The sequence below is a fragment of the Streptomyces sp. JW3 genome, from assembly GCF_052216785.1.
Classification (GTDB): domain Bacteria; phylum Actinomycetota; class Actinomycetes; order Streptomycetales; family Streptomycetaceae; genus Streptomyces.
In genome coordinates this window covers 1-57,511 of the sequence record NZ_JBQOUX010000027.1, presented here as the reverse complement: position 1 = coordinate 57,511, position 57,511 = coordinate 1, and the positions used below count along the sequence as shown (strand labels likewise).

Annotated in this window: 43 protein-coding genes and 2 pseudogenes (1 of these 45 cut by a window edge); 13 read left to right on the top strand and 32 right to left on the bottom strand. The window is 74.3% G+C overall.

Translation table 11 applies throughout. The features are described from left to right. The 8 genes in view from ACTT8P_RS14135 to ACTT8P_RS14100 are tightly spaced (at most 37 nt apart) and all read right to left on the bottom strand, a layout consistent with a single transcriptional unit that may run on beyond the window. Positions 1-774: the 5' portion of an ABC transporter ATP-binding protein gene (locus tag ACTT8P_RS14135; protein ID WP_442831971.1), read on the bottom strand. The gene continues 1,041 nt to the left of window position 1, outside the view; the window shows 774 of its 1,815 coding nt (coding positions 1-774); its start codon is at positions 772-774; its stop codon lies off the left edge, out of view. Next, positions 771-1,499: a class I SAM-dependent methyltransferase gene (locus ACTT8P_RS14130; protein WP_442831970.1), complete on the bottom strand. Its 729-nt coding sequence runs from the start codon at positions 1,497-1,499 to the stop codon at positions 771-773. Before ACTT8P_RS14130 ends, ACTT8P_RS14135 begins: the two co-directional genes overlap by 4 nt. Positions 1,500-1,536: 37 nt before the next feature. Then, entirely contained in the window at positions 1,537-2,358 is an 822-nt protein-coding gene (locus ACTT8P_RS14125; protein ID WP_442831969.1) for a thioesterase II family protein, read from the bottom strand. Further along, positions 2,355-3,560, bottom strand: coding sequence for a cytochrome P450 (locus ACTT8P_RS14120; protein WP_442831968.1), 1,206 nt, complete (start codon positions 3,558-3,560; stop codon positions 2,355-2,357). Before ACTT8P_RS14120 ends, ACTT8P_RS14125 begins: the two co-directional genes overlap by 4 nt. Further along, positions 3,557-5,518 carry a Gfo/Idh/MocA family oxidoreductase gene (locus ACTT8P_RS14115; protein ID WP_442831967.1) on the bottom strand — a complete coding sequence of 654 codons (1,962 nt, stop codon included), beginning with the start codon at positions 5,516-5,518 and terminating at the stop codon, positions 3,557-3,559. Before ACTT8P_RS14115 ends, ACTT8P_RS14120 begins: the two co-directional genes overlap by 4 nt. After that, positions 5,515-6,666 (bottom strand): saccharopine dehydrogenase NADP-binding domain-containing protein, encoded by a 1,152-nt coding sequence (locus ACTT8P_RS14110; protein ID WP_442831966.1) that lies wholly within the window; start codon positions 6,664-6,666, stop codon positions 5,515-5,517. The genes ACTT8P_RS14115 and ACTT8P_RS14110 overlap by 4 nt, the downstream gene beginning before the upstream one ends. Further along, complete coding sequence (locus ACTT8P_RS14105; protein ID WP_442831965.1) at positions 6,663-12,167, bottom strand: amino acid adenylation domain-containing protein; 5,505 nt, start codon at positions 12,165-12,167, stop codon at positions 6,663-6,665. Before ACTT8P_RS14105 ends, ACTT8P_RS14110 begins: the two co-directional genes overlap by 4 nt. Next, positions 12,164-18,829: an amino acid adenylation domain-containing protein gene (locus tag ACTT8P_RS14100; protein WP_442831990.1), complete on the bottom strand. Its 6,666-nt coding sequence runs from the start codon at positions 18,827-18,829 to the stop codon at positions 12,164-12,166. Before ACTT8P_RS14100 ends, ACTT8P_RS14105 begins: the two co-directional genes overlap by 4 nt. 193 nt (positions 18,830-19,022) lie before the next feature. Here ACTT8P_RS14100 and ACTT8P_RS14095 point away from each other — a divergent pair, with 193 nt between their 5' ends. Continuing rightward, a complete protein-coding gene (locus tag ACTT8P_RS14095) occupies positions 19,023-20,684 on the top strand; it encodes a (2,3-dihydroxybenzoyl)adenylate synthase (RefSeq protein WP_442831964.1) in 1,662 nt (553 codons plus the stop codon). A 77-nt stretch (positions 20,685-20,761) separates the two neighbouring features. Here the strand turns inward: ACTT8P_RS14095 and ACTT8P_RS14090 are convergent, their stop codons facing one another. The 7 genes from ACTT8P_RS14090 to ACTT8P_RS14060 form a co-directional block, all read right to left on the bottom strand. Next, the gene (locus ACTT8P_RS14090; RefSeq protein WP_442831963.1) at positions 20,762-22,546 is read right to left on the bottom strand and encodes an ABC transporter ATP-binding protein; all 1,785 of its coding nucleotides are present in this window, start codon (positions 22,544-22,546) and stop codon (positions 20,762-20,764) included. Then, complete coding sequence (locus ACTT8P_RS14085) at positions 22,543-23,400, bottom strand: ABC transporter permease subunit (protein ID WP_442831962.1); 858 nt, start codon at positions 23,398-23,400, stop codon at positions 22,543-22,545. The genes ACTT8P_RS14090 and ACTT8P_RS14085 overlap by 4 nt, the downstream gene beginning before the upstream one ends. After that, complete coding sequence (locus ACTT8P_RS14080; RefSeq protein WP_442831961.1) at positions 23,397-24,350, bottom strand: ABC transporter permease; 954 nt, start codon at positions 24,348-24,350, stop codon at positions 23,397-23,399. The genes ACTT8P_RS14085 and ACTT8P_RS14080 overlap by 4 nt, the downstream gene beginning before the upstream one ends. Then, entirely contained in the window at positions 24,347-25,933 is a 1,587-nt protein-coding gene (locus ACTT8P_RS14075; protein ID WP_442831960.1) for an ABC transporter substrate-binding protein, read from the bottom strand. Before ACTT8P_RS14075 ends, ACTT8P_RS14080 begins: the two co-directional genes overlap by 4 nt. A gap of 90 nt (positions 25,934-26,023) precedes the next feature. Beyond that, a complete protein-coding gene (locus ACTT8P_RS14070) occupies positions 26,024-26,245 on the bottom strand; it encodes a ferredoxin (RefSeq protein WP_442831959.1) in 222 nt (73 codons plus the stop codon). A 501-nt stretch (positions 26,246-26,746) separates the two neighbouring features. Further along, positions 26,747-27,082: a hypothetical protein gene (locus ACTT8P_RS14065; protein ID WP_442831958.1), complete on the bottom strand. Its 336-nt coding sequence runs from the start codon at positions 27,080-27,082 to the stop codon at positions 26,747-26,749. Positions 27,083-27,247: 165 nt separating this feature from the next. Then, complete coding sequence (locus ACTT8P_RS14060) at positions 27,248-28,117, bottom strand: helix-turn-helix transcriptional regulator (RefSeq protein WP_442831957.1); 870 nt, start codon at positions 28,115-28,117, stop codon at positions 27,248-27,250. 146 nt (positions 28,118-28,263) lie between these two features. Here ACTT8P_RS14060 and ACTT8P_RS14055 point away from each other — a divergent pair, with 146 nt between their 5' ends. After that, positions 28,264-29,217: an aldo/keto reductase gene (locus tag ACTT8P_RS14055; RefSeq protein ID WP_442831956.1), complete on the top strand. Its 954-nt coding sequence runs from the start codon at positions 28,264-28,266 to the stop codon at positions 29,215-29,217. 187 nt (positions 29,218-29,404) lie between these two features. Here ACTT8P_RS14055 and ACTT8P_RS14050 read toward each other — a convergent pair. Then, a pseudogene (locus tag ACTT8P_RS14050) lies at positions 29,405-29,569 on the bottom strand (transcriptional regulator); the annotation flags it as partial. Between ACTT8P_RS14050 and ACTT8P_RS14045 the strand changes: the two are divergent. The 3 genes and pseudogenes from ACTT8P_RS14045 to ACTT8P_RS14035 form a co-directional block, all read left to right on the top strand. After that, positions 29,567-30,274: pseudogene (locus tag ACTT8P_RS14045) on the top strand (zinc-binding dehydrogenase); the annotation flags it as partial. The pseudogenes ACTT8P_RS14050 and ACTT8P_RS14045 sit on opposite strands and share 3 nt — an antisense overlap. Next, positions 30,271-31,491, top strand: coding sequence for a sensor histidine kinase (locus tag ACTT8P_RS14040; RefSeq protein ID WP_442831955.1), 1,221 nt, complete (start codon positions 30,271-30,273; stop codon positions 31,489-31,491). The pseudogene ACTT8P_RS14045 and the gene ACTT8P_RS14040, both read left to right, overlap by 4 nt. After that, complete coding sequence (locus ACTT8P_RS14035) at positions 31,488-32,180, top strand: response regulator (protein WP_442831954.1); 693 nt, start codon at positions 31,488-31,490, stop codon at positions 32,178-32,180. The genes ACTT8P_RS14040 and ACTT8P_RS14035 overlap by 4 nt, the downstream gene beginning before the upstream one ends. 36 nt (positions 32,181-32,216) lie before the next feature. Here ACTT8P_RS14035 and ACTT8P_RS14030 read toward each other — a convergent pair whose 3' ends face one another. From ACTT8P_RS14030 to ACTT8P_RS13975, 12 genes are all read right to left on the bottom strand, one after another. Next, positions 32,217-33,437 carry an FAD-dependent monooxygenase gene (locus ACTT8P_RS14030; RefSeq protein ID WP_442831953.1) on the bottom strand — a complete coding sequence of 407 codons (1,221 nt, stop codon included), beginning with the start codon at positions 33,435-33,437 and terminating at the stop codon, positions 32,217-32,219. Continuing rightward, positions 33,434-34,831 (bottom strand): MFS transporter, encoded by a 1,398-nt coding sequence (locus ACTT8P_RS14025; protein ID WP_442831952.1) that lies wholly within the window; start codon positions 34,829-34,831, stop codon positions 33,434-33,436. The genes ACTT8P_RS14030 and ACTT8P_RS14025 overlap by 4 nt, the downstream gene beginning before the upstream one ends. A 210-nt stretch (positions 34,832-35,041) precedes the next feature. Continuing rightward, positions 35,042-35,482, bottom strand: coding sequence for a cupin domain-containing protein (locus ACTT8P_RS14020; protein WP_442831951.1), 441 nt, complete (start codon positions 35,480-35,482; stop codon positions 35,042-35,044). Further along, positions 35,479-36,291 (bottom strand): cysteine hydrolase family protein, encoded by an 813-nt coding sequence (locus ACTT8P_RS14015; protein ID WP_442831950.1) that lies wholly within the window; start codon positions 36,289-36,291, stop codon positions 35,479-35,481. The genes ACTT8P_RS14020 and ACTT8P_RS14015 overlap by 4 nt, the downstream gene beginning before the upstream one ends. Beyond that, entirely contained in the window at positions 36,288-37,913 is a 1,626-nt protein-coding gene (locus ACTT8P_RS14010; RefSeq protein WP_442831949.1) for an amidase, read from the bottom strand. Before ACTT8P_RS14010 ends, ACTT8P_RS14015 begins: the two co-directional genes overlap by 4 nt. Continuing rightward, positions 37,910-38,989: an acetamidase/formamidase family protein gene (locus tag ACTT8P_RS14005; RefSeq protein WP_442831948.1), complete on the bottom strand. Its 1,080-nt coding sequence runs from the start codon at positions 38,987-38,989 to the stop codon at positions 37,910-37,912. Before ACTT8P_RS14005 ends, ACTT8P_RS14010 begins: the two co-directional genes overlap by 4 nt. Before the next feature lie 47 nt (positions 38,990-39,036). Next, entirely contained in the window at positions 39,037-40,434 is a 1,398-nt protein-coding gene (locus ACTT8P_RS14000; RefSeq protein WP_442831947.1) for an amidohydrolase family protein, read from the bottom strand. Next, entirely contained in the window at positions 40,431-41,279 is an 849-nt protein-coding gene (locus ACTT8P_RS13995; RefSeq protein ID WP_442831946.1) for a creatininase family protein, read from the bottom strand. Before ACTT8P_RS13995 ends, ACTT8P_RS14000 begins: the two co-directional genes overlap by 4 nt. Before the next feature lie 70 nt (positions 41,280-41,349). Then, positions 41,350-42,264, bottom strand: coding sequence for an ABC transporter permease (locus ACTT8P_RS13990; RefSeq protein WP_442831945.1), 915 nt, complete (start codon positions 42,262-42,264; stop codon positions 41,350-41,352). After that, positions 42,261-42,989, bottom strand: a complete 729-nt coding sequence (locus ACTT8P_RS13985) for an ABC transporter ATP-binding protein (RefSeq protein WP_442831989.1) — start codon at positions 42,987-42,989, stop codon at positions 42,261-42,263. Before ACTT8P_RS13985 ends, ACTT8P_RS13990 begins: the two co-directional genes overlap by 4 nt. A 78-nt stretch (positions 42,990-43,067) precedes the next feature. Further along, positions 43,068-44,135 carry an ABC transporter substrate-binding protein gene (locus ACTT8P_RS13980; protein ID WP_442831944.1) on the bottom strand — a complete coding sequence of 356 codons (1,068 nt, stop codon included), beginning with the start codon at positions 44,133-44,135 and terminating at the stop codon, positions 43,068-43,070. A gap of 37 nt (positions 44,136-44,172) precedes the next feature. Continuing rightward, entirely contained in the window at positions 44,173-44,892 is a 720-nt protein-coding gene (locus tag ACTT8P_RS13975) for a FadR/GntR family transcriptional regulator (protein ID WP_442831943.1), read from the bottom strand. Between the two features lie 195 nt (positions 44,893-45,087). On the opposite strand from ACTT8P_RS13975, the gene ACTT8P_RS13970 reads away from it, so the two are divergent. Next, positions 45,088-45,969, top strand: coding sequence for an amidohydrolase family protein (locus ACTT8P_RS13970; RefSeq protein WP_442831942.1), 882 nt, complete (start codon positions 45,088-45,090; stop codon positions 45,967-45,969). A gap of 184 nt (positions 45,970-46,153) precedes the next feature. On the opposite strand, the gene ACTT8P_RS13965 is transcribed toward ACTT8P_RS13970, so the two are convergent. Beyond that, a complete protein-coding gene (locus tag ACTT8P_RS13965) occupies positions 46,154-47,200 on the bottom strand; it encodes an SPFH domain-containing protein (RefSeq protein ID WP_442831941.1) in 1,047 nt (348 codons plus the stop codon). Between the two features lie 4 nt (positions 47,201-47,204). Continuing rightward, positions 47,205-47,636, bottom strand: a complete 432-nt coding sequence (locus tag ACTT8P_RS13960) for an NfeD family protein (protein ID WP_442831940.1) — start codon at positions 47,634-47,636, stop codon at positions 47,205-47,207. A gap of 127 nt (positions 47,637-47,763) precedes the next feature. On the opposite strand from ACTT8P_RS13960, the gene ACTT8P_RS13955 reads away from it, so the two are divergent. The 3 genes from ACTT8P_RS13955 to ACTT8P_RS13945 all read left to right on the top strand — a co-directional run bounded on the left by ACTT8P_RS13955 (position 47,764) and on the right by ACTT8P_RS13945 (position 51,657). Beyond that, entirely contained in the window at positions 47,764-48,330 is a 567-nt protein-coding gene (locus ACTT8P_RS13955; protein ID WP_442831939.1) for a GNAT family N-acetyltransferase, read from the top strand. Between the two features lie 270 nt (positions 48,331-48,600). Next, positions 48,601-50,664 (top strand): SpoIIE family protein phosphatase, encoded by a 2,064-nt coding sequence (locus tag ACTT8P_RS13950; protein ID WP_442831938.1) that lies wholly within the window; start codon positions 48,601-48,603, stop codon positions 50,662-50,664. A 27-nt stretch (positions 50,665-50,691) separates the two neighbouring features. Continuing rightward, positions 50,692-51,657 (top strand): threonine ammonia-lyase, encoded by a 966-nt coding sequence (locus ACTT8P_RS13945; RefSeq protein ID WP_442831937.1) that lies wholly within the window; start codon positions 50,692-50,694, stop codon positions 51,655-51,657. A gap of 24 nt (positions 51,658-51,681) precedes the next feature. Here the strand turns inward: ACTT8P_RS13945 and ACTT8P_RS13940 are convergent, their stop codons facing one another. Further along, positions 51,682-52,545 carry a fumarylacetoacetate hydrolase family protein gene (locus ACTT8P_RS13940; protein ID WP_442831936.1) on the bottom strand — a complete coding sequence of 288 codons (864 nt, stop codon included), beginning with the start codon at positions 52,543-52,545 and terminating at the stop codon, positions 51,682-51,684. 65 nt (positions 52,546-52,610) lie between these two features. Between ACTT8P_RS13940 and ACTT8P_RS13935 the strand changes: the two genes are divergently transcribed. Genes ACTT8P_RS13935 through ACTT8P_RS13920 form a run of 4 tightly spaced genes read left to right on the top strand, consistent with a single transcriptional unit; the run spans position 52,611 to position 55,809 of the window. Then, positions 52,611-53,357 carry a FadR/GntR family transcriptional regulator gene (locus ACTT8P_RS13935; protein WP_442831935.1) on the top strand — a complete coding sequence of 249 codons (747 nt, stop codon included), beginning with the start codon at positions 52,611-52,613 and terminating at the stop codon, positions 53,355-53,357. Between the two features lie 18 nt (positions 53,358-53,375). Then, on the top strand, positions 53,376-54,623 hold the full coding sequence (locus tag ACTT8P_RS13930) for a DUF3500 domain-containing protein (RefSeq protein ID WP_442831934.1): 1,248 nt from the start codon (positions 53,376-53,378) through the stop codon (positions 54,621-54,623). Then, positions 54,620-55,027, top strand: a complete 408-nt coding sequence (locus ACTT8P_RS13925; RefSeq protein ID WP_442831933.1) for a hypothetical protein — start codon at positions 54,620-54,622, stop codon at positions 55,025-55,027. The genes ACTT8P_RS13930 and ACTT8P_RS13925 overlap by 4 nt, the downstream gene beginning before the upstream one ends. After that, positions 55,024-55,809: an IclR family transcriptional regulator gene (locus tag ACTT8P_RS13920; protein WP_442831932.1), complete on the top strand. Its 786-nt coding sequence runs from the start codon at positions 55,024-55,026 to the stop codon at positions 55,807-55,809. Before ACTT8P_RS13925 ends, ACTT8P_RS13920 begins: the two co-directional genes overlap by 4 nt. A gap of 250 nt (positions 55,810-56,059) precedes the next feature. On the opposite strand, the gene ACTT8P_RS13915 is transcribed toward ACTT8P_RS13920, so the two are convergent. Then, entirely contained in the window at positions 56,060-57,313 is a 1,254-nt protein-coding gene (locus ACTT8P_RS13915; RefSeq protein WP_442831931.1) for an MFS transporter, read from the bottom strand. Positions 57,314-57,511 lie beyond the last annotated feature (198 nt).

The following is a 57,511-nucleotide window of genomic DNA, read 5'->3' as shown; positions in this document are numbered from 1 at the left end:
GCCGGCGAAGAAGCCGGCGAAACCTTCGGTGGCGCGGACGAAACGCTCGTGGGCGCCGCGGCCGCGGCCGAAGCTCTTGAAGACGGCGATGCCGGACGCGAACTCCACGGTGGCGGCGGAGATCCGCCCCACCGCGGCGCCGAACTCGGCCATCTGCGCGGCCGCGCCCGACATGGCCCGGCCGAAGAGGAACACGCCCAGGGCCAGGGGCACGACGGCGGCCAGGGCCAGACGCCAGTCGACGGTGCACAGGTAGCCCAGGGCGAGGACCGGGGCGGTGAGCACGGCGACGACGTCGAGCAGGGTGTGGGCGAACAGCGTGTGCAGCGCGCTCACGTCGTCCTGCACCGCCTGCTTGACCTCGCCGGTGCCCCGCTCGGTGAGCCGGCCCAGCGGCAGCCGCCCGATCCGCCGGGCGAGCCGGCGGCGCAGGGCGAGCTGGAGGTCGTTGTCGGCCAGGTGTGCCAGGGCGCCGGCCGCGGTGCCGCACACCAGGGCGAGCAGGCCCGCGGCGCAGGCCAGCGTGACCAGCGGCCACAGGGCCCCGCCGGCGGCCGGGGACCCTTCGGTGAGGCGGCCGGCGATGCGCGAGACCGCGATGAAGGGGACGACTCCGGCGAGGGCGGCGACGGTCTGGAGACCGACGGCGAGGGCCAGCCGGCCCCGGACCGGCGCGGCCAGCTCACGCAGCGGCGGGAGTGGGGCCGTCCCGGTACCCCGCTGCGGGCCGGGGGCTGTGGGGTCCGGGGTCGGGCCGGACGGTTGGGGTGTCATGTGACGAGTACTCCGATTTCGGGGATGGGCCTGCCGCCCGCCTCGGTGATGCGGCGGCTGGTCAGGCCGGCCTCCCGGGCCAGCCGGGCGACGTCGAAGGTGTGCCAGTCGTAGCTGTCGGCGACCTCGCGCACGGTGCGGCCCTCGCGCAGCACCTTCCAGGTGGTGGTGAACCGCATGGCGTCGCCGCCGATGGGTTCACCGCCGATCCACCACTCGTAGGTCTGGCGGCCGATGGTCTCCCTGAGGGACATCACCGGGGGGATGACGCGGGGCGCGGAGACCCCCATCAGCTCCACGACGATGGGGGCGCCGGCCGGCAGGCGGGCCGCGAGCCGCTTCCACAGGGCGACGCGTTCGGGGACGGTGAGGTGACCGGCCACGCCGAAGACGACCACGGCGGAAAGCCGTTCGGGCAGGGCGAGGTCCTGGGCGGCGCCGTCGGTCACGGTCACCCGGCGCCGCAGTCCGGGGTCGCGGGCGACGCGGGAGGTGAGCATGGCGCGCATGGTGGCGGACGGTTCGGCGGCGAGGATCTCGGCCTCGGGCAGGGCCGCGGCGATGACCTCCGTGACGCGTCCGGTGCCCGCGCCGATCTCCAGGACCGGGCCGTGGGACACGTCCAGGCCGGTCAGTACGCGGGTCAGCGGGGGGCCGCTGCTGGCGGTGTGCCGGGTGGCGACCAGTTCGTAGAACTCGGCGGAGGTGGAGTAGTAGTCGATCACGACGCTCTCCGGGCGTGAGGGTTTCCGGGCGGGCGGTTCACGGGGTGCTCGGCCAGGTGCGGGCGCCGGTGGTCAGGGAGGGGTCCATCCGGCGCAGGACGGTGGCGGCCACCTCGCGGCGGCGCGGGGTGAGGTAGAAGTGGTCGCCGGGGAAGACGCACACCTCGGTGCGGGCGGTGGTCAGGTCCGCCCAGCCGCCGGCCCGCTCCCGGCAGCGCCGCTCGCCGAGCTCCGGGTCCGCGCTGCCGGTCAGCACATGGACCGGGCAGGTCAGCGGCGGCCGGTCAGCGGGCCGGTGCGTCTCGATGATCCGGTAGTCGTGGCGGACGGCCTTCAGGATCAGGGCGCGCAGTGCGGGATCGTCGAGGACCTCACGGCTGGTGCCGCCGAGCCGGGCCAGTTCCGCGCCCAGTACGGCGTCGTCCTGGCGGTGCAGCTGCCCGGTCACCGCGGTGCCGGGGGCGGCCCGGCCCGAGGCGAACAGCCGGCGCGGCAGTGGTGCGCCGCGGTGGTGCAGCTCGTGGGCGAGTTCCCAGCCGACGGCGGAGCCCATGCTGTGCCCGAACAGGGCGTAGGGCCGGTCCAGCAGCGGCAGGACGGCGTCCGCCACCGCGTTCACCAGCTCGCCCATGCCGGTGACCTCGGGGTCTTCGAGGCGGTCCTCGCGGCCGGGGTACTGGATGGCCAGGAGTTCCACCTCGCGGGGCAGCAGCGCCGCCCAGGGCCGGTAGAAGGTGGCGCTGCCGCCCGCGTGCGGCAGGCAGATCAGTGTGAACCGGGATGCGGCGCCGTCGTTCCACCGCCGGAGCCACGGGCTGCCGGCGCGGGCGGAGGCGCGGGACGGGAAGGGGGCGGTCACCAGGTCACCGTCAGTTCTTCCAGGCCGAAGGTGGCCGAGTCGTGCTTGACGGCGACCTGGTCCCGGTCGCCGGCCAGGCGAAGGGTGGGAACGCGGCGGATGAGCGTTTCCAGGGCGACCTCCAGCTCCAGCCGCGCCAGGTGCTGTCCGACGCACTGGTGCACGCCGTGGCCGAACGCCACGTGGTGGTTGTCCGTGCGGTGGAAGTCGACCCGCTCGGGGTGGTCGAACTGTTCAGGGTCGTGGTTGGCGCCGGCCAGGAGGGCGATGACACCGTCGTCGGCGGGGACGGTGCGGCCGGACAGCTCGATGTCCTCGGCGGCCACCCGCAGCGGGATGGAGTCGGCGACGGACAGCACGCGCAGGAGTTCGTCGACGGCGGCGGGCATCAGCGCGGGGTCGGCGCGCAGTTGCGCCAGCAGCTCCGGCCGGTCCAGGAGCAGCAGGGTACTCAGGGCGATCATGCTGGTGGTGGTCTCGCGGCCGGCGTTGATGGTGATGCCGAGGGTGGAGAGCAACTGCTGCGTCGTCACGTGGCCGGGGACCAGGTGGTCGGTGACGAGCTGGGAGATCAGGTCGTCGCGGGGCTCCTCGCGGCGTTCGGCGACCAGTTCGGCGAGCAGGCCGAACAGACCGCCCAGGGCTTCGGAGACCTCTTCGGCGGTGCTGTGCCGGGAGCCGGAGACGCGGGTGACGTCCCGGAAGAATTCGAGGTTCGCCCGGGGGATGCCGAGCAGTTCGCAAATCACCGAGGTGGAGACGGCGTTGGCGTACGCGGCGACGAGGTCCACGGGGCCGCCCGCGGCGAGCATGCCGTCCAGGATCTCGTCCACCCGGGCCTGCACGGCGGGCCGCATCGCGCGGACCCGGCGGACGGTGAACGCCGGCAGCAGCATCCGCCGGTAGCGGGTGTGCTCGGGGGCGTCGGTGCGGATGAAGGGCCGGAACCTGGCCCCGGCCTCCTGTTCGCCCTCGCCGAGGGCGGGGAAGTTCGGGCGGCGGATGTCGGCGCTGACCCGCGGGTCGGCGAGCAGTTCGCGTACGTCGTCGTAGCGGGTGACCACCCAGGCTTCCTTCTTGGTCGGCAGGGTGACGCGGGCGACCGGGTCGTCGGTGCGCAGCGTGGCGTACTCCGCGGGGGCGGCGAAGGGGCAGCCGCGGCGGATCGGGAAGTCGCGGGGCGCGGGTTCGGGGGTGCTCATCGCAGGTCCTCGGTGGTGGGTTCGGCGGGGAAGGTGAGTACGGCCAGCGGGGGTGCGCCGGGGCGGGTCGGCAGGGGGTGCGCGGTCATGCCGGACTCGGCCACCACGTCCTTCAGGCCGAAGGGGGCCCAGCGGTAGGAGTCGTGGACTTCGCGTACCGCCTGCGTGGCGTCGTCCCGGTGGACGCGCCAGGTGGAGTGCAGGCGCATCGCACCCTCGTCGGTGGTGTCGGGCGCTCCGGCGAACCACCATTCGTAGCGGTGGTGTCCGGCGGTGGCGGTGGCGAGCCGGGTCTCGGGCAGGGTGAGGGGCTCCTCGAACCCCATGAGTTCGACGACCACCAGCCCGCCGGGGGCCAGCCGCCGGGTCAGCCGGCGCCACAGCAGGGCCCGCTCGTCGGCGTCGAGGTGGCCGAGGACGCCGCAGAGCAGGACGGCGCCGATCCGGTCGGGGAGGTCCAGGCCGGGGGCGGCGTCGGCGGTGACCGTGACCCGGGAGCGCAGGTCCGGGTCGCTGAAGACGCGGCTGGTGAGCACGGCGCGCATGCCGACCGCCGGTTCGCAGGCGAGGATCTCCAGGTCCGGCCGGGCCCGGGCCACGGCCTCGGTCACCAGCCCGGTGCCGGCCCCGATGTCGACCACCGGCCCGCCGCTCAGGTCCGCGTCGGTGAGGAGGGCGGCGATCGCCGGGGCGCTCGCGGTGGCGGTGTGCTCGGCGGCGACGAGGTCGAAGAACTCCGCCGACGGGGTGTAGGCGGTGGGGTGGCCGGGGGCGGGAAGGGGGGTGGCGGGGGCTGGGGCCGACTCCCGGGCCGGGGAGGGCTCCTGGGCCGGCACCGGCGGAGCCGGTGCCGGAGCCGGGAAGACGTCGGCCGCGAAGACGTCGCTGACCGCGAGCGGCTCGGGGGTGGCCGGCCGTACGATCTGAGGTGGTCCGAGCCGGGCCGCGAGGTCGGTCCAGATCCGGCACACCGCCAGCTCGTACTGGCCCGCACGCAGGGCGTCGTCGCCTCGTTCGGCGGCCTCGCGCAGGTCGTCGAGGGCGCGTCCGACGGCTTGCGGCCACAGGTCGGAGAAGACGGTGCGGAAGGTGCCGGTGGTCCCGACGACGGACGTGGTGGCCAGCCCCAGGCGGCCGGTGCCCGGCCCGTCCAGGACGAACCGCCGGTCGGCGTCGCGCCCGATGTGCAGGCGGGGACTCCACAGGACGGGCCCGTGGGTGTCGGCCAGGGTGAGGACCCCGCCCTCCGTGCCCAGGGAGATCCGGTGCCAGTGCAGGGCGTGGTTGTCCCGGTCGGACGGGTCGAGCTGGTGGTGCACGCGCAGGGTGAGCGGCACTCCGGCGAACACTCCGTGCAGGGAGCGGAACGGCTGCGGGCCGATGCCGTCGGGCAGCGGCGCCGGGTCCGCGAAGCGCCAGGGCCGCAGGGTGCCCAGGGCCTGCCCGAGGATGTCCACCAGCGGGTGCATCAGGTGGACCGGGGTGGCGGCGTCCACGAAGAGCGGGCGCTGCCGGGCGACGAGCCGGCGGGCCGCGTCGGTGAAGGCGCGGACCGGGGCGACGTGCGGGTAGTGGGTGTTGAGGCGGTACCGCACTCCGCGGCGGCGGGCGTGCTTGAGGTTCTCCGTCAGTTCGGTGAGGTGGACGGGGTGTTCCTGAAGGACGTGGATGCCCCGGTCCATGAGCGCCCGGGCCAGCTCGGTGCCCTGCCCCCCGGAGATGGCGGAACTCACCGCCACGCACGCGGCGTCGATGCCGGCCGGGAGATCGTCGACGTCCGTGTAGTGCGGCACGCCGAGGCGGTGGGCGCAGGCCCGGGAGGCGGCCGAGCCCCGGCTGAGGAGGCCGGCCAGCTCGAACCCGGGGCGCCGGCGGGCCGCCTCGGCGTAGAAGCGGCCGAAGTTGGTGCCGCACACCAGCACGCGAAACGGCCTCGCGGTCCTCGTGGAGGTACTCACAGCGCCCCCTCTTCCACCGGCTCCGCGTCGGCCGCCGTGCCGGTGGGCCAAAGGTCCGCGACCCGCTCGGCGCGCAGGTGCCGTACCACCGTGCCGGGGTCCAGCACGTCGCAGGCGAAGTGCACGCCGGGCGGGATCTCGGCGCGGAGCACGGCGTCCGCCGCGAGCGCGCCGACGGCCGCGGTGAGCCGGTAGCTGCTGGCCGCGCGCAGGGTCAGTCCGGCGGTGGCCGGCTGTCCGGACGCGGTGCCCGACAGGGCGAAGTCCATGACGTAGTAGGGCTTGCGGCCGGCCAGGTCGAGGTCGGCGGCGAGGATGAGCCGGTCCGCCAGCCGAGCCGGGTCGTCGCCGGCGGCGAGGCGCGCCGGGAGGAGGTTCAGGAGTGCGCGGACCCGGGGTCCGGGGTGGACGTTGTACCAGTCGAGGCGGTCCAGGCCGAGGACGCCGGCGAGGCGTTCGCTCTCACCGCTGAGGTAGGGCTGCACGGCCACCCGGCCGGGGAAACCGTCGCGTTCGGTGTCCTCAACGGTGCGCAGGGCGCGCGGCACGCGCCGGCCGCCGCGGACGGCGGCGAGGGCCTCGCCGTAGGCCGCGCCGTCCGCCCCGCCGGAGCTGAGGGAGAGCATGAGGTCGCGGGCCACCGTCGGCGAGCAGGGCTCCAGGCCGCCGCAGTGCGCGGTCAGCGCGGAGACGGTGTCCAGGCCCTGGCCGGCCAGCCAGCGGGGCAGCAGGCTGGACAGGCCGGGCAGGGCGCCCGCCGACAGGACGACGGTACGGCCGTCCCGGGCCGGGTCGCCTGCCTTCGAGAGGTCCTCGGCGGCCGGGTCGTCGCCGGCCACGTCGACGCAATCGGCGCCGGCGGCCAGTGCCGCCGAGGCCACTGTGGCGCGCAGCAGGTAGGTGGGGCCGACGCAGTTGAGGACGACGGCGCAGCCCTCGGTGAAGGCGCGCAGGCCGTCCGGTGCCGTCGCGTCGGCCCGGACGGTCTCGGCGTGGCCGCCGGGGACCTCCTCGGCGACCGCGCGCAGCGCCGAGGGGGTACGGCCGCCCAGGCGCAGCCCGGTGTGGCCGAGGGCGCGCAGTTCGCGTACGGCGGCCCGGCCGACCGCGCCGGCGGCACCGAGGACGCCGATCAGGGGTCTGGTCATCGGGTGATCGCCCCCTGGGTGAGTTCCCCGAGGGTCTTGAGGACGCCGGGCGCGTGCTCGACGGACAGGCAGCTGTAGTGGTCGCCGCCGATGTCGACGATGTCCAGGTCGCCCAGGGCGAGTTCCTCCCAGTAGGCGGTCACGGCGTCCTTGCTGCCGGGGAAGGGGTAGGCGCCGTCGTGCCGCAGGAAGGTGATGTCACCGGCGTAGGGCTCGGCGGCGTAGCGGGTGATGGCGAAGACGCTCTGGCGGAAGGCGAGGAAGAGCCGGGTCATGTGGTCGGGTGCGTAGGTGCCGGCCGAGGCGGGCACCGCCTCGCACATCCGGGCGATGCGGGTGGCGCGGGGTACGCCGGCCAGGTGCCGGAAGCAGCCCGCGACGTCCTCGAACTCCGCGGGCAGTGCGGCCAGTCCGCCGTCCGGGAGGACTCCGGGGCTGGCGGCGAGGACGGCGTCGGCCGCGGCGGCCACCCGGTACTGGTCGGCGGGGAAGCCGAGGTCGGCGGGGTCGATGCCCATCATGACGGCGAAGGAGTACTCGGCGAGCAGTTCGTCGTCCAGCCGGAAGCGGGGGCTGTGGCTGCTGATGACGGTGAGGCTCTCCACCTCCGCGCCGGACTCGGCCAGGTTGCGGGCCACTTCGGTGGCGATCAGGCCGCCCAGGCAGTAGCCGACGACGTGGAAGCGGCGGCGGCCGTCCGCCGTCAGGGCCCGCGCGTAGTCGGCCGCCAGTTGCTCGATGAGGCCCTCCGGCTCGGCGCCGAGGAAGCCGTCGAGGTCCGGGACCTCCACGCCGACGACCTCGGCGAGGCCGGGCGAGCGGCGCCGGATCTCGGTGATCAGCGCCCGGTACGGCATGATCGTCGCGGTGCCGGCGTGCACCAGGACGGTGGTGGGCTCGTCGGCCGAGCGGGCGCCGTGCAGGTGGATCACCGGGTCGGTGCGCACGGCGTTCGCCGCGGGCGCGTCCCCGGCGCCGGTCAGGCCGCGCAGGAACCCGGCGAGGCCGGCCACGGTGGGGCGGCGCAGCATGTGCCGCAGGACCACCTCCCACTCCAGATCGGCGGCCTGCGGTACGCGTTCGCGCAGCCGGCCCACCATCCGGGCGACCAGCAGCGAGTCGCCGCCGAGGTCGAAGAAGTCGTCGTCGCGGCTGACCTGTTCGACCGCGAGGAGTTCCGTCCACAGGTCGGCCAGGCTGTGTTCCAGGTCGTCCCTGGGCCGCTCGGCCACCACGGCCGGTGTGCTCTCCCTCGGCAGCCAGGTCCGCAGCCGCGTCCGGTCGGTCTTGCCGTTGGCGGTGCGCGGCAGGGTGTCGACCACCTGCCACACCGAGGGCAGCATGTACTCCGGGAGCCGGGTGGCGGCCGTGCGGGCCAGCTCCCCCACCGGTATGTGGTGTCGGTCGGCCTTCATCGTGGCGAGGAACACCTCCTGTCCGGTGCGCGCCAGGGTGTCCTCGGCCCGCGGCAGCGAGGTGACGTGGGCGGCGCCGTGCCGTTCGAGGAGTTGGCGCCACTGGGGGTGGGTGAGGAAGGACTGGCCGGTGTGTTCGCGCACGTCGGTCCAGGCCGGGCCGGCCACCTCCAGGAACTCCATGGAGACCAGCAGCGGGAGGTTCTCGTCGCGGGTGTTCTCCACGAACACCAGCTGTCCGCCCGGCACCAGCAGCTCCCGCAGCCGGGCCACCGCCGCGTCGGCGTCGGTGGCGGCGTGCAGGGTGTTGGCGCAGACCACGACATCGAAGGTGTTGGGCAGCAGGTGCTGGGCGCGCGGGTCCTCGTCGACGTCGAAGCGCTGGTAGCGGACCCAGGTGTGGTCGGCGAAGCGCTCGCGGGCCTCGTTCAGGAAGAACGCCGACGGGTCGGTGAACAGGTAGTCGACGCCGTACTCGGCGAGCACGGGCACCAGTTCGCCGGTGGTGCCGCCGACTCCGCCGCCCACCTCCAGCACCCGCAGCCGCTCCTCACCGGTGTGCGCCGCGGCGATCTCGCGCAGCGCGGCGACCACCGCGCGGTTGAGGTGCCGGATGGCGAGGTTGTCCCGGTAGGCGGCGTCCGCGGCCTCGGTCGCCGCGCCGGGGAAGAGCAGGTCCCGGATGCCGACCCGGCCGGCGACCAGTTCGGGCAGCCGCTCGGCGCAGGTGCGCATCACGGTCAGCAGCTCGGTGCTCCACCCGACCTCGTGCTCCAGGCCGGCGGCCCGCCGCCAGCGCTCCTCCACGTCGGCCGCGGTGACGGGGACCAGGCCGGTGTAGGTGTCGTCGGCGTCGCGGTGGGTGAGCCGGTCCCGGGCCGCGAGCGCGCGCAGCCAGCGTCGCACGATGTGCCGGTGCCGGGGTGTGGCACCGAGCGCCGTGCCCACCTCCTGGGCCGTGCGGGCGGCACCGTCCTCGAACCCGCCGCGGTCCGCCAGGACCCGGGTCATCTCGGCGAGCGCCACCTCGTCCAGCGCGGCCAGGAACTCCCCCAGCCGTGCGGCGTCGACAGCGGCGGAGGCTTCCGCCACGGCGTCGGCGGCGGCCGTGCGCGCCCGGTCGGCTCCGGGCGGGAGCGGTTCGGCGCCGTCCTTGCGGGCCGTCTCCACGAACGCGGCCAGCCGGCGTCCGCCCGCCGCCGAGTCGTCGACGACGACCGCGCCCGCCGCCACCGCCGGGTGGGCCTGCACGGCGGCCTCCACCTCGGCGAGTTCGACCCGGTAGCCGCGGATCTTGACCTGGGCGTCCTGCCGGCCCAGGAACTCGATCGTCCCGTCCGGGAGATACCGCCCCAGGTCACCGGTGCGGTAGAGCCGCTGTCCGTCGTCGGGCCCGATGAGGAACCGCTCCGCCGTGCGGGCCTGGTCGCCGAGGTAGCCGAGGGCGACACCGGCACCGCCGATGTACAGCTCGCCGGGCACCCACTCGGGGCGCGGCCGCAGGTGCCGGTCGAGCACGGCGAACGTCTGGTTGGTCAGCGGGGTGCCGTAGGGGATGCTCGGGCGGGCGGTGTCCACCTCGCCGATCGGGTGGGCGATGGACCAGATGGCTCCCTCGGTGGCACCGCCGAGGGAGATGATCTCCAGTCCGGGCAGCAGTGCGCGGGCCTGGTCGGGCAGGGCGACCGGGATCCAGTCGCCGGATATCAGCGCGAGCCGCAACGGCTGGTCGGCGGCGGGGGGTTCGGAGCGCAGCCAGTCGCACAGCATGTGCAGCTGGCCGGGGACCGAGTTCCACACCGTGACGCCGAAGTCGCGGACGAGTTCGGCCCAGTGGGAGGGGTCGCCGCGCCGGTCGGCCTGCGGGAGGACGAGGGCGGCGCCCGCGGCGAGGGTCCCGAACAGGTCGTAGACGGACAGGTCGAAGCCCAGCCCGGCGATGCCGAGGACGCGGTCGCGGCCGGTGACGGCGTAGCGGCGGTTGATGTCCTGGACGGTGTTGAGGGCGGCCCGGTGGCTGACCATCACGCCCTTGGGGGTGCCGGTGGAGCCCGAGGTGTAGATGACGTAGGCGAGGTCGTCGGGGTCACGCCGGGGCACGGGCGTAGCGGAGGCGGCGGCCTCGGGTACGAGGTCGACGGCGACCGGCGACACGGTGGCCGGGAGGTCGTCGGTCTCGGCGAGCCAGGACTGGGTGAGGACCGTGCGTACGGCCGCGTCCGCGAGGATGGTGTCCCGGCGGGCCGGCGGCTGCGCGGTGTCCACGGGCAGGTACGCGCCGCCCGCCAGGAGTGTGCCGAGGACTGCGACGGCCTGTTCCCAGCCCTTGTCCGCCCAGATCGCCACCGGCTCCCCGGGCCGCAGCCCGGCCGCGGTCAGCACGTCCGCCACGCCGGTGGCCCGGGCGACGAGCTGGCGGTAGGTGAGCGCGGTGTCGGGGGTCTGGACCGCGATCGCGTCCGGGGTGGCCCGGGCCTGGGCGAGCACGGGTTCGTGCAGGAGGGCGTCGGGCAGCGGTCCCCCGGTCGCGTTGGCCGCGTCCCGGCGGGCCCGCTGGTCCGCGGGCAGCGCGATGCGCACCGGTGCGTCCCAGGCGGCCGCGGCGGCCGCTCCCTCGGCCGCCAGCAGGCGCACGAGTGCCGTCCAGGCGTCGAACATGGCCTCGGCCACGCCGTGGCTGAGGGCCCCCTCCCGGATGTCCCAGGACAGGCTGAGCGCGTCGCCGCGGTGCATGACCTGGCAGTCGAGCCACACCTGCGGGGTCCGGGTGGCGGCCCGGGTCACCTCGGGGGGTACGCCCTCGGCGGTGGCGCCGGTGCCCAGGGCGCTGGTGAAGACGACCGGCATCAGGACCGGGGCGCCGGCCCGGCGGGACAGCTCGGCGAGCACCTCGGAGCCGGTGAACAGCGGGTGCGCGAGGTCTTCGAGGAGCTGCTGCGCGAGGGTCCTGGTGCGTTCCGTGAAGGTGGCCGGGGTGTCGAGGTCGACGGCGAGCAGTTCCAGGGCGGTGAAGTCGCCGACGAGGCGGCCGATGTCCGCGTGCAGGGCGGGCCGGTCGACCGTGGGCACGTTGAGGGTGAACCGGCCGGTCCGCGACCAGTGGCCGACCGTCTCGGCGTAGGCGGCGAGCAGGACCGTCGACACGGTCAGCCCGTGCCGCGCGGCCCGCTCGGTGAGCCGCTCCCGGTCGGCCGCGGGCAGCAGGATCTCCAGCCGGCGGAACGGCACCGCGGCACCGGAAGCGGGCGGACCGCCGGCCTCCCAGGGTTCGGCGAGGGGGAGTTCGGGGGCGGGCGGCAGGGTGCCGAGCCGTTCGGTCCAGTAGGCGCGGTCCCGGGCGTGGCCGTCGGATTCGGCCAGGGCGCGGCGGGCCAGGACGTAGTCGCGGAAGGTGATCCGCGGCGCCTCGGCGAGGGCCGCGCCGCCGTAGCGGTGCTGGAACTCGGCGAGCAGCAGGCGCAGGCTCGCGTGGTCGACGACGAGCATGTCGAAGGCCAGGTGGAGCACGGCCCGGCCGGTGGTGCGGCTCACGTGGACGTCGAAGAGCGGCCACCGGTCGGTGGGGGTCTCACGGCCGGACAGCCGGGCGCGGGTGCGGGCCAGCTCCGCGTCGGCGGCGGCGGGCGGCAGCACGGTCAGGTCGTCGGACCCGACGACCAGGCCGGGTACCTCGGGCAGCACCCGCTGGTAGCCGTCGTGGTGGATGACGGCGCGGAGCATGTCGTGCCGCTGGACCAGCTCCCGCCACACGGTGGTGACGCGGTCCACGTCCAGATCGGGGTACTCCAGTTCGACGTAGGCGTGGCAGCCGACGCCCCCGTAGGCGTAGGCGTCGGTGCGGCCGATGAGGTAGGCGGCCTGGATGTCGGTCAGCGGGAACGGCTCGTGGCGGTTGCCCAGGTCGCCGCTCAGCGCGGGCTCGCCGGCCGCCAGGTGGCGCAGGATGGCTTCCTTGTGGGTACGCAGTTCGGCGCGGTGGGTGTCGGTGAGGCGGCCCTGCGGGGCGCGGAACCGCAGTTGTCCGTCCTGGGCCCACAGGATGACGCCGTCGTCGGCGTAGCGGGCCAGCAGTTCAGCGATGTTCACAGCTCTCCGGTCTCGTAGGCGGTCGCGTGGGCCGCGAGCGTTCGGTTGATGTCCGCGGCGAGCGCGGCGACGGTCGGCGCGGCGAAGAAGCGGCGGACGGGCACGGCGGCTCCCAGCCGGTGTTCGACCGCCGTGAGCAGGCGCAGCGCGGAGAGGCTGTCGCCGCCGAGGGTGAAGAAGTTGGCGTCGCGGTCCGGCACCGGCTCCGGCAGGTATTCCCGCCACAGTGCGGCGAGGGCGGTCTCGGTCTCGCCCCGGGGCGGCTCGCCGGTGGCCTCCGGTTCGGGGCCGGTCAGGCCGGCCAGCGCGCCCCGGTCGACCTTGCCGTTGGCGGTGAGCGGCAGGGCGGGCAGTGGCAGGACGCGGGACGGAACCGCGTAGCCGGGCACCCGCTGGGCGAGATGGCCGAGCAGTTCCTCGGCGAGGTCGGGGGCGGCCGGGGTGTCGTGCGGTACGACGAAGGCGACCAGCCGTTTCGCGGTGCGCTCCCCCACGGCCAGCGCCGCGGCCCGCGCGACCGCGGGGTGGGTCTCCAGCGCGGTCTCGATCTCCCCGGCCTCGACGCGGTGCCCGGCGATCTTGAGCTGGCTGTCGAGCCGGCCCAGGAACTCCAGCAGTCCGTCGCCCCGGTACCGGCCCAGGTCGCCCGTCCGGTACCAGCGCCGTCCGTCCCGTACGACGAACTTCTCGGCGCTGCGGGCCGGGTCGGCCAGATAGCCGCGGGCCAGTCCCGCGCCGCCGATCCACAGCTCGCCCGGCGTCCAGTCGGGGCAGTCCCGCCCGTCCGGGCCGACCACCCGGTAGTGCTGCCCGGTCAGGGGACGCCCGTAGGGGATGGACACCCACCGGGGGTCCACCTCGGTCACGGTCAGGGTGTTGGACCAGATCGCGGCCTCGGTCGCCCCGCCCATCGCCACGAACGCGCAGGGCCGGGTGGTCCGGGCGCGCAGCCGGGCGGGCAGGTCGAGGCCGATCCAGTCGCCGGAGACCAGCGCGGTGCGCAGTCCCCGGATGCCGCCGCCGTCCGGTCCGCGCTGTTCGTCGGCGTCGAGCAGCAGGTCGAGGAGGGCGGGGACGGTGTTCCAGACCGTCACGCCGTACCGGTCCAGCAGCTCCGGCCAGCGGGCCGGCTCCCGGCGCTGGTCCTCGGCCGGCAGCAGGAGCGAGCCGCCCGCCGAGAGCAGGCCGAAGACGTCGTACACGGACAGGTCGAAGTCCAGTGCGGACAGCGCGAAGACCCGGTCGTCCGCGCCGATGCCGTGCCGGGCGTTGATGTCGCGGACGGTGTTCCAGGCGGCGGCGTGCGAGATCTCGACGCCCTTGGGCGCGCCCGTGGAACCCGACGTGAAGATCACGTAGGCGAGCGCTTCGGGGGCCGTCGGGCGCGGCGCCGGCAACGGCTCATGCCGTTGCGTGCCGGAGAAGGCAAGGGTCCGGGGTCCGGTGCCGTCCGGGCCGGGCCAGTCTCCTACGACGATGCCGAAACCGGCCGTGGCATGGACCCGCGCCAGCCGGGCGGCGGGCTGTTCGAGGCCGAGGGGGACGTACCCGGCGCCGGCCGCGAGGACGCCGAGGACCGCGGCGATCTGGTCCGGGCCCTTGGGCAGGGTGACGGCGACCAGGTCGCCCGGCCGTACGCCCGCGTCGACGAGAGCGGCGGCGACGCGCAGCGCCTGTGCGGCGAGGGCGCCGTGGGTGACCTCCTGCCCCGCCGTCGTGAGCAGGGCGGTGCGGCCCGGGCGGTCGGCCGCGCGGGCGAAGAACGTCTCGTGCAGCGGGCGCGGCGCGACCGGCTCCAGGGCGGACTCCCGGGCGGCGGCGGCCCGTCGTTCGCGCTGGGCGGCGGGCAGCGGATCGGGCAGCGGTGCCTGCCAGTCGCCGGTCACCAGGTGGCGCAGCAGCCGGGTGTGGGCGTCGAACATGGCGTCCAGCACCCCGTCGGCGAACAGGTCCTCCACCGCGTCCCAGGTGACGATCAGGTCCCCGGACTCCTCGGTGACCTGGTTGTCCAGGCAGACCTGCGGGGACTGGGAGATGCCCCACACCTTCGCGGGAAAGCCCGTGCCCGGTCCGGCCAGCGTGGCGTCGCCCACGCCGACGGCGCTGGTGAACACCACGGGTGCGGCGGCGTCCACGGTGCCGGTGCGCCGGCCGAACTCCCGCAGCAGCCAGTCGATCGGCACGTCGGCGTGGTCCAGGTCCTCGGCCTGACGGCGTTGCAGCGCGCCGGCCGCCGCGAACCAGGACGCGCCGTCGCGCCGGTGGCCGGCGAGGGACAGGGAGGTGAAGTCGCCGAGCACCCGGTGCAGGTGGGGGTGGACGTCACGGCGGTTGAAGAGGGTGAGGGTGACGGTCAGCGCGTCGGTCCCGCTCCACGCCTCCAATACTTCCGCGTACAGGGCGAGCAGGACGGTGGAGGGCGTCAGACCGTGCCGGGCCGCGCGCCGCTTGACCGCCCCCCAGTCCTCGGCGGGCAGGCTGAAGCGGCGCCGGGTGAAGACGGGGGTGTCGAGGGTGGCCGGGTCCCGGGCGAAGGGCAGGGCCGGTGGGGGTGGCAGTTCGGCCAGCCGGGTCCGCCAGTGGTCGCGGGACCGGGCGACCGACTCCGGGTCCGCCGGGAGGCGGGTCAGGTAGTCGCGGAACGTCACGTCGAGGGGCGGGAGTTCGCGCTCCGGGTCGGCGTAGAGCGTGTTCAGTTCGGCGTAGAGGGTGGTGATGGAGAGGGCGTCGAGGACCAGGTAGTCCAGGCCGATGCCGATCCGGGTGCGCGGGGCACCGGCGTCGTGGTAGCGCACCGCCTCAATGGCGAAGAGCGGCCACCGGGCGGGGTCGCGGACCTGCTGGGACAGGCGGGCGCGCAGACCGGCGAGGGCGTCGGCGGGGTCGGCGGCGCGGGCGTCCGCCACCGGTACGCGCACCCGCGGTACGTCGGGCAGCACCCGCTGGTGGCCGTCCGCGACGACGGCGCGGAGCATGCCGTGCCGGCGGACCAGGGTGTTCCAGGCGCGCTCCAGCCGGTCCAGGTCGACGTCCGGTCCGTCGAACTCGGTGTAGTGCCAGGTGCCGACGCCGCCGAGGGTGAAACGCGGGTCGCGGCCGGTGTGGTAGGCGGCCTGGACGTCGGTGAGCGGGAACGGTTCGTGGGCGTGGTCCGGGTCGGGCACGAGGAGCGGCGGGGACTGCTCGCCGGTCACCGGGGCGGGGTGCAGCGTCGCGCAGAAGTGCTGGAGGACGGGGCGGGCGAACAGGTCGGCCACCCGGGCGCCGGGGAACCCGGCGGCGCGCAGCCGGCCGATCATCCGCGTCGCGACGAGGGAGTCGCCGCCGAGCAGGAAGAAGCTGCTCTCGCGGCCCACCTCGGCCACCCCGAGCAGCTCGGCCCACTCGGCCGCGACGGCGGTCTCCACCGGGCCGGCCGGCGCGGACCTGCCCGCCGGCACCTGGCCGGCGGCTTCGGTCAGCGCCCGGTGCACCGCCGCCCGGTCGAGCTTGCCGTTGGCGGTCAGCGGCAGGCCGTCGAGGAGCAGGACGCGCTCGGGGACCATGTAGGCGGGCAGCCGCTCGGCCGCCCGGGTGCGGACGGCGTCCGGATCGGGTGCCTGCCCCGCCCCGCCGGGTGCGGACACGGCTGCGGCGAGGTGCCGTACCGGCGTGTCCAGGACGGTGGCGACCGCGTGCCGGACGGCGGGGTCGTCCTCCAGGGCGGACTCCACCTCGCCCAGTTCGACGCGGTGGCCGCCGATCTTCACCTGGTGGTCGGCGCGGCCGAGGAACTCCAGCACGCCGTCCGGCCGGTAACGGGCCAGGTCACCGCTGCGGTACCAGCGTGCGCCGTCGTACTCGACGAAGCGCTCCGCCGTACGCCCGGGGTCCGCCCGGTAGCCGTTCGCGACGCCGGGGCCGCCGATCCACAGTTCGCCGGGGACGAGATCGGGGCAGTCGCGGCCCCGTCCGTCCACGACCCGGGCCCGCATGTTGCGCAGCGGCACTCCGTACGGGACGGACTTCCAGGCCGGGTCGGTCTCGGCCACTTCGAAGACCGTCGAGTGGACCGCCGCCTCCGTCATGCCGCCGAGCGCCACGAAACGGCAGCCCGGCACGAGGGCCCGGAGCCTGGCGGGCTGGTCGAGCCCGACCCAGTCCCCGCCGAGCAGGACCATGCGCGGCGAGTCCCCGAGGCCCTCCGCCTCGCCGGCCGCCATCAGCAGGTCCAGCAGGGCGGGCACGCACTGCACCAGCGTCACCCCGTGCGCGCGCACCAGCCGGGCCCAGTGGTCGGCGTCGCGGCGGTGCTCCTGTCCGACGGTGACCACCTGGCCGCCCAGCGACAGCGGGGTGAAGATGTCCCAGGTGGCGAGGTCGAAGTCCAGGGCGGAGAGGGCGAGGGTGCGGTCCTCGGGTCCCAGGCCGAGCTGCTCCGCCATCGCCTCGACGGTGTTGACGACCGCCCGGTGCGGGACCTCGACGCCCTTGGGCAGGCCCGTGGAGCCGGACGTGAACAGCACGTAGGCGGGCCGGGCCGGGTCCGGCCGGACGACCGGTGCGGGCCGGGCCGCCGGCGCGTCCTCCATGAGCAGGACCGGTGCGGCGGTGGTGTCGGCGCAGAGATGGGCGTGAGCCCGGTCGGTGAGTACGGCGGACGCGCCGGCCACGGAGTGGATGCGGTGTCTGCGTACGGCGGGCTGTTCCACGCCGACGGGGGCGTAGGCGGCGCCCGCCGCCAGGATGCCGAGGACCGCGGTGATCTGGTCGGCGCCCTTGGGCAGGGTCACCGTGACGGTGTCGCCCTCCCGCACGCCGTGGTCGCGCAGCAGGGCGGCGACCTGCCGGGCCGCGTGGGCGAGTTCGCCGTAGGTGAGGCGGCCGGGGGTGGGGGCCGTGCCGCCGGGGGCGGTGAGCGGGTCGGCGGCGGCGACCGTACGGCTGGGGGCGGTGACCGAGTTGGCGGCGGAGAGCGCCCGGTTGCCGGCGGTGGTGTGCCGGTCGTCGGTGGTGCGGATGACCGCGGTGCGGTCCGGTTCGGTCTCGGCCAGCTCGAAGAAGCGGGTGTGCAGGGCGCGGTCCGGGACGGGGGCGGGCGGCAGGGCCGCGACCGCGCGCCGGGGCAGGACGTCGGGCGCGAGCAGGCCGTCCACCGGCCGGGCCCACGCGCCGGGATCGGTCAGCAGGCGGGTGAGGAGGCGGCGGTAGGCGTCGAACGCCGCCTCGGGCACCCCGGCCTCGAACACGCCGTCGCGTACGTCCCAGTTGAGCAGGAGGCCGCCGTCCAGCTCGGTGACCTGGGCGTCCAGGTAGACCTGCGGGCCCTGCGAGATGATCCAGGACGGGCGGCCGAAGGACTTCTGGACGTCCTGCTCGAAGATCTCCCCGAGCCCGATGGCGCTGGTGTAGACGACGGGGGCCAGCACCGGGGTGCCCTCGATCCGGGCCAGGTCGCGCAGCACCTCCACGCCGCCGTACGCCCCGTGCGAGATCCCTTCCTGGAGGCGTTCCTGGAGGCGGCGGGCCTGCCGGAAGAACGGCAGGGCCTGGCTCAGGTCCGCGTCGAGCAGGACCGAGCTGCTGAAGTCGCCCACCAGCTCGGCGACTTCGGGGCGGAACATCTCTCGGTCGAACAGCGGCAGGTTGAGCAGGAACCGCCGGCTGTCGCTCCAGGCGGCGACGACCTCGGCGAAGGCGGTGGCCAGGGCGGCCGCGGGGGTGAGGCCGTGCCGGCGGGCCGCGTCGATCAGCGCCGCCTTGTCGTCGGGGCCGAGCCAGTGGTGGAGCCGGCGGGAGTGGGTGAGCGCCGTGTCGTGCGCGCCGACCGGGGTGAGCGGGTCGACGGTCGTCGGCAGCCGCGGGGCGCGGGGCAGTTCGGGCAGCCGCTCGCGCCACCAGGCGGCGTGCTGCTCGCGTTCGGCCTTGCGCCGGGCCTCGTGCTCGGCGAGGTACCGGCGGTAGTCCAGGGCGAGTTCGCGCGGCGGGTCGTCGGGACACTCGTAGAAGCGGCGCAGGTCGGACAGGAGGACGCGCAGGCTCAGCGCGTCGCCGGCCATCATGTCCAGGTCGAGCTGGAGTCGGGTCCGGCCGTCCGGGAGCAGGCACAGGGCGGCGCGGAAGACATCACCGGCGGCGAGGTCCGGACGGCTGTGGGTGTTGCGCTCGCGCAGCGACTCGAGTGCGGACTCGGCTTCGTCGGGTGTGCGGGCTCGCAGGTCGTGGACGGTCAGCGGCGCGCCCGAGGCGGCGAAGCGCTGGTGGCCGTCCTCGTCGAAGACGGCCCGCAGCATGCCGTGCCGCCGCACCAGCTCCCCGAGCGCCGCGTCGAGCCGGGCCGGATCGACGTCGTGGCCGTCGAGTTCCACGTAGAAGTGCGCGGCGACACCGCCGAGCGGCTGGCCGTCCTGGCGTCCGATCCAGTAGGCGTGCTGCATCGTCGCCAGCGGGAAGGACTCCGCCTGCGCGTCGGGCGCCGCCACGACGGGTTCGGCGCGGACGCCGGCGCGGCGGACGCGCCCCAGCAGCGTCGTCCACGCGGCCAGGGTCGGCTCGCGGGTGAGGTCCTGGAAGGTGACCGCGCTGCCCGCGCGCCGCCAGGCACCGACCAGGGACATCAGCACCAGTGAGTCGAGACCGAGTTCGAAGAGGTCGCGGTCGTCGTCCAACTCCTGCGGCGCCATGTCCAGCGCGCGGGCGACCGCCGCACGCACCTCCTCGACGACTGCTTCATCACTCACTGCTGGGGCCTTCCGGTCGGAGGACTCGAACTCTACGTCTAGATAAAAACGATTATCATTTTTACACTTCACATCGTAGTCACACGACGAGGTCCGGCGCCAGAACCCACGGCCCGGCAATGAGAGGCAGAGCCCCATGACCGAGACTCAACCGACCTGGTCCGAGGCCGAGTCGGCGCGCTACCGAGCCGCCGGACACTGGCAGGGGACGACCTTCGGCGCCCGCCTGCGGCAAGCGGCCACCGGCCATGGGGAGCGCGTCGCCGTGGTCGACGGCGACCGGCGGTGGACCTACGCGGACCTGGACGCGGAGGCCGACCGGGTCGCCGCCGGGCTGCGCGGACTGGGAATCGGGCGGGGCGACCGCGTGGTGCTCCAACTCCCCAACCGCGCCGAGTTCCTGCTCGTCTGGTTCGCCCTGCAACGGCTCGGGGCGGTTCCGGTGCACGCCATGCCCGGCCACCGGCGCCGGGAGATCGGCCATCTGGTGCGGCTGGCGGGTGCCGTGGCCTGTGTGGTGCCCGACCGGCACGCCAGGTTCGATCACCGGGAACTGCTGAACGACGTACGGGCCGAGCAAGGGCCGGACAGCTCGCTGCGGCATGTCGTCGTGGTCGGCGACCCCGGCCCGTACGACGGCTTCGTACCGTTCGAGGCACTGCGCGCGGGCGCCCCGTCCGAGCCGGCATCCGGGCCGGCGTCCGCGGCCGGCCCCGGCTTGGACGCCGGCGGGGCGGACTCCGCCGATCTCGCCCTCCTGCTGCTGTCCGGCGGCACCACCGGGCTGCCCAAGCTCATCCCGCGCACGCACGACGACTACGCCTACAACGCCCGCGCCTGCGCCGACGTCTGCGCGCTCGACGCGCGGACCGTCTACCTGGCGGTCCTGCCGATCGGCTTCAACTTCGCCTTCGCCTGCCCCGGTGTGCTCGGCACCCTGCTGGCCGGCGGCACCGTCGTGATCGCGCCGGATCCCAGCCCGCAGACGGCGTTCGCGCTCGTCGAACGGGAGCGGGTGACCCTGACCTCGCTGACTCCGCCGCTCGTCGCGCACTGGATGGACGAAGCGGCCTCCGGTTCCTGGGACCTCGGCAGCCTCGCGGTGGTGCAGGTCGGCGGGGCGCGGCTGCCGGAGGAGCAGGCCCGAAAGCTCGGGCCCGCGCTCGGGGTGACCGTGCAGCAGGTCTTCGGCATGGCCGAAGGGCTGATCAACCTCACCCGCCTCGACGACCCCGAGGACCTCGTCCGCGCCACCCAGGGCCGGCCCGTCTCGCCGGACGACGAGGTGCTCGTGGTGGACGCGGACGGCAGGCCGGTCCCGGACGGCGCGCCGGGCGAACTGCTCACCCGGGGCCCGTACACGCTGCGCGGCTACTACCGCGCCGAGGAGCACAACCGCACGGCCTTCACCCCGGACGGCTACTACCGGACCGGTGACGTGGTCCGGCGGCTGCCGACCGGGCACCTCGTGGTGGTGGGGCGGATCAAGGACCAGATCAACCGGGGCGGCGAGAAGATTCCCGCGGTCGAGGTGGAGGAGCAGTTGCTGACCCATCCGGCGGTCACCGCGGCGGCTCTGGTCGGCGTGCCGGACGAGCGGTGGGGCGAGCGGTCCGTGGCCTTCGTCGTCTGCCCCGGCGCCGCTCCCGGCACCCGGGAGGTCGCCGCCCACCTGAAGGAGCGCGGGCTCGCCGGTTACAAGGCCCCGGACGAGATCGTCCGGGTCGCCGCCCTGCCGCTCACCGCGGTCGGGAAGGTCGACAAGGCGGCGCTGTCCCGGATGCTGGTCCAGGTGTGAGGCGTGGCCGGGGGGAGTGCCTCGTGGGCGACGCGCTCCCCCCGGCGGCGGTAAACGGCCGCTCCCCCGCCGCCCGATCACCGTGTGCACCGCCGCTCCGCCACCGTGGCCACGGGACGGTCGGCGCAGGCGAGCAGTTCCCGGGTGACGGGGTGTTCCGGGGCTGCCAGCACCCGGTCGGCCGGTCCGGCCTCGGCCACCCGCCCCGCGGCCAGGACCACCACCCGATCCGCGTGGCGGGCGGCGGCCGCCAGGTCGTGCGTCACCATCACGACCGTCAGCCCCAGCGTCCGCCGCAGCGAGTCCAGCAGATCCAGGATGCCGTCGGCCGTCTCCGGGTCCAGCGCCGAGGTGATCTCGTCGCAGACCAGCACCCGAGGGCGGGCGGCCAGCGTCCGGGCCAGTGCGACGCGTTGCCGCTGGCCGCCTGACAACTCCCCCGGGCGGCGCGTCAGTACGTCCGGGGCCAGCCCCACCTGACCGAGCAGCCGTACGGCTTCGCCTGCCGCGTCCCGGTCCGGCCGGCGTCCCACGCCGGTGAGGGGCCGCATGAGCGCGGTGCGGACGGATTCCCGTGGGTTGAGAGCGCCGCGCGCGTCCTGCGCGACGAGTTGCACCGGGGCGCCGCCGCCCCGCTCCGCGCCGCCCCGCGCCGTCCACTCGACACCGCCGCGGGCGGGCCGGTGGAGTCCCGCGAGACAGCGGGCGAGCGTGGTCTTCCCGGATCCGGACGGGCCCACCACTGCGGTGCGGCAGCCCGCCGGGACGGTGAGGGAGACGTCGTGCAGCACGGGGACACGGCCGTGCGCGGCGTACAGCCCTCGTACGGACAGCTCTCCGGTGGGGGCGTTGGCGGCAGCGGCTGGGGCGGGGGCGGCAGTGGCTGAGGCGGAGGTGGCAGTAGCTGAGGTGGCAGTGGCTGGGGTGGCAGTGGCTGAGGCGGAAGTGGCTGAGGCGGAAGTGGCAGTAGCTGAGGTGGAGGTGGCAGTGGCGGAGGTGGCAGTGGCTGGGGTGGCAGTGGCTGGGGCAGAGGCGATGCTCGCCGGATTCCTGGCGAGGTCGTCCGGCGCCGGCGCCACCGGGATCGGCGCCGGTACGGGCATCGGCACCGGCGTCTTCGGCGCGCCGGCCGGGGCGATCCGGCCGGCGTCCAGGCGGATCACGTCGTCCGCCACGGACGCGAGCCACGCCGGGTCGTGGCTGACCAGCAGCGCGGAGCGGTCCCCGGCGGCCAGGATCTCGCCCAGCAGCCGCCGAGTCCCGGCCGCCAGGACCGTGTCCAGGTTGCTGGTGGGCTCGTCCAGGACCAGCAGGCTCGGCGCGCCCGCCAACGTGAGGGCGAGAGCCACGCGTTGGGCCTGCCCGCCCGAGAGCTGCCCCGGCAGCCGTCGCCGGAACGCCCGGTCGGCCGGGAGCCGCACGGACCGCAACAGTTCCTCGACCCGCGTCCGCACGTCGTCGCCCGTCCGTCTCCCGGACGAGCGCAGGCGCACCGCCTCGGCGATCTGCGTGCCGATGCGCAGCGCGGGGTTGAGTGCCGAGGCGGGGTCCTGGCCCAGATACGACACCACTCGCCCCCGCAGCCGACGGGCGCCCGCGCGGTCGAACGGGTCGAGGCCGGCCACCCGGACCGTCCCGCCGCGGACCTCGAGACCGGGCCGGACATGTCCGAGCAGGCTGTACGCCAGGCTGCTCTTGCCCGATCCCGACCTGCCCACGACGCCCAGCACCTGTCCGCGCGGCAGCGAAAGACGGACGTCCCGCAGCACGGGCGGACCACCGGTCACCGGGCCGAGGGTCAGCCCGTCGATCTCGGCGAGCGGCCCGGTCCCGGCCGGGCGGCCCGGTACCTGGCCGGTCATGCGGCCCCCCGCCCCACCGTGTCCGCCAGCCGTCCGGCCAGCAGCCCGACACAGACGGACAGCAGTACGAGCAGCAGGGCCGGAGCGAGGAACGGCGCGGCGGCCAGCGTCGCGCCCGGCACGTTCTCGCTCACCATGCGCCCCCAGTCGGGCGCCGCTCCGCCCGGTCCGAGTCCGAGGAAGCCGGCGGTGGCGGTGAGATGGAGCGAGGCGACCAGCCGCAGCGCGGTGTCCACCAGGGCGGGACCGGCGATGTTGGGCAGCACGTCGTGCCGCAGTACGGCCCGCCGGGTGTCGCCCCTGGCGACTGCGGCTTCGACGTATCCACTGGTCAGGACGGTGTCCGCGGCGGCGCGCAGCACCCGCGTGGAGAACGGGGCGGTGGCCAGGGCCACGGCCGCCACGAGGGCCGTGCGGCTGCCGGGGAACCCGGCGGCCAGGACCAGGACGACCAGCAGGGCCGGGAGCACGGCCAGGGCGTCGACGCAGCGCACCGTCAGGTCGCCCAGCCGGCGGGACACCAGGGCGGCCAGGACGCCGGCGGTCATCCCGACGACACCGGCGGCGGCCGTACCCGCGAGGGCGGTGAGCACGATGGTCCGGCCGCCGCTGAGCACCCGGCTCGTCACGTCCCGGCCCAGCACGTCGGTGCCGAGTGGAAAGTGTCCGTCCGGCTGCTGGAAGGGCGCCGCGAGCTGCGCGGTGGGGCTGTGCGGCGCGGTCAGCGGGCCCAGCAGGGCGAGCAGGACGACGAGCAGGGTGCCGGCGGCGAGGAGCAGGGGCGGCCGGCTGCGGCGCGGTGGGCGGGGACCGGCCGGCCGGGCCCGCCGCTTCGGGGTCGGGGCGGTGGTCATCGGCTGTTCCTCTCCCGGGCGCCGAGCAGCCGCGCGCCGAGGTCGCCCAGCAGGAGCACCGCGAGCAGCACCGCGACGAGGGCGGTGGCGATGCCCTGCACCATCGGTACGTCCCGGGCGGCGACGGCCAGTTGCAGTTCGCGGCCGATGCCCGGGTAGTCGTAGACGTTCTCCACCACCACGGCGGAGCCGACCAGCGCTCCGGTGCTGAGGGTGAGTGCCTGTACGGCGGGCGCCGCGGCGTTGGGCAGGATGTGCCGCACCGCCAGCCGGGCGCCGCGCACGCCGCCCAGTCGGGCCGCCTCGCAGTACGGTGTGGCCGCCGCGTCCGCCACACAGACGCGCAGCAGTCTGGTGGCGACGGCGAGACCGACCGTGCTCAGCGTCAGCACCGGCAGGACCAGGGCGCGCGGCACGTCCAGCGGGGTGCCGCCGAGCGGGATGACGGAGACCGGCGGGAGGACCTCCAGCCATACGGCCAGTACCGCGACGAGCAGTGCCGCGATGACGAACTCGGGTACTGCGGCCAGGACTTGGGCTCCCGTGGAGACCAGGCGGTCCGCGCCGCCGCCGCCGCGCAGGCCGGTCCACAGGCCGAGCAGTGCGGCGAGCGGTGCGGTGACCGCGAGGGTCAGTGCCGCGAGGAGCAGGCTGTTGGGCAGGCGGGTGGCGAGCACCTCGGTGACCGGCCGCGCGCCGACGAAACCCCGGCCCAGGTCTCCCCGCAGGGCGTCGGCCGCCCAGGACGCGTACCGCTCGGCGGCGGGCCGGTCCAGGCCGAGTTCGGCGCGGACCTCGGCGCGCTGTGCCGCGGAGGCGTCCACCCCGGCGACCGCGCTGACGGCGTCTCCCGGCAGGACGGCCGTGGCCGCGAAGACCGCGGCCGACAGCAGCACCAGCAGGACGGCCGCCCCGGCGAGGCGGCGGCCGGCGAAGGCGAGCAGGCTCACGCCAGAGACGCCTGGGAGAAGCCGGGGAACTGTTCGAAGAGGTCGTCGCGTATCCCGCCGACCCCTTCGGCCTGGGCGTTCAGGTTCGGCTTGAAGACCGGCAGCACCTGGTTGCCCTCCGCCCAGCGGGTGCGCTGCGCCCGCGTGCCCAGTTCCCTCGCCTTGGCCGGGTCGCTCTCGGCGCGGGCCTCGGCGACCAGGGTGTCGGTCCCGGACCTGTTCCAGCCGAACGCCGACGGCGCCCCTCCCGCCGTGTTCATCTGGTAGGTCGACAGCGCGGGAATGGGCATCTGGTAGGACCCGGCCAGCGGCAGCGCCGCGTAGCCGGCGAAGTCGGCGTAGAGCTGTCCCGCGGGCAGTTCGCGGACCGACGCCCGGACGCCCGCCTTCTTCAGGTCCTCGACGTAGAGCGTGGCCATCTCCACCATGCCCGGCGTCTCCGGGCCGGTCGTCAGCCGGACCTTCATCCCGTCGGCTCCGGCCTCCTTGAGAAGCTCGCGGGCCCGCTCGGGGTCGTGGGCCCGCTGGGGCAGGCTCTCCGCGTAGTCGGGAAAGCCCAGGCCGGGCAGGTCGTTGCCGACCTCGGCGTTCCCGTAGAACACCGTCCTGACCATGGCCTCCCGGTCGACCGCGAGCTTGAACGCCTCCCGCACCCGCGCGTCGTCGAACGGCGCGACGCCCATGTTCATCTGGAAGGACAGCCCGACCAGGTACGGGCTCTTCGTCGGCACGAGCTGGACCCCGGCGTGGTCCGCGAGGGTGCGGGCGGTGACGGGTGAGAGGTCGTGGGCGAAGTCGATCTCACCGCTGGTGAGCGCCCCGGCCCTGGCGGTCGAGTCCGCGATCGACCGCAGCTCCAGACCGTCCAGGTGCGGTACGTGACCGTAGTGGTCGTCGTAGCGTGCGAACGCCGCTCCCTGGCCGGCCGTGAACTCGGTGAGCCGGAAGGGCCCGCAGCTGGGCATGGAGGCGCGGAAGCTCCTGGTGCCGTCCTTGACGACGAGAAAGTTGCCCTGACAGAGGATCATGCGGCCGTCGGCGATCGGCCGGAGGGTGGGCAGTACGACCTTCAGGTCGCCGTCGGCCCTGGCGTGCGCGAGGTCGAAGTTGGCGGCGGCCAGCCGGTACACGGGCAGGGTGCTCTTCGCCGCGAGGGCGCTGAGCGAGTGCAGGATGTCGGCGGAGGTCAGCTCGGAGCCGTCGGTGAAACGGACACCGGGCCGCACATGCAGCGTGTAGGACGACAGGTCGTCGGCGATGTCGATGCCCTTGAGCACGCCATAGCGCACTCCGTCGGGGCCGCTGGGGTCGAGGTTGCCGAGGGTGCCGTGCCAGGCGCGGGCGCGCACCAGGTCCAGTGCGGAGGGGCCGTTGAAGAAGTCGAGCGTCTCGGAGGCACCGCCGCCGACGAAGGCGGCGCGCAGGGTGCCGCCGGAGCGGGGTGAGGAGCCGGATCCCGGCTGCCGGCCGGAGCCGGACTCGTCGGTGGAGCACGCCGCCAGCAGGCCGGGCCCCACCGCGAGAGCCGCGGCTCCGGCCGCACCGCGGCGCAGGAAGGCACGGCGATCGAACTGTCTGGACATGCTTCTCCTTGACGTTCTGCTGAACTGGACCGAGTGCCGGGAGAGATCCGCGGCGCGTGGGAGGGGACGGCGCGAAGGCGGGCGACCGGGCTACCGCAAGGTCAGAGCACGGGACGGACACGCCCACACGGCCTCGCGCACGGCCTGGGCCTGGGACACCGGTGGCCGCTCGTCGAGGACGACCACGAGCCCGTCCTCCTCGCCCTGGTCGAAGACGGCCGGCGCGGCGAGCACGCACTGCCCCGCTCCCACGCACCGGTCCCGCTCGGCGCTGATCCGTCCGCTGCCGGACGCCTGTCCTGCCAAGGTCACGAGGACCCCTCCCCTGCCACCGCACGCACGGTCGCTCCTGCGACGATCAGAGAGTAATCGATAATGACTACCATCTTCAATACGGCGAAGTCGGGGACGCGGGCGGCCAGGAGTCGTAGGGCGCCGGCGTCTCGGGCGCCGGGGCCGCGCCACAGGCGGTGCGGGCGAGACCGGGCCGGGCACGCCGGCTCGCCGATCTCCTGCGGCGCCAAATCCTCGCCACCGAGTACCGGGCCTCCCGCAACACCGTCCGTCAGGCCCTCGGCCTCCTGCGCGCCGAGGGCCTGGTGGAAGCCGACCCCATCGCCCGTGCCGCCGCACTCGACGCCCTGCGGGCCCTGCGCCTCGGTGCCAGCGGGCTGTTCACGGGCTCTCTGTCGGACGCGGACATCACCGTGCGTATCGCGGCCGTGCGCGCCCTCCCTTCGCCACGTCGTCCGGGGCCACGTAACCGGTGGAGAACGATCCGTGCTTGCGAAGTGAGCTGGTGGACGCGGGTCTTCAGCGGGCCGGTGTCCGGGTCCTTGTTCCCGATCGCCGTGTCCTGGCACAGGTCCAGTACGGCGCCGTAGACGCACTGCCGGCGTCGACCTGTGCCACCTCGTGGGACTGGGAGAGCTTGCCGTGACCGGTGGGCGCGGTGGCGTCCGCGATGTTGGCAAGGCCCGCCCGCACCCCAGGGGTGAGCACGGGGTCGACGGCGAGCCGCTCGCGGGAGGAGACGTCTGTGTCGGCCGGAGCGTTCAGCCGGGTGACGCCGGTGCCCTCGGTGCGAGGAGTGTCGGCCGGGTGACCGGTGCGGAAGAGTCTGCTCGGTTCCGCCGCGCGCCAGGGCAAGCCTCTCGGCGGCCACAAGGAGGCAACGGTCCTCCGGCGTACTCGGTGCGCGAGGGGCTCGTGCAGGTGCGGGCACACCAGAGCGCAGCCGCTGTCCGTGTTCGGCCGTGGCCTCACGATGACCACCCCGCGCGACCAACCTCAAGATCATCTGCTGCGGGCGCGTCAGCCTTGTGCTCGGGTGGCGAGGAGTTTGAGCCGGTCCTCGGATGCGGTGCCGGGTTCGGCGGTGTAGGTGACCAGGTCGTGCACGGCTCGGCCCGACATGGGCAGGCCGAGGGACTGGAAGGTCAGCTCCAGGTGGCCGACGTCGGGGTGGTGGAGCCGTTTGACGCCGTCGTGGCGCATCAGGACGTCGTGCGCGGCCCATTGGCCGCGAAACTCCGGGCTGAGGGTGGACAGCTCGCCGACGAGTTCGCGCAGTGCCCGGTCGCGGGGCTCGCGCCCGACCTCGGCGCGCAGCAGGGCGGCGGTGGCGACGCCGGCGGCCTCCCAGTCGACGAAGAAGTCGTGTGCACCGAGGTCGAGGAAGATGTAGCGGGCCATGTTGGGGCGGCCGCGCTTGTCGATGGTCGCGCTGTCGAACATCGGCGCGAGCAGGGCCCGGGCCAGGGGGTTGCTCGCGACGATGTCCGTGCGGCCGTCGCGTACGAACGCCGAGGACGTCGTCATGGAGTCGAGCAGCCACTGGACCCGGGGCGGGACCTCGACGTCCTTGCGGCGCGACGGCGTGCGGCTCTCGTGCCGCGAGGACCGGGCCAGGTCGAACAGGTAGGTGCGTTCGTCGTCATCCAGTCGCAGGACACGAGCGACCGCGTCCAGGACGTCTTCGGACACGCCGCCGATGTGCCCCTTCTCCAGCCGCGTGTACCACTCCGTGCTCACGCCGGCGAGGACGGCGACCTCCTCGCGCCGCAGCCCGGCGACCCGGCGCCGGGCGCTGGTCGGCAGTCCGGCCTGGGCCGGAGTGATTTTGGCGCGTCGGCTGGCGAGGAAGTCCCGGATTTCGCCGCGGTTTCCGGGCTGTCGGTCCATGTCGGTCATGGTAGTCGCCTGGTCAGGTGTGAGAGGGGGGAGAGGTTGTACCCCCCATAGACGCGACCTCCTGCGGTGGCGGCGATCGCGGTCTCCTGGGTTCGAACATTCCGACCCGATCCCTGAAGCAATCAACGGAGACAAGCATGACGAGCAAGGCGCCGGCTGTGCCGGCGGTGGCGTTGGGCACCTGGGCCTGGGGAGACAGCGGCGAGGCGGGCGACGGCTACTTCGGCAGTCAGCTGAGCGAGTCCGGCCTGCGAGAGGTCGTCGAGAAGGCGCAGTCGAACGGGTTCACCCTGTGGGACACCGCCGTGGCGTACGGCATGGGCCGCTCGGAGACCGCCCTCGCCCAGGCGCTGAGCGGCTGTCACCGCAGCGAGTACCAGCTGTCGACGAAGTTCACCCCACAGCTCGCGGGCGACAGCGACGATCCGGTCGCGGACATGCTGGAGCAGAGCCTGGACCGACTGCGTACGGACTATGTGGATCTCTTCTGGATCCACAATCCTGCCGACGTGGAACGATGGACGCCCTCTCTGGTCCCGCTGCTCCAGAGCGGCAAGATCAAGCATGTCGGCGTCTCGAACCACAACATGGAGCAGATCGCTCTCGCCGATCGGATCCTCGGCGAGGCCGGCTTCCGCGTGGAGGCGGTCCAGAACCACTACAGCCTGCTGTACCGGAGCTCTCAGCGGGCGGGCATCCTCGACCACTGCCGCGAGCACGACGTGCGGTTCTTCTCCTACATGGTCCTCGAGCAAGGAGCGCTGTCCGGCAAGTACGGCCCGACGAATCCGTTGCCGCAGGGGAGCAGCCGGGCGGACGTGTACAACGGCATCCTGCCCCAGCTGGAGGCGCTGACGGACCGGATGGCGGTGATCGGCAAGGACCGCGGCGCGTCGGCCGCCGATGTCGCCACCGCCTGGGCGATCGCCAAGGGGACCACCCCGATCGTCGGGGTCACCAAGGCGGATTACGTCGACGGGCTGGTCCGCGCTCGCGGCATCGAGCTCGCCGCCGAGGAGATCGAGGAACTGGAGGCGCTGGCGGACACCGCGGACGTCGACACGCGCGGCTGGTGGGAGCAGGAGATGTAGCGGTCGTCGGAACCGGAGAAGGGGCGGGGCCGCGTCTGTGCTGGGCGCGGCCCTCCGCCGTGGCCCTGGCCTACCGGATGCACGGCCTCGGACTGTTCACCGCCTGGCGGGACCGCTCCGCCTGCGCGGAACTGAGCGCACGCGGACCTCGCGCCGACGAACCGCGGCCAGGGCCTACGGAACGGGTTCAGGCACCGCCGTCCTCGGCGCCGCCGCGCCGGCCGCCGCCGGCTCCGGCACCCTCGTTGAGAAGGGTGGCGGCCCACGTGGCCAGGAGTCGCAGGGCGTCGGCGTCGGCGGTGCCGGGGGCCGCGCTGTAGGCGGTGAGGGTGAGGCCGGGCCGGGCCGGCAGTCGGTCATCGCCGCCAAGGAGCTCGGCGCCGAGCGGATCATCGCCATGTCCGGCCACGGGTCCCGGCAGCGGCTGGCCCGTGAGTTCGGTGCCACCGACATCGTCGCCCAGCGCGGCGCGGACGGCATCGCACGCGTCAAGCAGATGACCGGCGGCATCGGCGCCGACCGGGTCCTGGAGTGCGTCGGCAACGAGCAGTCCATGCAGCAGGCCCTCAACTCCGCCCGCCCCGGCGGCAACGTCGGCTTCGTCGGTGTCCCGCACGGTGTCGCCCTCGACGGCGAGCAGCTCTTCCACTCCCACGTCGGCGTGCGCGGCGGTCCGGCCCCGGTGCGCGCGTATCTGCCCGACCTCATCGAGCTGGTGCTGTCCGGCCGGATCGACCCCGGCCGGGTCTTCGACCTCGAACTGCCGCTGTCGCAGGTCGCGGAGGGCTACCGGGCGATGGACGAACGCCGCGCCATCAAGACCCTGCTCAGGCCCTGGCCCTCCGCCGTCCGGTCCGTGGTCCGGACGGCGCCCGCGTCCGCGGCCTTGGTGCTCCTCGGCCACCGGGCCTGGTGGCTGCCCCGTATCCTGAACCGTGTGCTGCCGAACATGGACATCGAGGGTGAGGCACTGAACTGGCCCGTCCCGGGCCCGGCGACCGGGCCGGACGCGGCGGTGCGACGGCTGCCGGCCGGCCGGGGGCTGAGCCGGCCATGACGGACCCGGGTGGCGGTGACCCGCGACCGCGCGGCGCGTGGGGGCGGGAGGGAGCGGCCACGGCGACGGCGTTCGTGCTCTGTCTGCTCGGCGGCGTGGTGCAGGTCGACGACACGCTGTCACCGCCGTCCGCCGTCGCCTACGTCGTCGCCGTGGTGTCCTGCGCGGTGCTGCCGGTGCGGCACCGGGCGCCGCTGGCCGCCCTAATGACCACCACCGGGGTCGGTGTGCTGGTGCAGCCCGTGGGGCTGCTGCTGAGTCCGCTCATCGCGGCCCCCGCCGTGCTCGCCGCCTACTCCTACACCCTCGCCGCGCGCACCGAACGGCGCGCGGCTGGCGCGGTGTCGCTGAGCGCGGCGGTGCTGCTGGCCGCCGCCACCCCGCTGTCCGGGGGCCTGTCGTGGCAGGACGCGAGCAGGATGGGGTCGGTGGCGGTGTTCCCGCTGATGGCCGGCGTACTCGGTCACTCGGTGCGCAACCGGCGGGCCTACCTGGCGGCGGTGGAGGAGCGGGCCCGGCGGGCCGAGGAGAGCCGGGAGCGGGAGGCGCGCCGCAGGGTGGCCGCGGAACGGGTGCGTATCGCCCGGGAGTTGCACGACCTCGTGGCCCATCAGATCACCCTGGCCAACGCGCAGGCCACGGTCGCCGCCCACTTCTTCGACACCCGCCCGGAGCAGACCCGCAAGAGCCTCGGGGAACTCGTCGAGACCACCGGCCACGCACTCGACGAACTGCGGGCCACGGTCGGTCTGCTGCGTCAGTCCGGGGACGCGGCCGCGCCCGCCGAACCGGCCCCCGGGCTGGCCCGGCTGCCCGCCCTCCTGGAGACCTTCCGCCGCGCGGGCCTGGACGTGACGATGCGTCAGGAGGGCACGGGCAGGCCGCTGCCGCCCGGCGTGGACCTCACCGCCTACCGCATCGTCCAGGAGGCACTGACCAACGTGACCAAGCACGCCGGTGCCGGCGGTGCGCGGGTGGATCTCGTGTGGAGCCGTGGCCGCGTGACCATCACCGTCGCCGACGACGGCCCGGGCGCCCCCGATGGGCCGGCCACGGGGCCGGGTGCGGGGCCGGACCGGCCGCCCGGTTACGGTCTGATCGGGATGCGGGAACGTGCCGGCGCGGTCGGCGGACAGCTCTCCGCGGGCCGCCGCCCCGAAGGCGGTTTCCTCGTCCGTGCCCAACTGCCCCTCCCGCCCGTCAAGGACACCCCGTGACACTGCGTGTGTTGCTCGCCGACGACCAGGCCCTGCTGCGGGGCGCGTTCCGGATGCTGCTCGACAGCGCCGCCGACATCACCGTGGTCGGCGAGGCCGGCGACGGCCGGGAGGCGGTGCGACTCACCCGGGAACTGCGCCCGGACGTGGTGGTCATGGACATCCGGATGCCCGAGGTGGACGGTCTCACCGCCACGTCGCAGATCTGCGCGGACCCGGAACTGCGGGCCAGCCGCATCCTGATCCTCACCACCTACGAGACCGACGAGTACGTCGCTCAGGCGCTGCGCGCCGGGGCCGGCGGCTTCATCGGCAAGGGCATCGGGGCCGAGGACCTGGCGGACGCGGTGCGGACCATCGCCGCCGGCGACACGCTGCTGTCCCCCGCCGCGACCCGCTCCCTGGTCGCCCGTTTCCTGGCCACCCCGGACGACACCCCCGCACGGCACTCCGAGCGGCTCGCCCTGCTCACCCCGCGCGAACGCGAGATGGTGGCCCTGGTCGCGACCGGCCTGTCCAACCAGGAGATCGCCGAGCGGATGTTCCTCAGCCCCTTCACGGTCCGCGCCCACGTGCAGCGCGCCATGACGAAGCTGGACGCCCGGGACCGGGCGCAGCTCGTCGTCATCGCCTATCGGACGGGTTTGGCCCGCGCCACCCCCGACGGCGGCACGGACCTCCTGCCGTAGTCCGCCGCCGGGTCCCCTCGGTGGCTCCCCGCTGCGTCAACGCCGGTCGGGGGCGAATTCGGGCAGGGTGAGGGCCGAGTGGGCCGGCCGGGGTGTCCCCGAGGGCAGCGTGACGAGGCCGCGCAGCATGGTGTCGCGTCGCTCCAACGCCCGCTCGGTGGTGGGGAAGAGGGTGGCCCCGCCGTTGTCGACCAGGGCCTGGTTCATGGCCACGAACCCGCGCAGGCCGCGCTCGTAGGCGGCGAAGGCCGCGGTGTGGTCCCGGTGCGTGGCCAGTGCGGCGGCCAGCAGGTAGGCACCGGCCAGGGCGAGGCTGGTGCCCTGACCGGTGAGGAAGGACGGCGCGTACGCGGCGTCGCCGACGAGCGCGACCCGGCCGCTGGACCAGTGCGGCATGCGGATCTGTCCGGCGGTGTCGAAGAACAGGTCGTCCGCGTCGCGCATCGCGTCGAGCATGCCCGGGACCTCCCATCCGGCGTCCGCGAAGGTGGTGGCGACCAGGTCGCGCTGGGCGTCGGGGTCCCGCAGGACGCCGACCGGCTGGTGCGGCCGGTGAAAGGTCAGGAAGGCGTGCAGTTCGTCCCGGTCGCCGACCGCGTAGAGCGCGGCGGCTCTGCCCGGGGTGTTCCACATCACGAGTTCGTGGGAGAGGCCGGCGGTGTTCGGCATGGTGAACAGGGCGAAGCAGTAGCCGAGGTAGCGGTGGAACCGTTCCTCTGGGCCGAACAGTGCCGCGCGGGTGGCGGAGTGCATGCCGTCGGCGCCGACCACCAGGTCGAACGTACGCCGTCGCCCGCTGCGGAAGGTGACGTCGGCCGCTCCTTGGGACTGGTCGAGGGTGTCGATGGAGTCGCCGAACAGGAACTCCACGTCGTCGCGGACCGCCGCGTACAGGCTCGCGGTCAGGTCCCCGCGCCGCACCTCCAGGTCCTGGCCCGCGACGCCGCCGGCGACGGCGCTCGGGGGGAGCGAGGCGATCACGCCGCCGTCGGCGTCGAGGAAGGTGCAGCGGCGTGCGTCGATGTGCGCGGCCCGCAGCCGCGGCAGTATCCCCATCCGCCGGACCACCTCCGTCGCGGTGCCGCGGACGTCGACCGGGTAGCCGCCGTCGCGCGGCGCGGCCGCCTTCTCCACCACGGTGACGGTGAATCCGGCCCGGTGCAGCCAGTACGCCAGCGCCGGACCGGCGACACTGGCCCCGGAGATCAGGACCGTACGCTTCGCGGTGGTACTCGGGTGCGCGGCAGGTGTGCTCATGCCTGGGCCCCCTTCCTGGTGAGACGGACGACGAACAGGGACAGCGCGGCGACGAGGCCGGCGACGGCGAAGCCGGTGGCGAAGGCCGACTCGGCCGGCCGGTCCGTCAGCGGGTCGGCGCCGGCCGCGAGGATCGCACCGCCGATCTGGACGCCCAGGGCGATGCCGATCACCCGGGTCACCACCAGCAGACCGGTGGCGATGCCGGTGTCCTCGGTCTCGACGGTGGTGGCGGTGCCGGCCAGCAACGCCGTGGTGCCGACGCCCGCCGCGAACGCGGTCAGCACCTTCGCGAGGGCCAGCTGCCAGGCCGCGGTGTGCACCGCCGCCAGCGCCAGCAGCGTGGCGGCCGTGACGACGGTGCCCGCGACGACCACGGCGCGCGGACCGAAGCGCCGCGCCGCGATCCCGCCGACCGAATCGCTGACCGCCCCGGCGACGGCGCCGGGCAGCAGGAGCAGTCCGATGTCGGTGGTGTCGGCGCCGAAGCCGTAGCCGCCGCCCGAGGTCGCGAACAGTTGCGGCAGCAGGAAGAGCACCATCCCCGAACTGGCGGTGATGACGAGGGTGTACACGCAGGCGTGCCACATCGCGGGCTTCGCCAGCATGCGCAGATCGACCATCGGCGCGGCCGCCCGGTGCTCGACGACGACCCATCCGGTCGCCAGGCCGGCCACGGCCAGCGCGAGGGCACCGGCCGCGAGGGGCGGCAGGCCGCCGTCCCTCGTGACCGTCACCAGCCCGAGCATCAGCGCGAGCAGCGTGCCGCTGAGCAGCAGCACGCCGGGCCAGTCGATCCTGGCGTCCGACCGGGTGGGCGGATCATGCGGCATCAGCCGCGTCACGACCAGGGTCGCCGCCATGATCACGATCGTCGGCAGCGCGAACATCCAGTGCCAGGACAGTGCTTGTGCGATCGGTCCGGCGACCGTGCTGCCCACCATGCCGCCGCCCGTGAACAGCGCGACGACCACACCGATCGCCACCTGGCCCGCCCCGGCCGGGAGGTGTTTGCGCACCAGGATGAAGGAGAGGGGCAGCGCGCCCACCATGGCGCCCTGGAGCACCTGGCCCAGCAACAGGACCGGCAGGTTCGGCGCCAGGCCGGCCAGCAGACCGCCGGCCGAGACCACCGCCATCAGCCACAGCAGCACCCGCTTTCCGCCGTGGCGGTCGCCGAGTTTGCCGACGACGGGGGTGAGGACCGCGCCGGTGATGAGCAACGTGTTGGCGACCAGTGCGCCTTCGGCGGGACTGACCCCCAGCTCGCGTTGGAGCAGCGGGAGCGCGGGCTCCACCACTGACTGCAAGGCGCCGAGGGCGAGGGCCAGGAGGCCGAGGGCGCCGATCGGCAGCCGCCCGATACGGACCGGGGACAGCACGGCTTCGGACATGGATGTCCTTCCAGCGTTGGTACGGCATGCCTGCCGAGGAGAGGAACGCGCGGATCGCACGCGCCTTCGAGACTCCTCCGCGGCCGCCCGCCGGGCATCGTCCTGCGCTGCCGTACGCACCTGGTGCGGCCGGACCAGCCCCGCACCGGCCCTGGTGCCTACGCACTACGACTACGGGCCGGGAGGGGCGGGACCGGGTGCGGGACGCGCTCAACTCCCGCCCAGCACCGCCCTGTCGGCGTCGTCCCAGGCGGCAGGGGTGCCGGCGGCGACCAGCGAGGCGAAGCCGCCGGGCATCGCGCCGCCGTCCTCCGCCATGATCGTGACGGTGTACATCCGCTCCGACGACGAGGTGTTCTCGATGCGGTGCACCGAGCCCGGCGGCAGCACCAGCACATCGCCGGGGCCGAGCGGCACGGAGTGCTCGTCGCTGTGCGCGGTGCCGTGCCCGGCCAGCACCACGAAGATCTCGGTGGAGTCGGGGTGGGAGTTGTCGGGCTGGGCGCCGCCCGGTTCCCACACCTCGTAGAAGACGCTGGCCGGCGAGTTGTCGCCGGGGCCGGCCAGCAGGGCCAGCTTGACCGTGTCGGCGGGGGAGATCAGCCGGGGGACGACCTGGTCCAGGCGGCGCACGGTGGGCGGGGTGCTCATACGGTGTCCTTCGGGGTGAGGGGGCCGGCGCCGGCCAGGGCGGCCAGCAGATCGGGGGTGGTGGCGGTGAAGCCGTAGCACTGGCGGACGTTGTAGAGCGTCGCGTCGTGGCAGTAGGCCGGCGATGTCGTCGCCGAGGCGTCGGTGAGCAGCACGACGTCGTAGCCGAGACAGGCGGCGTCCACCAGCGTGGCGTACACGCACTGGTCGGAGTTGACCCCGGCGAAGAGCAGCGTGTCGACGCGCAGGTTGCGCAGCACGCTGTCCAGCGGGGTGTCCCAGAAGCCGCTCATCCGGTACTTGTCGATGTGCAGGTCGCCGGGTTCGGCCGGCAGCCCGTCGGCCGGGGCCGCGCCCCAGCTGTCCTTGGTCAGCACCGGGGCGCCGGAGGGCGCGGTGCGCGAGCCGATGCCCTCGCCGGTGCCGCGCGGATCGTAGACGTGGGCCACGCCCGGCGGGACGTTGGCCTGGTCGGGGCGGTTGCCCCAGTTCAGCCAGAGGACGGGTACGCCGGCCGCGCGGGCGCCCTCGACGGCCCGCGCGCTCAGCGCGAGTGCCGGTGCCAGTACCGACACGTCGACACCGATGCCGGCCAGCCAGCCGTCCGGGGCGCAGAAGTCGTTCTGCAGGTCCACCACGACCAGGGCGGTGCGCGTCGGGTCGAGGATCAGCGGGGCGGGCTCGGCGGGCAGCCGGGCGGTGCGGGCGGCCAGGGGTGGCCGGTGCAGGTCCACGGCGTCGCCGGGGAACTGCCAGCGGTTGCGGTGCCGCAGCGGGGCACGGCCGTCCGCGGTCGTATTCGTGCTCATCGGTGTTCCTCCAGGGCGGCGGCCAGGGCCAGCAGGGTGTGGTCGGCGCCGGGCGGGCCCAGCAGGCACACACCGGCCGGGCGGCCGTCCGGCAGCCGCAGCAGCGGCAGGGACAGGGCGGGCGCGCCGGCCAGTCCCGCGAGGCAGGTCATCCGCAAGGTCGCCGCCCGTTCCGCTTCGATGCGCGCGCCGGTCGCGCTGCGGGCCGGCGCCGGGCCGGACGCCGAGGGGAGCACCAGTACGCTCCCGGCCAGCCGGGCCCGCAGCTCCTGCCGGGCCTGGGCGACGACCTTTTGGGCGTCCTCCGCCTGGGCCTCGGTCACCTCGGCGGCCTGCGCGAACCGGCCGCCGACGTCGGCGCCGAGGGTGCCCGGGTGGGCGGTGATCCAGGCGCCGTGCGCCTGCCACGCCTCCCACGCCTGGACGGTGCGGAACGCCGTGAACCAGCGTTCCAGCAGCTCGCCGGGGAGGTCCTCGGTCTCGGCCGGCGGCAGCGCGCCGGTGTCGGTCAGTTCGCGGACGGTGGTGGTGAAGGACGCGCGGACGTCCGGTCCGGCCAGCGCCTCCACCACCGGCAGCCGCACCGTGCGGCGGACGGCCGGCATCCGCGCGTCCGCGGGGCCGAGCAGGACGCGGGCGACGGCCGCGCTGGTGGCGACGGACCGGGTGAGCCAGCCGACGGTGTCGAAGGACGGGGCCAGCGGCAGCACGCCCGCGGCGGTGACGGCGCCGTGTGTGGTGCGCAGTCCGACCAGGCCCTGATAGGAGGCGGGGACCCGGATCGAGCCGGCCGTGTCGGTGCCGAGCCCCACGTCGGCCTGGCCGAGGGCGACGGCGGCGGCCGGGCCGCTGGTCGACCCGCCGCTGACGCCGTCCGGCGCGGCCGGGTTGGGCGGTGTGCCGTAGTGGGCGTTGGTCCCGGCCAGGCTGTAGGCGAACTCGTCGGTGCGGGCGATGCCGACGACGTGGGCGCCGGCGCCGAGCAGCGCGGCGACGGCCGGGGCGCTGCTGGTGCGGGGCCGTTGCCCGGCCAGCCACGCGGGCACTCCCCCGCCGACCGGGTGTCCGGCGACGTCGAAGAGGTCCTTGACGGCGACGCCGAGCGCGTCGAGCGGGCCGGGCGCGGTGGCGGGCAGCAGCGGATCGCCGACCACGCGCCAGACCGTACGGTCGAAGGCGGCCGGTCGGGCCGGCGGTGGCGGCGGGGCGGACGGCAGGCTCATGTGCGCGGCGGACGGCAGGCTGACGTGCGCGGCGGACACCAGCCAGCCCGCGCCGTCGGCCAGCCGCCACAGCTGCGTCTGGAGTCCGGTGGCGGCGCCGTCCCGGGTGCTCGCCAGCACCAACGCGGCGTCGGCGGCGATGACTTGGACATGCAGCGCGACGACGGCGCGGGTGGGGATCCGGGCGCGCGCCGAGCGGAACCCGGCGATCGCGTCGTGGCCGACGAGCAGCGCCCGGCCGTCGCCCCGCAGGGTGTGCGGGCCCGGCATGAACAGCGCGTCGAGGGCAGGGCGGTCGTTGGCGAGCAGGGCCGCGTCGTAGCGCCAGAAGGCGTCCAGCAGGCCGTCCGGCACTCCGTCGGGAGCGTGCACCGCGCAGGCCCGGGGCTGGTCCGTCACCACGCGCCTCCTTCCACCAGGGCGAAGTCCGAGAGTCTGATCCGGGCGTGGACGCCCTTGACGACGTCCACGACCTGCGAGATGTCGAAGTCGGTGGCCGCGCTCAGATAGGCGTAGGCCAGTTCCCGGTCCATGCCGAAGGAGGCGCCCAGCACCTCCAGGGCGTTGCGGGCGCAGGCGGCGACCGCCTCGTCCAGGTCGGGGTCGAGACCGGTGGGGACCAGGAACCGCGGGGTACGCACCACGGGTCCGCGGGCCGCGCCGAACAGTTCGGCGGCCCGTGCCCTGGGCAGTACGTCGAACGTCAGGGTCGCCCGCAGCGGTGCCTCCAGGGCCGTCAGTGACACCTCGCCGTTGCCCTGGGCCAGGTGCGGGTCGCCCGCGTAGAAGCGGGCGCCCGGCACCTGCACGGGCAGGTAGAGGGTGCTGCCCTCGCCCAGCAGCGAGATGTCGAGGTTGCCGCCGTGCAGGCCGGGCGGGGTGGAGTGCAGCCGGCCGGGGCCGGGGGTCGCCACGCCCATCACGCCGAGGAACGGCGCGATGGGGAAGCGGACCGGACGGCCGGTGCCGCCGGGGGTGAGCGGCAGGGTGGCCAGGGCGGCGGCCGGGCCGGGCTCGTCCAGTCCGAGGACCGAGCAGAAGACGCTGGTCAGCGGGGAGTCGAGCGGGAAGGTGTCCGGGAGCAGGCCCTTGGCGTGCCGGCTGGAGATCACTCCGTAGGCGGTGCGCGGGAGGAGTTCGTCGACGTGCACGACGAGGTAGTCGCCGGGTTCGGCGCCGCTCACCTCGATCGGTCCGGTCACCACGTGCGGGCCGTCGGCGGGGGTGTGCGCGCCGTGCGCGGCGATGGCGACGGCGTCGGCCAGGACGTCCTCGCGGGGCACCCCGTGTGCGCCGAAGAAGGCGACCGGATCGCGGCCCTGGTCCTCCAGGATGCCCTCGTGGCTGACGGTGTCCAGGGAGATCCGTTCCCCGGGCTCGACGGTGAGGACCGGCGGGTCGTCGGCGCAGGGCAGCCGGCCCCACAGCGTGGTGTCGACCGTGGCACCGAGATGCCGGCGTACCGCGGTGGTCATCGTTCCTCCGGGTGGTTCAGTGGGGGGTGGCGGGGTGCGGAGTGTGCTCATGCGGTCGCCGCGGGGGTGGTCAGGAGGGGTGCGGGCAGTCCGCGGTCGTGGGCCGCGCGGGTCATCCGGGTGTGCAGCTCGGGTCCGGTCTCGGCCGCCCGGGGATGGGTGGGGCGGCCGTCGACGGCGGCCCGGCGGCCGCCGATCCAGACCTCCTTGAGGTTGCGCGGCCCGCAGGCCAGCACATATCCGGCGTAGGCGTCCCACACCGGTCCGGTGTCCGGGTCGGCCGGGTCGACGACCAGGAAGTCGGCGTACTTGCCCGGCTCCAGGCTGCCGATCCGGTCGGCCGCGCCGAGCACCTCGGCCGCGCCCAGGGTGTGCATGCGCAGCACCTCCCTGGGCATCATGACCGACGCCCGACAGTGGGCCGCGCGCAGCGCGTACAGGCCGATCCGCATGTTCTGGAAGGGGTCGGAGACGTCCGTGCAGGACTGGTCGTCCAGGCCCAGGCCGACCCGCACGCCGCGCTCGCGGTAGCGGACGATGTCGGCGAACCCGGAGCCCAGCCGACCGTTGGAGGCGGGCTGCCACACCACGGCGCTGCCGCTGTCGGCGACCGCGTCGAGCATCGCGTCGGTGGGGTGCACGAAGTGCCCGAACAGCATGTCCGGGCCGAGCGCCCCGGCCTCGGCGTACCAGGCGAACTTGGCGCGCTGGGCCTCGATGTTCTCGGTGGTCTCCACGAAGTGCGCCTGGTTCACGATGCCGTGGCGGCGCATCGTCTCGGCCTCCAGGACGGCGGTGCGGGCCGAGGACGACCACTGCACGGAGCCGTAGACGGAGACGCCGAGGAAGGTGTCGGCCGGGGTGCGGTCACGGGCCTCGCGGGCCATCCGGTCGAAGCCGGCCCGCGCCCGGTCGGGGCCGAAGTGCTCGTCGTCCAGGCGGATCGCGGTCAGCACCCGCAGCCCGGAGTCGGCCACCGCGTCGAACTGCCGGGTGAGGAACTCCTCGGGGTGCACGGCGCCCGGCACGTCCCGGTGCGTGTGCTGGTCGTACAGCCACAGCACCCGGTTCTGGGCGAAGTTGTACGCCGAGGTGATGCCGTTGCCGACGAAGTCCAGGCAGCCGTGCAGGGCGAACCAGTACATGTCCTCGGCGGCGGCGCCGAGCAGGATCTCGTTGTTGGCGCGCACCCAGGGGTAGAGCGTCTCGCCGGCCGCCAGTCCGCGCAGTCCGGAGGTGTGCAGATGACTGTGGGCGGAGACGAACCCGGGGGCGATGATCTTCCCCCGCGCGTCGAGCACGGTGCCGTCGCGGGCCGGTGGTTCGCCGGGGCCGAGGCCGGTGATCCGGCCGTCCGGGCCGGCCGTCAGCCAGCCGGTGAACGGCTGCTGCCCGTCGGCCATGGTCAGCAGCAGCCCGCCGGTGACGGTGAGCGCGGCCGTCATACGGCGCTTCCGTCGGGCGGCACGGGGAGCGGTCCGCCGAGCGGTGCGGGCAGCGGTCCCTCGAGCCGGGGGAACGCGAAGTCCCGTACCTCGGTGAGCGCTTCGGCGAGCATCCCGCTCCAGTGGTCCAGCAGCAGCTGGCCGGTTGCGGCGTCGGCGCCGGTGGGATCGCCGACGACGCCCGAGGCGGACACGTCGTCGATGAGCCACGCGGTGGGCACCACGCCCTCCAGGGTCAGGTGCCGCTGGGCCCGGTAGAACGCGCCGGCCGCCAGTCCGTCGGCGACGGCCCGGTCCAGCCGGACCAGTTCGGGCGCGATCGCCATGACCAGGGAGGTCTCCACGAAACCGCCGTGGATGCCGAACGGGTCGGGGTCCTCGACGCCGTCCGGGGGACCGAACCGGGACGGCATGAGGGAGAAGACCTCCAGGCCGAAGCGGTGCCGGATGTCGCGGGAGACGACGTCGAGCAGGCTGGGCTGGCCGCCGTGGCCGTTGACGAAGACCAGCTTGCGCACCCCGCCGGCGGCGAGCGACTCACCGAGGTCGAGACAGACCGACAGCAGGGTGCTGGTCGACATGGCGATGGTGCCGGCCCGGCCCAGGTGTTCGGTGGACTTGCCGTAGTGCAGGGTCGGCAGCACCCAGGTGCCGGAGTCGGGGCCGAGCCGCCGGACGGCGGTGCGGGCGATGGTCTCGGCGGTCAACGCGTCGGTGATCAGCGGCAGATGGGGGCCGTGCTGTTCCACGGCGCCGATCGGCTGGACCACCACGGTGCGGTCCTTGGCCAGGCCCGCGACGTCCTCGGTGGTGAGGTCGGCCCACAGCCGGTGGTCGTTGGTCATGGTGACTCCCGGTCACTCGTAGGGGGGCGGGTCACTCGCAGGGGAAGGGGGCGCTTGTCAGTGGGTGGGCTCACTCGTCGGTGGGCAGGGCCGACTCGTGCCACTTGCCGAGCAGAAACCTTTCGGCAGCGACGACGGCACCGAACAGCAGCAGCGAGACGACGCTCGCGCCGAGCACCGCGAGGAACAGCTGCGGGGTGCGCAACTGCACCGCGCTCTCGGTGATGACATAGCCGAGGCCGCCCGCGCCGCCGCCGACCCCGGCCACGAACTCGCCGACGATCGCGCCGATCACCGAGGCGCCGGCGGCGACCCGCAGCCCGGTCAGGATCTCCGGCAGCGCGCCGGGCAGCCGCAGGAACAGCAGCTGGACCCGGGCCGGGGCACCGGCCATCGAGTACAGCTGAACCAGGTTGCGGTCGACGGACTTCAGCCCCTGGAGGGTGTTGGCGGCCACCGGGAACAGCGCGATCATCGCCGCCACCAGGGTGTTGGTCGCCATGCCCGGACCGAGCCAGACCACGAACAGCGGCGCGACCGCCACGATCGGGATGGTCTGGAGCAGGATCAGGTAGGGGTAGAGGCTGCGCTCCATCAGCCGCCAGCGGCCCATCACCAGCGCGCTGGCCACCCCGACCGCGCCGGCGATCAGGAAGCCCAGCACCGACTCGCGCAGCGTCACCCAGGTCGGGGTGAGGACGGAGTCGAACTCGCCCGTGACGGTGTCCAGCATCGTCGCCGGCGAGGGCAGCATGTAGCCGGGGATGTCGAAGGCGACGATCACCAGTTGCCACAGCGCGATCATGACGAGAAGCGCGCCCAGCGGCGGCAGCACGGTCCGCAGCGCCGGCGTCCGCCCGCGCCGCCCCGCCCGCCCGCCGCCCGGCGCCGGGCCGGCCGCCTCCGCGTCCGTCCTCGCGGCGGGGTGCACGGCGGGGTGCACGGCACCCTTCGCCGCGGTCTTCGCCGTGTCGGTGGCTGTCATGTCCCGGCACCTCCCAGCATGGTCGAGATCTCGGTACGCAGGTCCCGCAGCGCCGCCTCGTCGCGCGGCGCGCCGGCGTCGGTGGTGGGCGGGCTCGGCGAGCGGAACACCTCGACCACGCGGCCCGGCCGGGTGCCCATCACGGCGACCTGGTGACCGAGCCGGACCGCCTCGGGGATGGAGTGCGTGACGAACATGACGGTGACCTGGCGGGTGCGCCACAGGTGGATCAGCTCGGCGCCCATCTTCTCCCGGTTGAACTCGTCCAGCGCCGCGAACGGCTCGTCCATCAGCAGCAGTTCGGGATCGCTGGTCAGCGACCGGGCGAGCGAGGCGCGCATCTTCATGCCGCCGGACAGTTCCCGCGGATACGCCTTCTCGAAGCCCTGGAGGCCGACCAGGTCGATCGCCTTGCGGGCCCGCTCCCGGCGCTCGGCCTTCGGCACGCCCTGGAGCTTGGCGACCAGCTCGACGTTGGCCCGGATCGACCGCCACGCCAGCAGCGTCGGGTCCTGGAAGACGTACGACATCCGTTCGGTACGGCGGGTCATGGTGCCGCTGGTCGGGGTGGTCAGGCCGGCCGCCATCCGCAGCAGGGTGGACTTGCCGCAGCCGGAGGGGCCGACCAGCACGGTGATCTCGGCGCGCGGCAGCCGCAGGTCGATGGGGGCCAGGGCCCGGAAGCCACTGCCGTAGACCTTGTCGGCGCCGGTGAAGTCGACCAGCGGGCCGAGGCCGGTGGCGGGGGTTTCGAGGGGGGGCTGTGCTCATGTGGGTCACTCCTTCCGGATGTCCGCGCCCGCTCAGTAGGAGCCGTCCGGCGCGGCGGGCAGCGCGGACGGCGCGGCGACCTTCGGCAGCAGCGAGGCGTCGTAGAGGTCGGACGCCTTCGGGGTGGTCTTGAGCTGGCCGAGCTGCTTCATCTGGCTGATGAGGGTGTTCCAGCGGGCGGCCGTCATCGCGCCGAGCCGCTGCTCGCCGTCGCCGGCGACGACGTACTCGCGCTGCTTGTCCCAGGCGTACCAGACGCTCTGGCTGGTCTGCTGGTCGTTGGCCTTGAGGATGGCGGCGTTGGCGGTCTTGGCCACGCTCACGTCGCCCATGTAGTCCTGCCAGCCCTGCATGCTCGCCGCGAGGAACGCCGTCAGCTCCTCGCGGTGGCTCTTGAGGTAGGACTCGGAGGTGAAGAAGACGTCGTTGTAGGGGTTGTAGCCGGAGTCCGAGAACGGGACGAAGTTGACCTTCACGCCGGACTTCTGGGCCTGGTAGGCCTCGTTGGTCGGCCAGCCCTGCTGGACCAGGCCGTCCTTCTTCAGGAAGTTGGCGATGGAGCCCTGGTAGACCTGCGTGGTGAAGTCGATGCCGGTCTTCTTCTTCACCCATTCCGGGCCGAGCTGACCGGTCTGGGTGACCCAGGTCTTGCCGTCCATCTGGTCGAAGGAGGTGATGCCGGTGTCCGCGTGCACCATCACGCCGACCGGGTTGTTCTGGTAGAGGGCGCCGATCGCGACGATCGGGATGCCCTGCTGCTGGGCCTGGACGACCCCGGCGGCGTCGGCGAAGCCGATCTGGGCCCGTCCGGCGGCGACGAGCTGAGTGGCCGAAACCTGCGGTCCGCCGGACTGGAGGGTGACGTCGAGCTTCTTGTCGTCGTACAGCCCCTCGGACTTGGCGGCGAAGAAGCCGCCGCCCTCGGCGTCGGCGTACCAGGGCAGCACCACCTTGAACGCGGTGGCGCCGCTCGCGGCGGCGGACGAGGAGCCGGCGCCGGAGCCGCAGGCGGAGACCGCGACCAGGGCCAGCAGGGCGGCCGCGGCGGCGGTCGCGGTGCGGGGCAGGCGGGCGCGCCCGCGCGGGAACTTCGATGTCATGAGGTGCTCTTTCACGGGAATGGCCGGTGAAGCCGGATCAGAACGAAGGCAGGCTGCTCTTCGTGAGAACCGCGACGTCGGCGAGGTGCGCCAGCATCGCGTCCCGGGCCGCGGCGCCCTTGCCGCTCCGTACTGCGTCGAGGATGAGACGGTGGCCGTGGTGCGAGGAGCGCCGGGCCGCGGCGTCGCCGTGGGAGAAGGCGCGCACCGACTCGGTCCAGCGGTTGGAGAGTGAGTTGAGGGCCACCATCAGGGGGTTCTGCGAGGCCTGGGCCAGCAGCATGTGGAAGGTGATGTCGGCCTGGAGCGACTGCTCCTGCGACAGCTCGCGGGCGCTGGTCTCAAGGACGCGCTCCAGGGCGTAGAGACTGGCCCGGGTGGCCCGTTCCGCGGCCAGTTGCGCGAACTTCGGCTCGATCGTCTCGCGCAGCTCCGCGACATCGCGCAGCGTGCGCTCGGACTCCGACATCTCCTCGTACATGACGCGGACGTGGGCGGGTGCCTCCAGGACGATGGTGCCCCGGCCGGGCCGGCGCTCGACGACCCGCTTGGCCTCCAGCTCGTGCATCGCCTCGCGCAGCGAGGCGCGCGAGACCTTGAGCACCCGTGCCAGCTCGCGTTCCGGCGGGAGCTTGGTGCCGGGTGTCAGGGTGCCGTTGCTGATCAGCGTCTCGATGTGGGCGACGATCTCACTGCTCACACTGATCGACTGACGCACGAACGCGTCAAAACCGTCCAACGCCGGTCCTCCGACCATGGGATTGTGATGGGTGTGATGGTCAGACCATCTGATGAAGCGAACGTACGGCCGATCGTTTTCAGCCGGAAGACTTCACGGCAACTGGGAACCAGGTGTTTACACGGGACACATGCCCGCAACATGGGCGGCCGGTGGCCGGGTAGTGGACGCGGCGTCTCCGGCACCTGCTCGCCCTCTCCCACAGGAGCACACATGTCCGCCCGCAGTACCGTCCTCGTCGACGCCCACCACCACGTCTGGGACCTGTCCCGGCGCCCGCAGCCCTGGCTGGACGCGCCGGAACACGCCCCGATCCGCCGCTCGTTCGGCCTGGACGGTCTGCGCACCGCCGCGCGCCGGGGGCTCGCCGGCCGCCCGCTGACCCGTACCGTCCTCGTGCAGTGCGTCGCCTCGGTCGCCGAGACGGTGGAGCTGCTGGCCCTCGCGGAACGAAACCCGCTGGTCGGCGCGGTCGTCGGCTGGGTCGATCTCACCGCGCCGACCGTGCGGGACGACCTCGACGCACTCCTCGCCGCACCCGGCGGCGACCGGCTGCGCTCGATCCGGCACCTCGTGCAGGACGAGCCGGATCCCGGCTGGCTGCACCGCCCGGACGTGGCGAACGGCCTGGCCGCCGTCCGGGACCGGGGGCTCGCCTACGACGTGCTGGTCCGCGCCGCTCAGCTGCCGAGCGTGCTGCGGCTGGCGGAGCGGTTCCCCGGTCTCCCGCTCGTCCTGGACCATGCCGGCAAGCCGGATCTGCGCTCCGGCGCCGGGCTGCGCGCGTGGGGCGACGGCATCCGCCGGCTCGCCGCGTGTCCGCAGGTGACCTGCAAGGTGTCCGGCCTGGTGACCGAGGCGGACCACGACCGGTGGACCGCCGAGGACATCCGGCCGGCCTGGGAGGTCCTGTTGTCGGCGTTCGGGCCGCGGCGTCTGATGTTCGGCTCCGACTGGCCGGTCTGCGTGCTCGCGGGCGGCTGGCAGCGGTGGGCCGCGACGGTCGAGGAGTTCCTCGCCCCGCTGCCCGAGGCGGACCGGCAGGCGGTCCTCGCGGACACCGCCGGCGCGTTCTACCGGCTGACGCCGCGCTGACCCCGGTCAGCGCGGCGTCGATGCCGGGGCGGGTCACCGCGCCCGTGCGAGGTGACCGTGCGCGGCGTGTGCCGGGACGGTGTGCGCGGTCTCGGCGGGGTGCGCGCCGGCCGGTGCGGGAGTCATCGGCCTCGAAGGACACCGGCGTCCGGTGGGACGGTCGCGCCGGCCCGTGCGGGAGTCGTCACGTCTGGGGGCGACCGGAGGGGAACGGTTGTGCCGGGGCGGTGCCGTCTGCCTTGGCCGCGTCGGCGAGGGCCTCGGCGGCGGCTTCGGCCGCCCGCGCCGTGTCGTCCGCGGCCTGGGCGGACATGTCGCCGTCGGCCGGCTTGTCACGGGTGGCCGGGGACGGCGGCAGCACCTCGCTGAAGGCCCGGGACACCCCTTGCAGCGCGGAGGTGATCTCGCTGGGGATCACCCAGAAGTTGTTGCCCTGACCCTGGGCGAGCTGCGGCAGGGCCTGGAGGTACTGGTAGGCGAGGAGCTTCGGGTCGGGGTCGTTGCGGTGCACGGCCTGGAACACCTCGTCGATGGCCCGGGACTGGCCCTCGGCCTGGAGGATCGCGGCCGTCCGGTTGCCCTCCGCCCGCAGCACCGCGGCCTGCTTGTCGCCCTCGGCCGTGAGGATCTGCGACTGGCGCTGCCCCTCGGCGCCGAGGATCGCGGCCCGCTTGTCCCGCTCGGCCCGCATCTGCTTCTGCATCGCGTCCTTGATGGACTGCGGCGGGTCGATGGCCTTGATCTCCACCCGGTTGACCCGCAGCCCCCACTTGCCCGTGGCCTCGTCCAGGACGCCCCGCAGCTGGCTGTTGATCGTGTCCCGCGAGGTGAGCGTTTTCTCCAGGTCCATGGATCCGACGACATTGCGCAAAGTGGTGACGGTGAGCTGCTCGACGCCCTGGAGGAAATTGGCGATCTCGTAGAACGCCGCCCGGGGATCGGTGACCTGGAAATACAGGACGGTGTCGATCTCGACGACCAGGTTGTCCTCGGTGATGACCGGCTGCGGTTTGAAGGACACGACCTGTTCCCGCAGATCGATCAACGGGTGCACCCGGTCGATATAGGGAATGACGACGCTGAGCCCGGGAGTCAGGGTCCGGTGATAACGGCCGAGCCGCTCGACATTGCGCGCTCTCGCCTGCGGCACGATACGGACCGCCCGGACCAGAGTGAAGATCACGATGACGGCGACAATCAGGCCGGCGATGAGAGCAGCTGAGATATCCATCGTTTCAGTCCCGGGGGTAGACGAGCGCCGTGGCGCCTCTGATCTCGATGACGTCGACGGTCGCGCCGGCCGCGATCACCAGGGTTTCGTCATAGGAGCGGGCCGTCCACTCCTCACCGTCGATACGCACCCGGCCGGCCGCGCCCGTCACTTCCGAAAGGACCTGGGCGGGTTTGCCGACCAACGCGTCGGTGCCGAAGCGGGCCACCTGCGGCTGGGCGATGTGGCGCAGTGCGACGGGGCGGACGAACAACAGGCTGGTGGCGGCGAGGACGCCGAATGCCAGGAACTGGAAAGGCAGCGGCAGCCCGATCGCCGCGAGTCCGGCGGTGACCAACGCGGCCGCACCCAGCATTCCGAGTGCGGCGGTGAGCGTAAAGATCTCCACGACGACCAGAACCGCCGCGACGATCAGCCAGATCAGCCAGGGATCCATGACGCGCCTCTCACCGGTCGGGGAATGCGCGAAGACTCGATACTCGGATCTTTTCCTTCACTTTAGGCTTCCTTCTCCTGTGGTGAGAAGTGCGGGGACGACCGCGTTTCCGGCGTAGGGTTGCCGGATGCTGGAAGGAAAACTTGTCAGGCTGCGGGCGCTGCGCCCCCAGGACGCCGAGCACCACCTGCGGTGGCGCAACGATCCGGAGGTGGTGCGCTGGGCGGCGGCCGGTGACCCGTGTTTCGGGCCGGTCACGGCGGAGGCGATCGGCCTGGCCTTCGACACCATGCTGCGGCTGCCGCCGCGGGAGTCGGCGGTCCTCACGGTCGAGGATCTGGCCGGCGGCACGGTCATCGGCATGGCCGACTACCGGGATCTCGATCCGTACGCCGGGGTGGCCACGCTCGGGGTCACCATCGGAGAGCGGGAGTTCTGGGGGCGCGGTCACGGCGGTGAGACGGTGCGGCTGCTCGTAGATCATCTGTTCGGCGCGTACGGACTGCACCGGCTGGAACTCGACACCTGGAGCGGGAACGAGCGTGCCGTGCGCGCCTTCGCCAAGGCGGGTTTCCGCGAGGAGGGCCGGCGCCGGTCGGCGGTTCTGGTGCAGGGCGAGCGCCATGACCGGGTGCTCTTCGGGATGCTGCGGGCGGAATGGGCGGCGGGCCGGCCGGCGGGCCCTCCGCGCTGAGTGCCGGGCGGGTCCGCCGCCCGCGCCGTCCCGGGGCGCCACCCTGGCGATTCGGGCGTAATGTGCGCGTATGGGCGATGTTCGGTGCGGCTGGTGCGGTGCGGCCCCGCCAGAGTCGGCCGGACCGGACGGCCGCTGTCGCCGTCCGGCGCACCGGCGGGGACGGTGGCGGGCGCGGGGCCACCGGGCTGTCGTGCGCGGCGTGCGGACGGCCCCGGCCGTCGCCCGGACCGATGCCCCGCCGCAGGTGCGGGTGCGGGTGGGGAACTGATGGACGAGGCGTTGACGGCCGTGCTCCAGGGAAGCGGCGCGTACGGCGGGCTGCTGTACGTGCTGCCCCCGGACGGGGCGGCGCTGTGGCTGGCGCTGGTGGCGGGGGCGCCGCGTGAGATCACGGCTCCGTGGCGCCGGGTGGCGCTGACCGACCCGATGCCGGTGGCGGACGCGGTACGCGAACGGCGTCTGGTGTGGCTCGGCGGTCAGGAGGAGATGGCGCGCCGCTACCCCCGGCCCGCGCTCGTCCTGCCGTACGAGTTCGCGCTGGCCGCCACTCCGGTCGTCGCCGGTGACGAGATCCAGGGCGGGCTGGTGCTGCTCTGGTCCGGGGACCACGCGCCGCGGCTGAGCCGGGCCGAGCGGGCCGCCGTCCGGGCCGGCAGCCACCGCCTGGGGGAGCTGCTGCGGCAGGCCGCGGACCGCGGTGAGCCGCTGCTGCCCGCCGACCCGCCGAGGATCGTGCCGCCACCGGCCGGGCGCGTCCCCTCCCCCGCCGAGGCCGCCGCCGTCGCGGCCTTCCTCGACCGGCTGCCGGGCGGATCCTGCGCGCTGGACATCCAGGGCCGGATCACCTTCATCACCCCGGCCGCCGCCGAACTCCTCGGCGGCGATCCCGCCGATCTGGTCGGCGCCCTGCCCTGGGAGGCGCTGCCGTGGATGGACGTCCCCCAGGTGGAGGACCGCTACCGGGCCGCGCTGGTCAGCCGCCGGCCGCAGGCGTTCACCGCCCTGCGCCCGCCCGATGCCTGGCTGTCCTTCGAGCTGTACCCGGATCCTTCCGGCATCAGCGTCCGCATCACCCGCGGCGCTCCGGCGCCGGACGTCGCCGCGTCGCGGCCGGTGACGACCGCGGGTCCCAGCCGGGCCACCGTGCTGTACCACCTGATGCATCTGGCCTCCACCCTCACCGAGGCCGTCGGGGTGCAGGACGTGGTCGCGCAGACCGCCGACCAGTTGCTGCCCGCGCTGGGCGCGCAGGCGATGGTGCTGATGACCGCCGAGGAGGGACGGCTGCGGATCCTCGGGCACCGCGGCTACCGTCCCGGCGTGGTGGACCGCTTCGACGCCGTTGCGCTGGGCGCGGACATCCCCGGCGCCCGGGTGCTGGCCACCGGGGTGCCGGAGTTCTTCGCGAGCTTCGCGGAACTGCGCGAGCCCTACCCGGGCACCGTGCACGAGGACGGGATGGCGTCGTGGGCCTTCCTCCCGCTGATCGCGTCCGGCCGTCCCATCGGTTCCCTCCTCCTCGCCTACCGGCGGCCCCGCGTCTTCCCGCCCGGCGAACGCGCGGTGCTGATGTCGCTGGCCGGGCTGGTCGGCCAGGCCCTGGACCGCGCCCGGCTCTACGACGCCAAACACCGCCTCGCCCACCGCCTCCAGTCCGGCCTGCTGCCGCACACCCTGCCCCGCGTCCCCGGCCTCCGGGTCGCCGCCCGCTACCTTCCGGCCGCCCGGGGGCTGGGCGTCGGCGGCGACTTCTACGACCTGATCCGGCTCGACGCGCGCACCGCCGGCGCCACCATCGGCGATGTGCAGGGCCACAACGTCGACGCCGCCGCCCTCATGGGGCAGGTCCGCACCGCCGTGCACGCCCACGCCACCGTGGGCGCCTCCCCCGACAGTGTGCTGGCGGGCACCAACCGGCTGCTCACCGACCTCGACCCGGGCCTGTTCACCAGCTGTGTCTACGTCCACCTGGACCTCGCCGCGCACCGGGCCTGCCTGGCCACCGCCGGGCACCCGCCGCCGCTGCTGCGCCGCGCCGACGGACACACCGAACTCCTGCGGGTGCCCCCGGGTCTGCTGCTCGGGGTCGAGCCCGACTCCCTGTACCCGACCCGGGAATTCGCCCTGCCGCCGGGCTGCGTGCTCGCCCTGTACACCGACGGACTCGTCGAGGCTCCGGGGGTCGACCCCGACGACGCGACCGAGGCCCTGGCCGGACTGCTGGAACAGGCCGATCCCACCGACCTGGACGTGATGGCCGACTCGCTGGTGCGGCACGCCCCCACCCCCGGCGACGACATCGCCCTCCTGCTCATCAGCCCCGAGGGCTGAACCCGGCGGCCGCTACGCTGCCGTGCCATGCCGAAGACGCGTCTCGACACCGCCCGGATCCGCGCCGCGCGCCGGCTGATCGCGCCGGTCTTCCGGGACACTCCGCTGTACCGCTGCGAGGCGCTGGAGCCCGCGCTGGGGTGCGCGGTGAGCGTCAAGCTCGAGACGGCGAATCCGGTGCGCAGTTTCAAGGCCCGCGGCACCGAGGTGGCCGCGGCCCGGCTCGCCGGCCAGGGCCGGAGCGCCGTGGTGTGCGCCAGCGCGGGCAACCTCGGCCAGGCGCTGGCCTGGTCCGGGCGCGCGCGGGGGCTCGACGTGAGCGTGGTGGCTTCGCGTTTCGCGACCGCGGCCAAGCTGGACCGTATGCGCGCGCTGGGCGCCCGGCTGGAGCTGGTGGACGGCGACCACGAGACGGCCCGGGAGCGGGCGGCGGCCATCGCGCGGACCGACGGCATCCGGCTGCTGGAGGACAGCCTGGACCTGGAGACCTGCGAGGGCGCGGCGACCATCGGCCTGGAACTGGCGGCGGCGGCGCCGTCGTTCGACGCCGTCCTGATCGCTCTGGGCGGCGGGGCGCTGGCCACCGGGATCGGACACGTACTGAAGGAGATGGCGCCGGGCGTCGAGGTGATCTGCGTCCAGCCGCTGGGCGCGCCGGCGCTGACCCTCTCCTGGCGCGAGCGGCGGGTCGTGACGACCGGCGCCACCCGCACCATCGCCGACGGCGTGGCCGGCCGGTGTCCCATTCCGGCCGTCCTGGCCGACCTGCTCGTGGTCGCCGACGACGCCGTACTGGTCACGGAGGCGTCGATCGTCGCCGGGATGCGGCTGCTCCTGGACCACGCGGGTCTCGTCGCCGAACCCTCGGCCGCGCTCGGCGTCGCGGCGGTCCTGGAGGACCGGGACCGCTTCGCGGGCCGGCACGTGGCGACCGTCGTGTGCGGCGGCAACGTCGACCCGGCCGCCCATCGCCGCTGGACCGGCGGGCAGTGACGCATCACCGTGCCCGGCGGAGTGTCAGCCGTGCGCGGCGGTCCGGCGTGCCGCGTTGGAGACCACGGTGTTGCGGACGCTGCCGACGCGCTCCACGTCCACCTCGACGACGTCGCCCGGCTGGAGCAGCCAGGGCGGGGTCCGGGCGTAGCCGACGCCCGAGGGGGTGCCGGTGGCGAGCAGGTCGCCCGGCCGCAGGGTGAGGGTGCGGGAGATGTGGGCGAGGGTGTCGCCGACGCCGTAGACCATCTCGGCGGTGCTGCCGTCCTGGACGGTCTCGCCGTTGACGTAGGTGCGCACCCGCAGTCCGTCGCGCAGGTCGCCCACCTCGGCGGCGGGGACCAGCGGGCCGAGCGGCCCGGACCGGTCGCCGTTCTTGCCGAGGATCCACTGCGAGGTGAGTTTCTGCGCGCGCCGGGAGGTGAGGTCGTTGAAGGCCGAGTAGCCGACCACCGCGGCCAGTGCCTGTTCGGGTGAGGCGTCCACGAGCGGCGCGCCGACCCAGGCGACGATCTCGCCCTCCCAGTCGAGCCCGTCCTCGCCGGAGGGCACCGGTACTTCGGCGCCGTCCACGGTGAGGGAGCGGGTCCAGCGGGCGAACAGGGTCGGGTACTCGGGGAGTTCCTGTTCGCGGAACGAGCCTTCGGCGACGTGCTTGAGGTAGTTGAGGCCGACGCAGATCACCCGGGCGTCCGGCAGCACCGGCGGCACCAGGTCCGCCCGGGTCACCGCGACGAGGGGCCCGTCGTCGTTCGCGCGGCCGAGATGACCGGCCGCGTCGGCCCAGAAGTCGTCCAGGGCCGCCAGCACCCGCACCTCACGCCCGTCGGCGGACAGTTCCCCGACGTCGACCCGCCCGTCCCGTCCCCGGATTCCCACTACGCGCATCCGCTGTGCCCTTCCCGAGAACCAAACCCTTTAAAGGTTCGGAGGTTTATGCTTCGATGGCGACTATGCCTCAGACCAACGACGGTGGACAAGGCTCCGGGCCCCGGGACGAGCGCCGGCCGGCCCCCCTCGGAATCCGTTCCCAGGGTGCGCGGACCCGCGCGGAGCGGCTGGCCGAGGCGCTGGACGCCCGGATCCGGGCCGGCGGTCTGCCGGCCGGTGCTCCGGTGGGCACCCTGGACTCGCTGCGCGCGGAGACCGGCTTCGCGTACTCCACGGTCAGCGAGGCGGTCCGGCTGTTGCGGGACCGCGGGGTGCTGGAGATCCGCCCCGGGCGCGGCGGCGGGCTCTTCGTCGCCGACCGGGGGCCGGTGGTGCGGCTGCGCCACACCCTGCTCGACGTCCAGGACCAGCCCGCCACCGTCGCGGACGCCATCGAACTCCGCGATCATCTGGAGGTCCTCGTCGACGTCGGCGCCGCCCGCTGCCGCACCGACGCGGACGTCGCGGAGTTGCGCGTCCACCTGGAGCGGATGCGTGCCGCGGCCGACTGGGACGGGTTCCTGCGGGCCAACTGGGCGCTGCACGAGCGGATCGCCGCCGTCTGCCCCAACCGGATGGCCGCCGCCGTCTACACCGGGACGCTCGGTCATCTCAGCGGTACGACGTCCCGGCCGGCCGACAGCGAGCCGGCGTTCTCCGCGTACCGCGCCGGGCGGCTCGCCATCCACGCCGAGCTGGTCGACGCCATCGCCGCCGGGGACGAGACGGCCGTGCGCGCCGCGGTCGCCCGGCACAACACCACTGTCTGACCACGGGAAGGGCCGCCCATGTCTGCCGCCGAGTTCCGCCGGTACCTGTATCCGCCGGACCATCCGCGCATCGCCGAGCTGAAGGGCATGGACCCCTACACCTACCGGGAGTTCGCCCAGCGGCCGGGCACCTTCACCGGGGGCCTGGTCGAAGGCTGGCGGCCGCTGTACCTCGACGAGTTCCGGGGCATCACCGAGGACGGCACCCTGCGGGCAGAGGTGCACCCCTTCGCACCCGCCCGGGCCGGGGAGGAGGCACCGGTGGCCGCCATGGTGGCCGCGGCCCGGGAGCTGCTCGGCGCGCTCGACGACGAGGGCCGGCGCCGGATCCGGCACGCGGTCGACGCCCCCGAGTGGCAGACCTGGGCCAACCCGGAGTTCATGCAGTTCGACACCGGTCTGCGCCTGGAGTTCCAGTCCGCCGAGGTGCGGTCGAAGGCACTCGCCCTGATGGCGTCCTCGCTCAGCCCCGAGGGGTACGAGCTGGCGCACGGCATGATGCTGATCAACGGCTTCCTCGGCGAGGTGGTCGGTCTCGAGACCCTCCTCAACGAGTTCAGCTACCACATCGCGCTCTACGGCGACCCGGACCCACGGGCGCCCTGGGGCTGGCAGCTCTTCGGCCATCACTGCGCGCTGAGCTGCCTGGTGGTCGAGGGCCGCATGGTGCTCAGCCCGCTGTTCCTGGGCGCCGAGCCGGGCGAGATCGACGCGGGCCCGCACGCCGGGCTGTCCGCCTTCACCGAGCGGATCTCCCTGGGGACGGAGCTGATGGCCGCCCTCACCCCCGGTCAGCGGCAGGCCGCCACGGTGTACCGGCGGATGGTGGACCCGGCGATGCCGCCGGGCCGGGTGCACCCCGGTGACGAGCGGCATCTCGCCGGCGCCTTCCAGGACAACCGGCGCATCCCCTTCGAGGGGGTACGGGCCGACGGTCTCTCGGACGGGGCGCGCGAGCTGGTCATGCGCATCGCCCGGGAGTTCGTGCTGCCGCTTCCCGAGGGGCCGCGGGCCGCCCGGCTGCGTGAGATCCGCGAGCGTCTCGACGAGACCTGGTTCTGCTGGATCGGCGGCCACCAGCCCGGTGACGTCTTCTACTACCGCGTCCAGTCCCCCGTGCTCATCGCCGAACTGGACCACCACTGCGGTGTCTTCCTCGACTACGACACGCCGCGCCCGTTCCACGTCCACACGGTGCTGCGCACCCCGCACGGCAACGACTACGGGCGGGCGTACGTGCGCCAGTGGCAGCGGGCGCGCCGATGACCGCGCCCACGCCGGCGGCGACCGCCCGGCACCTGATCGCCAACCTGCTGCACACCTACACCGACCTCGCCGACCGCAAGGACGTGCCGGCCGCCGTCGCGCTGCTGGGCCGGGCGCGGGTGCGGTTCCCCGCCGACGGCTATGAGGAGCCCGCCGGGGCCCGCGCGTTCTTCACCCGGCTGTGGGCCTCCCCCGTACCGCACCGCCACGACGTGTCCAACCTGGTCGTGCTGGAGCAGGGCCGGGCGGGGATCTGGGTGGCGCGCGCCCACTACACGAGGTGGCTGCTCGATCCGGTGCCCCGCCCGCACACCCTGGGTGAGTACGAGATGGTGGTGCGGGAGCCGGAGTGGGAGGTGGCCGCTCTGACCGTCACCCGGACCTGGACGGAGGGCCGGGGATGACGGACATCGGCCGGGCCACCACCGTTCTCGACGTCCTGGCCGAGAGCCGCGGCCCGCTCACCCTGAGCGAGCTCGCGGCCCGCACCGGCCTGCCGCGTTCCACCGTGCACCGGCTGATCCAGGCCCTCGAACACGAGCTGTACGTCGTCGGCGCGGCCGAGGGGCCGGGGTACGTGCTGGGGCCCGGTCTGCTGAAGTTCGGGATGAACGCGCACCTGGGGCTGCTGGCGGCCAACCGGGGCCGGCTCGCCTCCCTGGCACGGGAGGTGAACGAGAACGTGGAGCTGGCCGTCTTCAGCGGGCGCGAGGTCGTGGTCGCCGACCAGATCGCCTCCGCGGAGCGGCTGAAGGGGGTCACCAAGGTCGGCCGGAGCTTCTCCCTGCACGCCAGTTGCATCGGCTGGGCGCTGCTGGCCCAGTTGCCCGACGACCGGGTGGAGCGGCTGCTGCCGCGGCGGCTGGAGCGGTACACGGAGCGGACCGTGACCGACCGGGCGGCGGTCCTGGCCGGCCTCGACGAGACGCGCCGCTCGGGCATCGCGATCGACATCGAGGAGCACGACCTCGGCATCTGCGCGGTCGCCACCGGCATGCGCGGACCGACCGGTGCTCTTCAGGCCGTGGCGGTGGTGATGCCCACCTGCCGGTTCCGCGGCAAGGCGGAGCTCGCCGTCCGGTGCCTGAAGCGCCTCAACCCGGTCATCGACACCGAGGCGGCGCTGCGGCAGTGCCGGCACCGGCCGACCGCCGGGCGCGCCGAACGGCCGGTGCCCCGCTCCTGAACGCAGCACCCGGCCGAGTACGCGGGCCAGCTTCACACGCCCGGCACACCGGCCCCCGGACGGGCAACCCAGCCCCCGAGCGCGACCAACGGCCGCTGCCCCGCTCCTGAACGCAGCACCGGCCGGGCGCGCGGGGCAGCCTCACACGCCCGGCACTCCGGCCCCCGGACGGGCAACCCAGCCCCCGAGCGCGACCAACGGCCGCTGCCCCACACCTGAACGGAACACCGGCCAGGCGCGCGGCGCAGCTTCACACGCCCGGTGCGCCGGCCTCCCGGGCGGCGGGCACCGGCGTACCGCCGTCGGGCCGCCGCCGGCCGGCGTCCGGCGGGCTGCGGAACACGCCGGGTTCGCAGGCCCGGTCGGCCAGGAACAGGCCGGTGACCGCGGCGAGGCAGAGCGCCGCGGCGCCGCCGAAGGTGAGGAACAGCCCGTCCGCGCCGCCCGCGGCGATCGCCGTGCCGCCGAGGGTGGGGCCGAGGAACGCCCCGACGCAGGAGGTGCCGTTGGACCAGCCCAGGGCCGCCGCCCGCACCGGCAGCGGGTAGATGCCGGACGCCGTGGTGTGCACGAGGTTCATGGTGGTGTGGCCGCCGATCCCCATCAGCGACACGCACAGCACGGTCGTCACCGGGGTGACCGGCAGGGCGACGGCCCCGGCGAGACCGAGCACCGTGCACACCCCGGTGCCCACCGCCACCCGGGCCGGGCCGTACCGGTCCGCCGCCCAGGCACCGCCGAACGAGCCCACGACGGCGGCGCCGGTGAGGGTGAACGTCAGCAGCAGGGCGGCGCGCAGCGAGTACCCGAGGTCGGTCATGGCGTCCGCGGCCCAGACGTTGAGGCCCTGCCAGGCCACCATGTTGGTGACGGCGGCGGCCGCCACCACGGCGGCGACGACGCCTCCCCGTCCGGCGAACAGGGCGACGAGTTTCTGCCGGCCGGTCCAGGTGCGGGCCGCGCGCTCCTGCGGGGTGTCCGCCGGGATCCGCGTCAGGAGCACGGCCACCAGCACGGCGAGGCCCGCCGCCGCGCCGGCGAAGAACATCGGCCGCCAGCCGAGGGCCGGCAGCACCGGGACCGCGAGGAGGGAGGCGGCCACTCCGCCCAGCGGGATGCCGGCCATGGTGACGGCCACGACCAGCGAGGCGCGCCGCGCGGGGGCGCAGTTGCGGGCGACGGTCATCGCCGTGGTGAGCGCGCCGCCGACGCCCGCCCCGGTCACCAGCCGGGCGACGGCCAGCAGGCCGGCGCCGACGGACAGCCCGGTCAGCGCCGCCCCCAGCGCGAACACGCCGACCGCCAGCACCAGCACCCGTTTCCGCCCGGTGCGTTCGGCGACCACGGGGGCCAGCGCGGACCCGAGCAGGGCACCGACGTAGACCAGGCCGCCGATCAGTCCGGTCTCCTGGTCGGTGACCCCGAGGCTGTCGTCCTTCAGCAGCAGCGGGACGACGGACCCGAAGACGATGAGGTTGAAGCCCTCGATGACGGTGACGGCCATGCAGAGCACGACCACCGCGGGATACGAGCGGGTCTCCGTCCCCGGCGGGGGGTCTTGGGAGGGTGGTGCGGACGGCGACAGGCGCATGCGGCTCTCCGAACACTCGGCGCCGGCGGGCGCGCGGCGCGGTGCGGGACATCGTGGAGAGGCCGCGGGGCGGGCGTCCTTCTTCTGTCCCGCTTTCCGGGACAGAAGAAG

Coding starts and splice junctions, on each gene's coding strand:
- ACTT8P_RS13955 (WP_442831939.1), top strand. CDS start 47,764: ATGCTGGAAGGAAAACTTGTCAGGCTGCGGGCGCTGCGCCCCCAGGAC.
- ACTT8P_RS14100 (WP_442831990.1), bottom strand. CDS start 18,829: ATGGCGCCGCAGGAGTTGGACGACGACCGCGACCTCTTCGAACTCGGT.
- ACTT8P_RS13975 (WP_442831943.1), bottom strand. CDS start 44,892: ATGGTCGGAGGACCGGCGTTGGACGGTTTTGACGCGTTCGTGCGTCAG.
- ACTT8P_RS13995 (WP_442831946.1), bottom strand. CDS start 41,279: ATGACCAACGACCACCGGCTGTGGGCCGACCTCACCACCGAGGACGTC.
- ACTT8P_RS13970 (WP_442831942.1), top strand. CDS start 45,088: ATGTCCGCCCGCAGTACCGTCCTCGTCGACGCCCACCACCACGTCTGG.
- ACTT8P_RS13920 (WP_442831932.1), top strand. CDS start 55,024: ATGACGGACATCGGCCGGGCCACCACCGTTCTCGACGTCCTGGCCGAG.
- ACTT8P_RS13915 (WP_442831931.1), bottom strand. CDS start 57,313: ATGGCCGTCACCGTCATCGAGGGCTTCAACCTCATCGTCTTCGGGTCC.
- ACTT8P_RS13965 (WP_442831941.1), bottom strand. CDS start 47,200: ATGGATATCTCAGCTGCTCTCATCGCCGGCCTGATTGTCGCCGTCATC.
- ACTT8P_RS13960 (WP_442831940.1), bottom strand. CDS start 47,636: ATGGATCCCTGGCTGATCTGGCTGATCGTCGCGGCGGTTCTGGTCGTC.
- ACTT8P_RS14025 (WP_442831952.1), bottom strand. CDS start 34,831: ATGTCCGAAGCCGTGCTGTCCCCGGTCCGTATCGGGCGGCTGCCGATC.
- ACTT8P_RS14075 (WP_442831960.1), bottom strand. CDS start 25,933: ATGTCCAGACAGTTCGATCGCCGTGCCTTCCTGCGCCGCGGTGCGGCC.
- ACTT8P_RS13925 (WP_442831933.1), top strand. CDS start 54,620: ATGACCGCGCCCACGCCGGCGGCGACCGCCCGGCACCTGATCGCCAAC.
- ACTT8P_RS13980 (WP_442831944.1), bottom strand. CDS start 44,135: ATGACATCGAAGTTCCCGCGCGGGCGCGCCCGCCTGCCCCGCACCGCG.
- ACTT8P_RS14000 (WP_442831947.1), bottom strand. CDS start 40,434: ATGACGGCCGCGCTCACCGTCACCGGCGGGCTGCTGCTGACCATGGCC.
- ACTT8P_RS13990 (WP_442831945.1), bottom strand. CDS start 42,264: ATGACAGCCACCGACACGGCGAAGACCGCGGCGAAGGGTGCCGTGCAC.
- ACTT8P_RS13950 (WP_442831938.1), top strand. CDS start 48,601: ATGGACGAGGCGTTGACGGCCGTGCTCCAGGGAAGCGGCGCGTACGGC.
- ACTT8P_RS14055 (WP_442831956.1), top strand. CDS start 28,264: ATGACGAGCAAGGCGCCGGCTGTGCCGGCGGTGGCGTTGGGCACCTGG.
- ACTT8P_RS13945 (WP_442831937.1), top strand. CDS start 50,692: ATGCCGAAGACGCGTCTCGACACCGCCCGGATCCGCGCCGCGCGCCGG.
- ACTT8P_RS13930 (WP_442831934.1), top strand. CDS start 53,376: ATGTCTGCCGCCGAGTTCCGCCGGTACCTGTATCCGCCGGACCATCCG.
- ACTT8P_RS14020 (WP_442831951.1), bottom strand. CDS start 35,482: ATGAGCACCCCGCCCACCGTGCGCCGCCTGGACCAGGTCGTCCCCCGG.
- ACTT8P_RS14090 (WP_442831963.1), bottom strand. CDS start 22,546: ATGACCGGCCAGGTACCGGGCCGCCCGGCCGGGACCGGGCCGCTCGCC.
- ACTT8P_RS14085 (WP_442831962.1), bottom strand. CDS start 23,400: ATGACCACCGCCCCGACCCCGAAGCGGCGGGCCCGGCCGGCCGGTCCC.
- ACTT8P_RS13940 (WP_442831936.1), bottom strand. CDS start 52,545: ATGCGCGTAGTGGGAATCCGGGGACGGGACGGGCGGGTCGACGTCGGG.
- ACTT8P_RS14060 (WP_442831957.1), bottom strand. CDS start 28,117: ATGGACCGACAGCCCGGAAACCGCGGCGAAATCCGGGACTTCCTCGCC.
- ACTT8P_RS14030 (WP_442831953.1), bottom strand. CDS start 33,437: ATGAGCACACCTGCCGCGCACCCGAGTACCACCGCGAAGCGTACGGTC.
- ACTT8P_RS13935 (WP_442831935.1), top strand. CDS start 52,611: ATGCCTCAGACCAACGACGGTGGACAAGGCTCCGGGCCCCGGGACGAG.
- ACTT8P_RS14120 (WP_442831968.1), bottom strand. CDS start 3,560: ATGAGCACCCCCGAACCCGCGCCCCGCGACTTCCCGATCCGCCGCGGC.
- ACTT8P_RS14110 (WP_442831966.1), bottom strand. CDS start 6,666: ATGACCAGACCCCTGATCGGCGTCCTCGGTGCCGCCGGCGCGGTCGGC.
- ACTT8P_RS14040 (WP_442831955.1), top strand. CDS start 30,271: ATGACGGACCCGGGTGGCGGTGACCCGCGACCGCGCGGCGCGTGGGGG.
- ACTT8P_RS14015 (WP_442831950.1), bottom strand. CDS start 36,291: ATGAGCACGAATACGACCGCGGACGGCCGTGCCCCGCTGCGGCACCGC.
- ACTT8P_RS14005 (WP_442831948.1), bottom strand. CDS start 38,989: ATGACCACCGCGGTACGCCGGCATCTCGGTGCCACGGTCGACACCACG.
- ACTT8P_RS14095 (WP_442831964.1), top strand. CDS start 19,023: ATGACCGAGACTCAACCGACCTGGTCCGAGGCCGAGTCGGCGCGCTAC.